The organism is Micromonospora sp. DT43, from assembly GCF_049841645.1.
Classification (GTDB): domain Bacteria; phylum Actinomycetota; class Actinomycetes; order Mycobacteriales; family Micromonosporaceae; genus Micromonospora.
Map to the genome: position 1 here is coordinate 229,273 of NZ_JBNCKR010000010.1, position 42,239 is coordinate 271,511.

Here is a 42,239-nt window from a genome sequence, read left to right on the forward strand (position 1 = left end):
GACGGGTTCGACGTGCTCGTGGACAGTCGCGACGACGTCGCAGCGACGACGGTGGAACCCGGGCGCGTCATCCTCAACTTCGAGGTCACGGATGCCCGCAGGGCGGCCGCACACCTAGACGGTATGGGCGTGTCCTGGGTCGCGCCGCTGGAGGAGCGTAAGGATGGCCTGTTCGGCACACTGCTGGACCCGGACGGCAACTACGTGCAGATCATCGAGCTCAACGCGGAGTACCTCGCCGCCGCCCGCGGTGGCTCCGGGATGCTCGCGGGCGCGGTGGCGTTCAACGGGTTCTCGGTGGACGACATCCCTCGTGCGCAGGAGTTCTACCGCGACACGCTCGGGATCCCGGTGACCGAGGAGTACGGCATGCTGCACCTGCATGTCGGCGGCAACCGAGAGATCCTGGTATACCCCAAGCCGAACCACGAGCCAGCCACCTACACGATGCTCAACTTCCCGGTCGATGACATTGACGCGGCGGTGGCCTGGCTGCGTGAGCGCGGCGTGGAGATGGAAAAGTTCGACGGCGTCGACGACGACGGCGTGTTCCGGGGGGGCGGGCCGCTGATCGCCTGGTTCCGTGACCCGGCCGGCAACATCATGTCGGTCATCAAGGAGTGAAACCCGCCCGTGGGTGAGTGCCGCAGCAAGGTGCGGCTGAGCCGCACGGAGGAAGGTGAAGCAGCGCTCCGGCGGGCGCGAGAATTCGGATACCGGGCGGTTCGCGTCTCTCGATGGCGCACTGCCCGAAAGGGACTCTCACACGACGTCCCCTGGACCGAGGCCTTGAGGAGGACGCGATGGAGCTCACCGAGCTACCGACGCAGATCGAACTGGTTCACCGGGCGTCGAAACTGGCGCCTGTAATGACCGAGCACGCCGGCTGGAACGAGGAGAACCGCCGGGTCCATGACGCGGTCGTCGAGGCGCTGACCGACGCCGGGATGTTCCGGCTCCGGGTGCCGGTGACCAACGGCGGCTACGAGAGCGACGCGACCACCATGGTCGCGGTGGCCACCGAGCTGGCGAAGGCCGACGCCTCCGCGGCCTGGACCGTCGCGGTCAACTGGATCACCACGTGGATGGCCGCGCTGTTCCCGCCGGAGGTGCGCGACGAGGTCTTTGCCGACGCTGACCTGCGCATGTGCGGCACCCTGAGCCCGTCGGCGACGGCCGCACCCGTCGACGGCGGTTTCCTCGTGAACGGGAAGTGGGGCTTCGTCAGCGGCGCCCCGCACAGCCAGTGGCAGGTCCTGGTGGCCATGGCCCCGGGCCCTGGGGGCGACCCGTGGCCGGTGATGGCCCTCGCCCCGCTGTCGGACCTGCTGGTCGTGGATGACTGGCACACCTCGGGCCTGCGCGGGACGGGCAGCGTCACCACGGTGGCGGACAACGTGTTCGTCCCGGCCGCGAGGGTTGTGCCGCTGGTATCCGCGCTTCCCGACGGCTACGCGTCGGGTCGCTCCGGCATCTACGGCGCTCCGCTCGTGGCGACCGCGGCTGCCTCAGTGACCGGCCTCGCCGTCGGAATGGCCCGGGCGGCCGTCGACCAGTTCCGCCAGCGGATAGGGCAGCGGGGCATCACGTACACCTCGTACGCCTCGCAGGCGGAGGCGCCGGTGACCCACCTCAAGCTCGCCGACGCCGTCGTGCGCGCCGACGAGGCCGAGTTCCACGCGCAGCGGCTGGCCGGGCAGACGGACGCCAAGAACGCCGCCGCGGACCCCTGGACGGTCGAGGACCGTGCCCGCGCCCGGGTCGACATGGGACGTGCCTGCCGCCTGGCCCAAGAGTCCGTGGACATCCTGCGCCGAGCCAGCGGCGGCTCCTCCATCTATGCGAGCGTGCCGATCCAGCAGATCGCCCGCGACATCGACGCGATGAACATGCACGCCCTGATGCAGCCCGAGACCAACCTCGAGCTGTACGGCCGCGTGCTGAGCGGGCTCGAACCGGACACTTTGTATCTGTAGGTCGATCGCGGCTGTCGGGCTGGTCTCGGCGAGCATGAACACCAGTCGTAGGCCTTCCTTCAACGCCCAAGCTCGGTGCAGGCGAGTTTGGCCTGCTGGGCGTCGGTGAGGTTGTCCGGGCTCTTCCACAACGCCCGGCGGGTGTTTTTCAATTGGCGGGCCGCGCCGACGGCGACGCCGCGACGGCCGGCGCCACGGCCGATGGCGTCGTTCCACGCTTGGCGGCGAACCCTGTCCGCGGCGTGGGTGGCCCAGGCCACGACGTGGAACGCATCAGCGCAGCGCGCGGCGTTCGGGCAGCGCCGTCGGATAACGGTGGTGATCCAGTCAGCACCGTCGGCGGACACGTGCGCGTTCTTCGCGGCCCGCTCAGGGCCGAGCAGGTCGAAGAACGCGGTGAGGGTGGCCGCGTTCTTGCCGGGCGCGGCCCAGACCAACCAGCCGGTGTCATCATCGACCACCACGGTCGGATAGCGGTGGCCGTTCTTGTAGCTGACCTCGTCGATGCCGACGCGGCGCAGCCCTTCAAGGCGGTCCACCGCGGCACCGGTGTCGGCCGATACCCTGTGTGGCAACAGATCTGCGTGTTCGTCTGTCTATAGTGGGCAAATGGCGGCGGCGGTTCCTCGCCGAACACCTCGACGGCCTGATCGACGAGCAACGTCCCGGCCTGCCGCCCTCGATCGCCTTGACAAGGTCGAAGAAGTCGTCGTGGCGACCCTCGAGCAGACCCCGCGTAACGCCACCCACTGGTCGCGGACGTCGATGGCCGAGAAGTCGGGGCTTTCGAAGGTGAACCGCCCCGAGTCTGGTGGAGTCCGCGTGGGCCACCAACGACGCGCCCAACCACCCACAGACACGTCACACGACCCGTTTCATGCAGCCGAGGCACCACCGGGGACAGCGTTGAGCCGCTCCGCGGAGAAACACACGGAGCGGCCCGGTCGAGCGGTTATTTGATCGCCAGTGGGTTGATCGGCGACGCCACCGCCCGGCTCACCTTCAGCGGAGGTGCCGCGAAGAAGAACTCCCAGACACCGTCGTTCTCGCAGTCGGCCGCGAGTTCCTCGAAGTCCAGGATCTCCCCGAGCGTCATGCCCATGTCCCGGATGAGAACCATGTGGACGGTCAGCAGCGCGTCAGGGTTCTCGCCCGGAAGCACCTCGATGGCCCAGTTGTCCGAGCAGACCGCGGCGACGTCGCGGTCGCGCAGCCAGGCGCAGCACATCTGGCCGAGGCCGGGCTCACCGGCCATGAACGCGTTCCGGTCGCCGTCCCGCAGGAACTTGCGGCGCCAGCCGGTGCGGAACAACAGGATGTCGCCCGGGCCGACCTCGACGCCGCCCTGCCGCGCGGCCGCCTCGTCGAGATCCTCGGGAGTGATGACGGTGCCGCTTTCCAGCCAGTCGACGCCCTTCAGCGCCGCGATGTCCAGCAGCACGCCACGGCCGGCAATTCCCGCGCTCTGCTGGTCGATTGCGCAGTGCGCGGCGCCTCTGACTGTCACACCGCCGGCCGGGAAGCCGTTGTACATCCGGTCGTCGTAGTACACGTGCGACAGCGCGTCCCACTGCGATGAGCCCTGCAGCGCCATGAAGATGTAGTCGTCGGCGAACCGGAACCCGCCCGGGAACACCTGCTCGGCGCCTGTCTCCGACATCAGGTGGACGGGATTGATCCGTCCTCCGCCCGGCTGCGGCCCGTTCTCGTCGAGCGGGATGCCGAGGTCGAACACCTTGCCCCGCCGGACCAGGCCGGCCGCTGCCACCAGCCGCTCCGGCGTGATCAGGTTGGTGGTGCCGCGCTGGTCGTCGGGGCCCCAGCGGCCCCAGTTGCTCAGCCGCGCGCCGAGCGCCCGGAAGTCCTCTATCGTGGCCGGCTGCTGGCTCATGTCATTCCTTGATCAGTCGGCGGAACGCCCGGACGTCCTCGATGAACAGGTCCGGCTCCTCCAGGGCGGCGAAGTTGCCGCCCCGGTCGAACTCGTTCCAGTGCACGATCGACGGGAAGTCCCGATCGGCGAAGCGCCGGATCGGCACGAACGGTGCGTGCGGGAACACCGCCACACCGAGCGGCGCCTTGATCGCCGGGTACCGGCCCGTGGACACGTTGATCGGCAGGTTCTCGGCGATCTCGTAGTAGAACTGGGCCGAGGAGCCAGCCGTCCCGGTGAACCAGTAGATGCTCGCGATGGCTAGGAGGCGGTCGCGGTTCACCGCGTCCTCGGGAACGCTCGCCGAGTCCGTCCAGTCCTTGTACTTCTCGGCGATCCAGGCAAGCTGCCCGATCGGCGAGTCGGTAAGCGCGTACGCCACCGTGTGCGGCCGGGTCGCCTGGAGCTTCATCGATCCGGCGAGCTCCCGGACGAACCGGGCCGACCGCGCCAGCCGGGCACGGTCCTCGTCGTCGAGGTTGTCGAGCTCGCCCGGATCACCGCTGGGCGGGGTAGGCAGCGTGTTGAGGTGCACCCCGGCCACGTGCTCCTCGTCAACGCCGGCGAGAGTGAGCGACACACCGGTGCCGAAGTCGGCGGCCTGAGCCAGGTAGCGGTCGTATCCGAGCCGGCGCATCAGCTCCGCCCACGCCTGGGCTGTGCGCAGGTTGTTCCAGCCGGCGTTCGGGTTGGGCCCGGAGAAGCCGAACCCAGGCAACGAGGGCACCACGAGGTGGAACGCGTCTGCCGGGTCTCCGCCGTGGGCCCGGGGATCGGTCAGCGGTCCGATGACGTCTAGGAACTCCACGACCGAGCCGGGCCAGCCGTGCGTCATGATCATCGGCATCGCGCCCGGCTCAGGCGAACGCACGTGCATGAAGTAGATGGTCGTACCGTCGAAGTCGGCGGTGTACTGGGGGTACCCGTTCAAGCGGGCCTCGACGGCACGCCAGTCGAAGTCGGTGCGCCAGTAATCGACCAGGTTCTTGAGGTAGCTCGTCGGCACGCCACGCTCCCAGCCGACGTCTGGCAGCTTCTCCGGCCAGCGGGCCTCAGCCAACCGGCGACTGAGATCGTTCAGCTGCGCCTCGGGTATCTGTACGCGAAATGGCTGCATGCAGTAATGATCGGCGCGACAACCAGCAGGGTGCATCTCTTTCCTTGCCGTTGCCCGCGTCGGCGCTCGGACCCGGTTCAGCGTGAGCGGGCATTCCCGTGACCAACTCGCGACGGAAAACTCGCCGCTGCTGTCCATCCGCGACCTCGCCGGCCGTCGTACCGTGAGAGATGGATGCTGGGAGGAGTACCGATGAAATATCTCATGCTGGTCTGTGTCGACGAGTCGCTGGTCCTGCCGCCGGAGGATGCGGCGGTATCCGATTGTCCCGGGCAGTGGGCGGAGGTCGCCGGACGTAACGTCTGGCTTTCCGGCAGTCAGCTGCAGGGGGTCAGCGATGCCACCACGGTACGGGTCCGCGACAGCGAGGTGCTGATAGCGGACGGCCCGTTCACCGAGACCAAGGAGCAGATCGCCGGCTTCGACGTTATCGAGTGTGCCGACCTCGACGAGGCGATCGAGGTGGCGTCCAAGCACCCGGTCGCCCGGCACGGCGTGCTGGAGCTGCGGCCCTTCCGGCAGGGGTGAGCCAGCCCTCAACCGCGGCGCGGTTGAGGGCCCGCTCCGGCAGCGCCCTGACTCGTCACGGGTCGGCTGTGCTCATGCTTGACACGTCCCCGCCTTCCCGCGCCTACCGGTAGGCCTGGGCCTGAAGGCTGAACAGATCGGCGTAAAGCTCGCCGCGTCGCATCAGCTCATCGTGACTGCCGGCCTCGACCACCCGGCCGTCGCGCAACACGATGATCAGATCCGCCATGCGCACCGTCGAGAAGCGGTGCGAGACGAACAGGGTGATGGCCCCGGTACTGGCCCGCAGCTGCGCGGCCTGCCGAGCGTACGACTCGAACAACCGATGCTCGGCCAGCGGATCCAGAGCCGACGTGGGCTCGTCGAGCACCAGCAACAACGGCTTCTCGCGCATAAGCGCCCGGCCCAGCGCGAGCTTCTGCCACTGACCGCCGGAGAGCTCGGCACCCTCGGTGTAGCTCTGGCCAAGCTGGGTGTGCAGTCCGTGCTCCAGCCGCTCCAGGACGTCGCTGCCCTGCGCCCGATCCAGCGCGTCGATGACCGCGCCGTCGTCTCCCATCCGGGTCACGTCGCCGAGACCGACCACCTGTCCCGCGAGCAGTTCGAAGCGGACGAAGTCCTGGAAGGCCGCCGAAAGATGCCTGCGCCATGACTCGGCCGGAATCCGGCGCAGGTCGGTGCCATCGACCAGTATCTGCCCGCTGGTCGGCCGGTACAGGCCGCAGAGCAGCTTGACCAGGGTGGTCTTGCCGGCGCCGTTCTCGCCGACGATGGCCACGCTGGCCCCGGGCGGCAGGCTCAGCGACACGCCGCTCAGCACCGCTTCGCTGGTGCCCGGATAGGTGAAGTCCACGTCCCGGAGCTCGATCCCGGTGGTCAGCCGAGCCGGCGGCTCCTGGTCGACCGGCATCGGGTGGTCGACCGCGACCAGGTTCCGCACGGAATCCAGGCGGCGCAGCATGCTGCCCATCCGCTGCAGGACGGCGAGCAGCGTGACCGCCACGGTGACCTGCTGGTTGACCTGGGTGGCGAGGAGGATGACGAGGACCACGTCGCCGATCGTGCTGCGGCCGGTGATAGCTTCCCGCACGACCAGCAACACCGCGCCGACGTAGGCCAGGCCGAACAGCACCTGCCCGAGGGTCCGGACCACGGAGGCCACCCCGTACGAACGGACCAGCCCGCGGCTCGCCCGCTCCCATTCCCGCAGGTGCCGCTGGCGCAGCTCGTCGCGGAGCCGGAAGACCCGCAGCTCGCCGGCGAACCGGGCCGAGGTGGACAGCCGGAACAGGTTGAGGGCGATCCGGGTCGGCTCGGCGGTTTCGGTCTTGGCCCGGTCGATCCGCGACTCGGCCCAGCGTCCGCAGATCAGCGGCGGCACCGCAGCGAGCGGCAGTAGCAGCAGAATCGGGTTCAGGCCGGCCAGCAGGATCGCGGTGAATATCACGGCCAGGGTCAGGCCCAGCATCCCGAACAGCGACTCCAGTGCACCGATCAACCCACGGCTCTCCCGGTGCAGCACCGTCAGTTCGTCGGCGTACTCGGCGCGTTCCTGGTGTTCGATCCCCTCGGAGCCGTTGGTGAGCAGGATCAGATCCCGCACCACTTCGAGCTCGGCCAGTTCGGCCAGTTCTTGGTAGAAGATGTACGAGAAGTGCGCAAAGGTAAGGCTCACCATGGCCAGGACCGCCACCGCGACGCCGTACCAGACGGCCGCGCCTGCCTGTCCGGAGATGACCGCGTCGGTCATCATTCCCAGCACCAGAGCCAGCAGCGGGCCGCTCACGGTACCGGCCAACATCAGGCCCGTCGCCGCGATGGTCTTGCGGCGGTTCGCCCGCCAGGCCATCGCCAGCAGCCGCCAGGACCCGCTCAACGTCGTCCTCATGCCACTCTCGCCGTCTCGTCGGTGAACCGGTCGGCCTGCAACCGGAACAGTCGTGCGTACTCGCCGTCCTGGGCCATCAGCTCGTCGTGGCTGCCCTGCTCAGCTACCCGGCCGCCGTCGAGTACCACGATTCGATCGGCCTGCCGCACGGTGGAGAACCGGTGCGAGATCAACAACGTTGTGGCACCCTCCGTGAGCTGGGTGAACTCTCGGAAGAAGCCGGCCTCGGCGCGGACGTCCAGGCTGGCTGTGGGCTCGTCGAGCACCAGGATCGAGGCGCCGTGGCGCAGGCCGAACAGCGCCCGAGCCAATGCGATCCGCTGCCACTGCCCCCCGGACAGGTCGGCACCGTCCACGAGGTGCCGGGCCAACAGGGTCTCCATGCCGCGCGGCAGCGTGTCGAGCACCTCGTGCAGGTTCACCGCCTCGATCGCGGACCGGATCCCGGCCCGGTCGTCCAGGTGCTCCACCGCGCCGAAGCCGACGTTGTCGGCGGCCGACACCTCGAACCGGGCGAACTCCTGGAAGGTGACCCCGAGCCGGGCCCGCCACTCGTGCAGCTCGTATGAGCGGATGTCGACGCCGTCCAGCCGGATCGTGCCCGAGGTCGGCTCGTACAACCGGGCGAGCAGCTTGACCAGCGTGGTCTTGCCGGCGCCGTTCACGCCAACCAGGGCCGTACACTGACCGATCGGGATGGTGAGGTCCAGGTCCTCGAAGATCATCCGGTCGTCGCCCGGATAGTGGAAGCTCACCCGGTCGAAGTGGATCGCCCCGGTCGGCGGGGCGGGCGGCGCCGCCTCGTCCCGCACAGCCTGCCCGGCGACTCCCTCGCGGAAGAGCTTGACCTTTTGGTAGGCGTGCATGCCGAGGGCGGTCTGCAGGTCCGACTCCGGCCAGTACTCGCCCAGCCGCAGCGCGCCGAGTGCCGCCTGCATGACCATCGCGAACCCGGTCAGGGTCAGCCCGGCCGTCACATCCGTCGCGGACCGGCCCGCGAAGGCGAACACCGCGCCGGCAATGACCAGGCCAACAGCAGTGACCCGGATGAACTGCCACAGATAGATCCGCCGGCGCGCCTCCCACACCAGCACCAGCCATTCGAGGAAGCTCTGGCGCCAGAAATCCACGAAGAAGTTGTGCAGCCCGAAGACGCGCATCTCCTTGGCCGAACCCGCCGCAGTGGCCACCTCACGCAGGTAGTCGTTCCTCAGCTCCTGCGGGTCGAGCAGGAACCGCTCCTCGGCGAACTTCCGCAGGCCACCGCGCTGTCCGTAACGCTGCAGCACCACGGCAGCGGCCAGCGCCGCCGCGGCGGGCCACGACAGCACCACGCCGACCACCACGGCATACCCGGCCAACTGTGTGTAGCGCCCGATCAGGGCGAGTAGGCCGGCCACGGCCTCGCCAGGGCTGAACAGCCAGTTCTCCAGCTCCCGGGCGGCCACCCGAAGGTGCTCCACCAGGCTTGGGTCCTCCAAGGGGCCGATCCCCGCAGTCCTGGTCGCGATCGACATCAGCTCGTCGCTGACCAGGCCGTCGATGCGCCGCGCCACGAGCTTGCCGAGCAATTCCTGCACCGGTGCGATGATCTGCTGTCCGACGAACGCCGCCGCGGCCAGTAGGAAGGCGGTCACCAGGTCGTCCCACTCTGGCGATCCCAGGCCGGCGATGACCGCGGCCGGCACCTTGCCAAGCAGGATCGAGGAGGCCACCACGAACGCCGGCGGCAACAGACCAACGACCAGGTTGACCAGCACGATGGTTACGATCATCGGGGCGCCGGCGCGACCGGCCAGTCGGGCGATCTCCAGCCGGTCCCGGGTCAGCCGGACCAGGGTCTGCAGGCGGTTCTCCGGCGTCATCGCGTCCCTCCTGCGACGAGGGCGCAGCTGAGCAGGGTCCTGCGGTCACAGTTCGGAATGATGACGCTGCACGTGTACTGACCTGTCACCGGTCCTCCAGTTCGGAGATCGTGGGTATTCAGGAGAACGACGAACGCGGAGCCCGCAAATGGACAACTGGATCCGCCCATCCCGGAGCGGACCCGGAGCGGGCGCCCGGACGCCGGCGTCCCAGAGCCGCCGGAAGGCGGGGCGGATGTGCTCCTCGTAGGTCGTTCCATCGGGGACCGACAGCATGAAATGCGCCGACACCCTGAGGTCCTTCTCGGCACCCCCAATACCGCAGCAGCCCGTTGGCGTGCATCGGCACAGTTTCTCCCGATATCGCGAATGGCGGGAATGGGGCACGTCCACGCCGAGCGCGGTGTGCCCGTGACAGGTCGCCGCCTCATCATGTGCCGGGCCGTGCCGACGGTTCATCTTCAGAACTGCGCAGAAGGCGCTTCCCCCTCGCCGCCAACGCCATCAACCATTCATGGGACGCGATGCGCGCCGCCCCGGTGCCGAACGGCGGGGCCATCGGCGGCATGCCGGCGCTCAGGGGCCCGGCGGCCACGCCCCCGTCCCGGCGCCGGTCATCTCGTCCATCCGACGGCTCAGGTAACGGCGCTCAGCCTCGTTGCCGGTGAGCCCGAGCGCACGCCGGTAACTCGCGGCGGCGTCTCCCCGGCGGCCGAGGCGGCGCAGTAGGTCGGCGCGCAGCGCCGGCAACAAGTGATAGTCGCGCAGCTGGTCGGAGGCGTCCAGGGCATCGACCAGCCGCAGGGCCGCCTCCGGACCATCGACCATGGCTACGGCGACCGCCCGGTTCAGCTCCACCACCGGTGAGGGGGTCAGCTCCGCGAGGCGTCCGTACAGGGCGACTATCCGCGCCCAGTCGGTGGCCGCGGCACAGGACACCTCGGCGTGACAGGCCGCGATGGCGGCCTGGACCTGGTATGGGCCGATCCGCTGGCTGCCCAGCCCATCCAGTAGGCCGATCGCTTCGTCGATCTCCACCCGGTCCCAGAGCGAACGGTCCTGGTCCTCCAGGGTGATCAGGTCACCGTCGGCGTCAACCCGCGCCCGGCGCCGGGAGTGCTGCAAGAGCATGAGCGCGAGCAGCCCGGCCGCCTCGGGCTCGCCGGGCAACAACCCGACCAGCGCCCGGGTCAGCCGGATCGCGTCCATGCACAGCCCGTCACGGGCCAGCTCCGCGCCGCCGGACGACGCGTAGCCCTCGTTGAACAACAGGTAGAGCACCGCCAGCACCCCAGACGTACGCTCCGGCAGCAGGTTCGGCGGCGGCACCCGGAAGGGTATCGCCGCGTTGGCGATCTTCCGCTTCGCACGGACCAGGCGCTTGGCCATGGTCGGCACGGGCAGCAGGAACGCGCGGGCGATCTCCGCGGTCGTCAGGCCCGCCAAAGTACGCAGGGTGAGCGCCACCCTAGCCTCCAGCGGCAGCGCCGGATGGCAGCAGGTGAACATGAGGCGAAGACGGTCGTCCTGGATCTCTGCCCCCGCGTCGTTGGGGTCGTCCGAGCCGGTGTCGACGGCCAGGGCGGCGAGCTCCCGCAGCTTGCTGCTCTCCGTGGTGGCGCGCCGCAATCGGTCGTAGGCCCGGTTGCGGGCCACCGTCATGAGCCAGGCGCCAGGACGGCGCGGCAACCCGGATTCGGGCCAGGTACGCAGCGCCTCCACAAAAGCGTCCTGGGTGCAGTCCTCGGCCAGGTCCCAGTCACCCGTCAGCCGGATCAGCGCCGCGACGACTCGTCCCGACTCCTCCCGGAACGCGCGGACGATGACCTCCTGGTCCTCCGGGCTCAAGGTGGTCAGCCGCCCCATGAAGTTCCTCTCTCCCGAACTCCCGCCATAATGCTAACTGGCACGGATCCGGACAAGCCCGGACTACGCACTGCAGGCACCATCGGACGGGCGAGCTGCCGGGAGGCCGTGGACCCGTTGTCGGTCCGCGCGGCGCGCCACTGCTGGTACGCACGCAAATGCGAGGCAGGCCGTCGTACTCATCGCGCAATTCGAGGAACTCGTCCAGCAGCCGGAACAGGGTCTACTTGACCACCATGTCGTTCTCGGGCGTAGGTCGGCGTGGGCAGCGGTGGTGTGTCCAGGATCTGTCGGGCGGTGTGCGCCGCGGAGTGCGCCGGGACCACGCGGCCCGGCTCGGGAAGGATCCCGGGCCGGGCCGCAGCGCCGATCGGGTTACCGCATCAGCTTCTGGTCCACCGTTGGCTGGCGCCGCCGTTGCAGGTCGAGAGGACCACCTGGCTGCCGTTGGCGGTGCCGGAGGCGTTCGGTGCGAGACACAGACCGGATTGGACTCCGGTGACCGTGCCGTCGGATCCGAGGTTCCATTGCTGGTTGGTGCCACCGTTGCAGTCCCAGATGATCACCCGGGTGCCCGAGGATGTCCCGGCGCCCTCGGCGTCCAGGCATTTGGTGCCGTACACCTGGAGTTGCCTGCTGGCGGTCGACGTCCATTGCTGGTTGGTGCCGCCGTTGCAGTCCCACAACGCCACCTGGGTGCCGTTCGTCTGCGACCTGGACGGGACGTCCAGGCACCTGCCGGCGTTGACGTTGCGCAGCGGCGCGGCCGTGCCGCCCGGCGGCGGGGTGGTCGGTGGCGCGGTGGTCGGCGGCGGGGTGGTGGGATTGGTGGTGGTGTCGAAGCCGAGGAAGCGGATGGCCTGGGCGGCGTCGAACGGGATCGAGTGGCCGTAGCCCTGGAAGCTGATCGCCTCGACCGGGGCGGTGGGGCCGGTACCTCCGTAGCGGGTGCGGGTGGCGCTGGTCTGGGGGTAGTCGGTGGAGCTGGGGGTCTGGGAGACGCCCTGCACGTTGGTCCACTGCTTGATCTGCTCGCCGAAGTTGACGTAGCTCAGTGTGGTGTCCGTGGTGCCGTGCCAGATCTGGACGCGAGGACGGGCGCCGGTGTAGCCGGGGTAGGCGTTGCGGACCAGGTCACCCCACTGCTGGGGGGTCTTGGTGATGCGTCCGCCGGAGCATTCGCTGTTCCACTCCGCGCCGTTGGTGGTGGCGAAGCAGCCGAACGGGACCCCGGAGGAGCTGAAGCCGGCGTTGAACACGTCCGGGTAGAGGCCGAGCATGACGTTTGTCATCATGGCGCCCGAGGAGAAGCCACCCACGGCGATCCGGGTCGAGTCGACAGGGTAGCGGCCGCGGACGTAGTCGAGCATGGACTTCAGGCCGACGGGGTCGCTGCCGCCGTCGCGGCGCAGGGCCTGCGGGGAGGAGACGTCCCAGCACTTGCTGCTGCGGGTCACCGACGGGTAGATCACGATGAAGCCGTAGCGGTCGGCCAGGGAGCTGAGGCCGAAACCGCTGTGGACGGCCGGGCCGCTGCCTGTGCAGTAGTGCAGTGCGAGCAGCAGCGCCGGGCGGGCCGCGACCCGGTCCGGCACGTACAGGTGCATCTGCAGGTTCGTCGGGTTGGTGCCGAAGTTGCTCACCTGGGTGAGCGTGGCGGCCGACGCCGGGGTGGCGAGCGTGACCACGGCCGTCATGGTGGCCAGAGCCGTCGCCAACCCGGCGGCCAGCAGCGCGAGCCTTGTTCTCATCGGCGGTTCCTTTACAGTGAGTGCAGCGGTGGTGGGGTGGGGTGCCCGTCAAAAGGAGGCCCGGGCGCGGAACACCTGCCGCGCGTAACCCGCGGCCGCTGACCGGTCCGGTTGCGACGTCCGCCCGCCGAAGGGCGTCCTGACCAGCGCGGGCTCTCCCGGCGAGCCGTGGACGCTGATCGCCTCGCATCGACTGTGAGCGATAACATGCTGTTCGTCAAGACGTAACGTATGACGTCGGTTCAGGCGTGGGCGGCGGGTCCTCTTGAGATCAGCGATTCGGCCGTGCCATTCTTGGCCGTCGATGACCTGCCGCGCGCGGGGCTGACGCCCGTCCACTGGGCAGCCGGGACCGGACCACGGATCCCGGGGGACGGGGCACGGGGCACGAACGACGGGACGCCGGGGCCTGTCCGTCCACGAGTCCGCCGCTGCCGCGCCGCACCCTGCCGGCTGGGCGACTCACCGTCGTTCATCCGAAGGAACCCAGCCATGCACATCCCGATTCGCCGTGCGGCACTCCTTGCGGCCGTGCTGCTCGCCGCGACCGCACTCCCCGGCATCCACCCCCCGACGGCGCTGGCGGCGGTCGACCCCGCCGCCGTCGCCGTGACCGTGAACGCCCGCGCCGGCCTGGCGACGGTGCCCGACACCGCGTTGGGTGTCAACCACGCCATCTGGGACCAGAACCTGGGCACCACCGAGACGTCGGACCTGCTGCGCGACGCCGGCGTGCAGATGATGCGCTACCCCGGCGGCTCGTACGCCGACATCTACCACTGGAAGGACCACACCGCGCCCGGCGGGTACGTCGCGCCGAACACCGACTTCGACACCTTCATGGCCGGGGTCCGCCGGGTCGGCGCCCAACCGATGATCATCGCGAACTACGGCACCGGTACGCCGGCCGAGGCCGCCGACTGGGTGCGCTACGCCAACGTGACAAAGGGGTACGGCGCGAAGTACTGGACCATCGGAAACGAGAACTACGGCAACGGGCTCTACGGGTCGGCGTGGGAGGCGGACGACCACCCGGACAAGAGCGCCAGCCAGTACGCGCGGCTTGTCGTCGAGTACGCCGACGCTATGAAGGCGGTCGACCCGAGCGTCAAGGTGGGCGCGGTGCTCACGATGCCGGGCAACTGGCCGGACGGGATCACCGCCGGCAGCGACCCGGGCTCCTGGAACCAGACCGTGCTCTCCCTCGCCGGTCCGAAGATCGATTTCGTGGACGTGCACTGGTACCCGGGTGGCACCGCCGCGGAGTCGCTGACCCGCACCAACCAGCTCCCCGACGCGACCTACCTGCTCCGGCAGCAGCTCAGCCGGTACGCGGGCCCGAACGCCGACCGGATCGGCATCAGCTTCACCGAGCTGAACGTCGGCGCCGGCCAGAACACCCAGCCCGGGGCGCTGTTCCTGGCCGACGCCTACAGCGGGCTGCTGGAGAACGGTGTCTTCACCGCCCAGTGGTGGAACGTGCACAACGGCATCGGCACCGTGAGCGAGGTGGCGGGCCAGACCGACTACGGAGACTTCGGCATGCTGTCCAGCGGCGGCTGCACGGCTGACGGCTCGGTGTGCGAGCCGCCGTTGAACACGCCGTTCGCGCCGTATCACGCGCTGGGCATGATGAAGCTGTTCGCGCAGACCGGCGACCAGTTCGTGCGCGCCGGCACCGACGAGCCGCTGGTCAGCGCGCACGCCGTACGCCGCGCCAACGGCGACCTGGCCGTGCTGCTGGTCAACAAGGATCCAGGCGCGGCCCACGACGTCGCCATCGACTACGCCGGGTTCACGCCGTCGACAGCCGCGCCGACGGTGTCCACCCTCACCAACGGCGCGACGGGTATCGCCACCAGCCAGTCCGGCTCGGCGACCAACCGGACGCTGCCGCCGTACTCGTTGACGACGCTCGTGCTGCGCCCGGCCGGCGCGACCGCCGGGCGGCCGACGGCGCCCGGCCAGCCCACCGCCAGCGGCGTCACCGACCGGGCCGCGACGATCACCTGGCCGGCGGCCACCGCCGGCAGCAGCCCGATCGCCAAATACGAGGTGTACCGGCAGAACGGCGCGGTCAGCGAGCAGCTCGGCGAGACGACGGCGTCGTCGTTCACTGTCGGCAACCTGGTGCCGGGCAGCAGGTACACGGTCAACGTGCTGGCCCGTGACACGGCCGGCCGGGTGTCCTGGGCCTCACCGCCGTTGACGTTCGCCACCGTCAGCCCGGCGACCAGCGCGTGCACCGTCCGCTTCACCGCCGCCAACGACTGGGGCAACGGCTACATCGGCGGCGTCGAGATCACCAACAACGGGACGCACCCGATCGGCGGCTGGACGCTCACCTGGACCTGGCCCACCGGCTGGCAGCAGGTGAGCAGTGGCTGGAGCGCCACGTGGGAGCAGGTCGGCGCGGCCGTGCGGGTCACCCCGACCGACGACAACCGGCAGATCGCCGCCGGGACCAGCGTGAGCGCCGGCTTCGTCGGCGCGTACAGCGGGCCGAACGTGTTGCCCACCGCGTTCACCCTCAACGGCACCGTCTGCGCGACCGGCTGACACCCTGGTCCGGCCGGCCCGTTCGCCGGGCCGGCCGGTCACCCGGCCTGCGGAGCGTGACAGTGGTCGGGTCGGCGACCGGTGGGGCAGTCGACCGACCATCGTGGACGTTATGCTGCGGGAACGGCGGGGGAGAGGTGGTCGTCGTGACGCAGGCGGAATCCGAGGTCGGTCTCCAGACCGACCGGCCCAACGCGGCGAGGATGTTCGACTACTACCTGGGCGGCAAGGACAACTTCGCGGCCGACCGCGCTGCGGCCGAGATGGTGTTGCAGGTCGCGCCGTGGATGCCCGAGGCCGCCCGGCAGGGCCGCGACCTGATCGCGCGAACGGTGCGCCACCTCGTCGAGGAGAAGGGCGTCCGACAGATCCTGGATCTCGGCTCCGGGCTGCCCACCGGCGACAACGTGCACGAGATCGCGCACCGCATCGACCCCGAGGTGCGTGTCGTCTACGTCGACAACGACCCGGTGGTCTGCGCCCACGGGCGTGCCCTGCTCGCCAACTCGCCGTCGGTGTCTGTCGTGCAGGCCGATCTGTGCCGACCCGAGCAGGTGCTCGGCCACCCGGAGGTCGCCGACGCCATCGACTTCGGCAGCCCGGTCGCGGTGCTGATGATGTTCGTGCTGCACCTGGTGCCCGACGAGCAGGCCCCGCAGCGGATCGTGGCGGCCTACCGCGACGCCCTCGCCCCCGGCAGCTACCTCGCGCTGTCCCACGCCAGCACCGACGCGGACCCCGAGCTGATGGGGCGGATCTCCGCGATCTACGAGCGCGCCAACAGCCCGTTCGTGCCCCGCGGCCACGCGGACGTCACCCGGTTCTTCGGTGACTTCGTTCTTGAGCCACCCGGGCTCGTCAACATGTGGCCGTACCCCGAGCCGCCGGCCACCGTCGACGCGGACGTCGCCCGCACCGGCTACAGCGGCGTCGCCCGCAAACCGTAGGGGCACCGAAGGCCGTGGCGGGCACCGCCCGTCAGTGATAGCCGAGGAGACGGACCGCTTCCTCTCCCGCGCCCTGAAGGGCTTGGTCGGAGATCTCCGGCACCTGGTAGTGGTTGTGCCGGACGTGGTCGAGGAACCCGTGTGGCAGCTGCAGGCGGTAGTTGGTCACGTAAAACCGGAGGTCGTCGCGCCACAGCCACTCACCGTCCGTCAACACGGACGCCCCGCCGACGAGGTGTTGGCCGCTGCCTAGGACATCCAGCTCGGCACCCATGACGTCGATTAGCCCATGCCCGTGTCGTAGGTACTCTGCCACCTTCGCGGAGTCCGGCAAGGGCTCGGGAGCGAGGTGAGCCTCGATGCTTTCCGCGTAGACGGTGACGGGCTCGGGCCCCAGCTCTCGGAAGAAACCCACCGTCTTCATCGCTTGTCCCCCGACCTGCCGGGGACGTCGAAGACCTTCCATTCGCCGTTGCCGTCGAGCAGTGGATCCTGAGTCCCCGAAACCCACTTGCGGGTGCCCACCCTTGTTGTCGGAGCCCACACTCTGACTCCAAGCTCGTCGGCGATCTGTCGGCCAAGTGGCACCGCGTCGACTCCCGATGCGAGGGTGCCGGAGTAACAGGAGACAAGCCGGACGGGCTGCCCGCGATAGGCGGGGTTTCCCCTGATGGCGGCGGCGATTTGCGCCGCGTTCGTGAAATTGCCATCCCGGTGCTCGCCGGCCGCATCGATTATGCCCGGTACGAAGTATCCCTTGTCGGTGCCGTGCACGACGACGTCATGACATCCGTCGAGCGGGCGTATCTTGTCTAGATTTCGCATGGTCATGGGGTCATAGCCGATCCCGGTAGAGTGATCCGTATGGTAGACGGGGTCACCGGCAGGTAGGTGGGAATCCGGTCGCCGTTCCGGAGGGCTCGTCCGAGTCTTCGGGTCTTTCCAGTCGCGACGTTTTCCCATCGCGTCAATGGGCAACAATATCGCGGCGCGGAGCGCGTTGGCGCACCGCGCCTCGGCCGCCTGATAGAGGGCCTTCGCCTGAAGTGCGGAGGTCCAAGCCTGCTCGCGTTCCGCCTCACACAACCGAGCGGCCTGGCCGATACGGACGGCCATGGTGAAGACCGGCTCACGTTGCCCCGCCGCGTACGACTCATTGAGCCCTCGCCAGACGCCCGGCCCGTAGGTGCGCTGCCCGGTCAGACCGCAGAACTGACCGAGCAGGTTGCGGTACTGACTGTCGGCGGCCGTCGCGAGGCGCAACGCGGCCCGGGATTGCGTCTGGGCGCGCGCCAGCTCGTTGGCGAAGGCGGACAGCGCCTGTGCGCCGGCCAGGTAGGCGTCGGCCAGGGCTTTCGCCTCGTCGGGGAGTTGTGCGAGTTCGCGGTCCACGGTCGCGGCGAAGTCGCCCCGGAGGGCCAGCGCGCCGCTGTTCGCCGCGATGGGTCGCAGTCGGGTGTGGTGCCTGCGGGCCGCCTCGGCCCGACGCTGGAGATCGGCCGCCATCGCCTGGATCGAGGCCGGATCACCTGGGGTCGGATCGCCGTCGTAGAGGTCGAGGACCTGCCAGTCATCCATGTCGGCCGGTGCTCAGCCGTTGATGCCCCCGGCCAGCCTGGCGTCGAGCTCCTGGTGCTCGCGGACGACCCCGACCAGGAAGGACGACATGCCCTCCAAGCCACCGATCATGTTCTGGGCGCCGGTGGTCCACTGCTGGTAGGAGTCCTGGAAACGACCCGAGGCCAGTTGGGTGCGGAACTCGCTGTTGACCAGTTGGTCGATCATCGACTTCAGGGCGGTCAGCTTCTGGGTCATCTCCTCCTGCCCGGTGGTCAGGTTCCGGGCCGCCGACTGGAGACCCTCGTAGCCGACGCTGACGTCACTCATGAGTCTTTCCCTTCGAGGGTTGGTTGGTCGGCAACTGACTGCCGAGCGAGCTGTCGAGCTGGGCGTGACCCGCGACGACACCGTCGAGCCGGGCCGTGGCCGCCGCCACGGCGGCCACCAGGCTGGTCTGGTGCCGCGTCGCCGCCGTGGTGAAATCCTGGAGCGCCACGTCGACCTCGTTCGAGCCGGTCGGCGCGAGACGTGAGGTCTGCTGCCCGCTCGACTCCAGTTCCGAGCGTACGTTCGTCAACTGCCGGGCGGCCTCGACGACCGCGTCCCGATCAAAACCGAACCCGGTTGCCATCGCCTCGTGACCCCTCCGGAAGCCGCCGCCTCGTACGATCGGAGTCGGCCTCGCGGACCACTGGCGACCGGCTCACGCAGCGCATCCGGTCTGCTGTGGACGGACGCCGACCCGCGACCGGACGGAGTATCGTACGCACCGACTGTAGTGGTCGATCGCAAGGAGCGCGAGGGTGCCAGATTCCCAGCCGGGGCAGCGGCTCGTCGCGGGGCGCTACCGGTTGGAGACCGTGCTCGGTCAGGGTGGCATGGGTGTGGTTTGGCGGGCGACCGACGAGCTGATCGGCCGGGTCGTCGCGGTCAAGGAGGTCCGTGCCCCGCTCGGTCTCGCCGGCGAGGAACGGCGGCTGTTCGGTGAGCGGGCGCTGCGGGAGGCACGCACCGCTGGGCGGATCAACCATCCGGCGGTCGTGGCGATCTACGACCTTGTGCCGGCGAGAGGCGACGACGAGGCCGTCTACATCGTGACGGAGCTGGTGGACGCCCCCACGCTGGCCGACCTCCTCGACCGGGAGGGGCCGTTGCCGCCGGCCCGGGTGACGGCGATCGCCGTACGCATGCTGGACGCGCTGAAGGCCGCGCACTCGGTCGGGGTGGTGCATCGCGACGTCAAGCCCGGCAACATCATGGTGCTTCCCGGCGGAGGGGTGAAGCTGCTCGACTTCGGCATCGCGCAGGCGGCGGGTGACGCCCGCCTGACCCGGCACGGCATGATGGGCTCCACCGGGTATCTCGCGCCGGAGTTGTTCCACGGCAGCGACCCCACGCCCGCCGCCGACCTCTGGTCGGCGGGGGTGACCCTCGCCCAGGCCGTCAGCGGCGAGCTGCCGTTCGAGCGTGGGTCCACCGCGGCCACCCTGCACGCCATCCTCTACGACGACATTCCCGCCGTCCGGTGCGGGGAGCCGTTGACCACGGTGATCACCGGCCTGCTCACCCGGGACGTGGCACAACGGCTCACCGTCGAGAAGGCCCGTGATCTCCTCGACGTTCCACTCGGCGCCAGCGCCACGGGCCGGCCGGACGTCGCTGCCGCACACGAACAGCACAGCGGCGACGGTGACGCCGCACCCGTCGGCGACTCCTGGGAGCGGCGGGCCACGACCTTGCATTCGGACCGATCGGCACCACCTCGCCAGCGAAAGAGCGCCCCGGGGCCACGGACGTCGGCGACCACCGCGCCGGCGATGAGCTTGCAGGTGGTGCTGCCGGCGGGGCTCCGAAAGACCAACACCAAGGGTCGGCTGGCCATGCTCGGCCTCTTCATCTGGGCGACTGCCGTGTGCCTTCCCGTTGCGCTCGCACCGGGTGCTCCCAGCTGGCTGGAGCTGCCGTATCTAGGAATGATGGTGGCGTTGCTGTTGGGGGCGCTGCCAACCGTCATCGAGCCGTGGTCCGGCACGCTCCGTCTCGATGCTCGCTCTCTTCGGATGGCGGGCGCACGCGGCAAGCCGGCGGTGATGCAGTGGAAGCAGATCGCCAGCATCACGGTCGGGCCAGCCGACGAACAGTCGAGCGATCGCTCCCGACTCGGCATCGGGTACCCGACGGGCACGCGATTCACCTCGCTAGCACGCCGGTGGACCGCCGGGCTGCGCGAAGAGCATGAAGAGGGCGGCCCGATGTGGATCGTCGGTGACATCGGCATCAGCCCGGCCAAACTTGTGGAGAGACTGCGGGCGGTCGTCCCCGACCAGGTCGAGATCGTCGGCCCGGTCCCCGAGATGGCGGAGTGGTCAGCCCGATATTTCCAACCGTTCGGCCCCCGGCGGCACCTGGCCGTGCCGTGGGGTGCGGTCATGGTCGCTCTCATCCTCGGCGGGCACATCTATCTGATAGTCCGGCCGTGATCCTCCGGATCGCCGTTCGGGACATCGACACAGGGGTCACGCACGACGTCGAGATCACCGCGTCGCCGACCACGAGCGTGCGATCCCTGCTGGCCGCGCTTCCCATTCCGGCCACCGGCCGTCGCTGTTTCGTCGGGGCCCTCGCGCTGGACCCGGCTGCGTGCCTGGCCGACAGCCCTCTGCTGGCCGGCTCCGTGCTCAGCGTGGGCGGTCCCGGCCCGGCCGGTCGCCTCGTCACCGACGGAGCGGTGGGCGTACTGGAAGTGGTGGATGGGCCGGACGCGGGCCTGGCCGTCGCGCTGCGGCCCGGCGCCCACCCGATAGCGCGCAGTTCCTCCGCGGCGCTGCCGCTGCGGGACACGGACGTGTCCCGCCGGACGCACGCCCTGCTGGAGGTGTCGCCGGACGGCACGGCCACCATCACCGACGGCGGATCGAGCAACGGCACGATGGTCGACGCCGCCCCGGTCACCCACACGATCCCCGTTTCGTCGACAAGCGTCGTCGAGATCGGCGGCGACGAGCTGCGGTGGACGCCCCTGCCGGCCGGGGCGCGACGGCTCGTGCGGGCCCCTGATGCTCGGGTCGACTTCGACCGCGCCTTCGCCCGCGTCCCGGTGATCCCCGCCATCGAGGTGACTTTGCCGCTGCGATCGACTGTCGCCCGAGGCCCGGCGGCGGCGGGGACCCTCGCGGCCGCCGGGATATTCGTGGGGGCCGCCGTTCTCACTCACCAGCCGCTCCTGCTGGCCGGCATGGCGGCCTCGCTCGTCGGCTTCCTGATCAACCAGTCCGCGCAGGAGAAGCAGGACGCCGAGCGCGAGGCCGAGTTCACCAAGGCGAAGAAGGCCGTCGAATCGACCATCGCCGCCCAGGTCAAGGCCGAGCAGAGGGTACGCCGGGCGCTCGCGCCGGGCCCCGCCGAGATCGTCGACATCGCCGGTGGTGTGCGATCCGGTCTGTGGACCCGCCGCGCCGGGTCACCGCAGGCGCTGGCGTTGCGTGTCGGCACCGCCGATCAGCCGGCGTCGGTGACGGTACGTGGCGAGCCCTGGCCGGAGTTCCGCCCCCCGAACCTGTCGGCCGTTCCGATCAGCGTGGACCTGGGCGCCGTCGGTGTGCTCGGCGTGACCGGCCCGGACGAGGCGGTCCGCGACGTCCTGCGGTGGCTGTTGCTGCAACTGACCACCCTGCGCGGCCCCGACGATCTGCGGATGGTGCTGCTCAGCACCGCCGAGGTGGGCGCCCTGGCCTGGGCGCGATGGCTGCCGCACGTCGACGCGGGCGACACCGCGCCCTACTCGTGTCGCATCGGCAACACCGCCGCCACTCGCACCGAGCGCGTCCGCGAGCTGCGTACTCTCGTCGCGTCCCGGCGTGCCGAGCGCGACCCGCAGCGGTTCGCGGAGGTGGTCGTCGTCCTCGACGGCGCGCTGGCGCTGCGTGACCTGCCCGGGATGGACGAGGTGCTGCGGGACGGGCCGGCGGTCGGGGTGTACCTGATCTGCGCGGACCGGCACAGCATGAACGAGTGCCGGGGGCTGATCGAGACGTCGGGGGGCTCGGCGCGGCTCACCGGCAGCCCGGACGGCCAGGCGGTGACAGTCGACGCCGACCGGATCGATGCGACGACCGCCGAGCGGCTGGCGCGGGCGTTGGCGCCGATGCGGGACCGCGCGACCCTCGGGGCGGCCCAGAACGCCATCCCGCGCGCGGTGCGGCTGCTCGACCTCCTCGACCTCGGTACGCCCAGCGCCGCCGACGTGCTGGCGTTGTGGGAGAGGGGTCGGGGCCCGCGTACCCGTGTCGTGCTCGGCGCGGACGCGACCGGGCCGGTGTCGGTCGACCTCGCCGGCCAGGGTCCGCACACCATGCTGGGCGGTGCGACGGGGGCCGGTAAGAGCATCCTGCTGCAAACCCTGGTCACGTCGTTGCTGCTGGCCAACCGGCCGGACGAGCTCAACCTGGTGCTCGTCGACTTCAAGGGTGGCAGCGCCTTCCTGCCCTTCGAACACTGCCCACACGTCGTCGCCCTCATCCGTTCCACAGGCGAAACTCCCGCCGACGTGTTCGACGAGGCGGCGGCGGCCCGGGTCCTCGCCTCGATCCGGGCGGAGGTGAGCCGGCGCGAGTCCCTGCTGGCCCGCTACGACGGGGAGATCGACAGGTACTGGCAGAGGCGTCAGGGCGGTGCCGACCTGCCGCCGCTGCCCCGACTGGTGCTCATCTTCGACGAGTTCGGCCGCGTGCTGGACGCCTCTCCGGACTTCGTCAGGGAGTTGGTGAACGTCGCCGCGAAGGGCCGCTCGCTCGGCATGCACCTCGTGCTGGCCACGCAGTCGTTGCAGGGCAAGCTGTCGCCGGAGTTGAAGAACAACGTGTCCCTGCGGATCAGCCTGCGACAGAACGAGCCCGCCGACAGCACCGAGGTGCTCGGCGTGGCGGACGCCGCAAGCATCCCCGGCGCGCTGCGCGGGCGCGGCATGATCCTGTGCACCACGGCCGAGAGTCGCGTCCCGCAACCGTTCCAGTCCGGCTATCTCGGCGACCCGCCGCCCGCTGGCGGTGCAGCCCCGGCCCTGGTCCGGGTCCTGAGCCCGACGGACCTCGGCGCCCCACGACCCACTGTCGCGCCGACGGCCGGCGGCGGTCCCACCGACCAGGAACTCGCCATCGCGGCGATCGAGGACGCCGCGGGTCGCTCCGGGTTGACGGCGCCCTTCCGACCGGTGCTGCCCCCGCTGCCGGCCACGCTGACGGTCGACGAGCTTCCGTCCCGGTGGACCGCCGCCGCGCCGACGACCGCCGTACCCTTCGGCCTCGCCGACGACCCGGTACGCCAGGCGCAGCCTGCGGACTTCCTCGACCTCGCCGGGGTCGACCGGCTCCTCGTCGCCGGCGGTCCGCAGTCCGGCCGGACGACCTTCGCCCGGACCCTGATCACCGGCCTGGTCGGCCGGTTCCGCCCCGACCAGGCCCACCTGTACGTCGTGGAACGGCACCCGGCGGGCCTGGCCGAGTACGCGGCGTTGCCGCACTGCGGCGGGGTCTTCTCGCCCGCGGAACCCGACCGGATCCGTCGCCTGGTCACCTGGCTCGACGAGGAGGTCCAGCGCCGCACCGGCACCGCGCCCTCACCGGACGGAGCGCGGCCGCACATCGTGGTCGTCATCGACGGCTGGGAACACTTCGAGGACCACGGCGACCCGGCCTTCGTCGAGACGTCCCTGGTCGCGACCCTGCGCGGCGTCATCAGCGCGGGTACGCCACTCGGGGTGCACGTCGTGCCGATCGGCGGCCAGGACATGCTTAACCACCGGCTACCGACCCTCTACAACCGGCGGCTGCTCCTGCCGTTCCCCAAGGAGGAGACCCGGCGGGCGCATTTGCAGAGCGGCATGGCCAGTCCACCCGCCCTCCCCGGCAGGGCCGTCGACGCCGGCAGCGGACGACACGTGCAGATGTGCCTACCGACCCGGTCGGTCACGGACCTCGCCACCGCGTCACCCGACACGCCCGCGCACCGGCTGCCCCGGCGGTTCCCGGCCCTGCCGTCCCGGATCGACCTCGCCGCGCTCGACACCCCTGCTGCGGACCGGGGCCGGTCGACGTGGATACCGCTGGGAGTCGGTGGACCCGACACCACAGCCGTCGGCGTCGACCTGTTCGAGGCCGGCCCACACCTGATGCTGATCTCCGGGACCGGTGGGACCGGCCGCACGACGGCGGCCGCCACGGTGGCACACGCGCTGCGCCGACGCGGCATCGCCGTGCTCGCCGTCGCGCCGCCGCAGTCTTCGCTGCCGGGGATGCTCCCCGACGACCCCGGGCTTCGGATCCTCACTGGCGCCGCGATCAGGGACACCGACCTGCGCGAGGCCGTCGCGGCGTTCGGCGACGAGCGGTACGCGGTGGTCGTCGACGACGTCGACCGCATCAACGTGCTGCCCACCGAGCAGGGCTTCGCGAGCAGCCCCACGCTGCTCGACGACATCGTCCATCCGGCGGCGCGCGGCCGGCGGGCCCTGATCGTCACCGCCGACGCCACACCCCTGTTGACCGGTTTCCCCAGCCCGCTCACCCGCCTGGTCAACGCCGTCATGCTGACCGGGACACGACTCGTGCTGGCCCCGAGCAGCCGGATGACGGCGGTGGCCCACACCATCACCCTGGAACCCGACCAGTACCTCACCGGCCCGCCCGGGCGCGGCTACCTCTCCACCGGTCGTAGCCCGGTACTGATGCAGGTGGCCGCACCGGGCTGAGCCGCAGCTCCCTCGGTGGCGTGACGAAGCCGCGAGCGGGATCGCGGCCGCCGTCCTCGCGCTGTTCAGCGTCGCATGGGCTTCTCCGCCCGCCCCAGGAAGGGCCGGCATCACTGGTCGAGACCCTTTGGAGCTGATGTCGTAAACGAATCGCCCTCTCGCCCCGCCCGCGTGATTCGTTTGCGGCATCAGCTCCAAAGGCGCCCACCCCCACTGCCGGCCCACAGTGCCTCGCCCCCGCCCCGCCCCGCCCGCGGGTCGAGGGTCGAGGGTCGAGGGCCGAGGGTCGAGGGTCGAGGGTCGTGCGACGGTGAGAGGTAGCGATCTTCGGTACGGTCCGCTCGTGATCGTCGTGAACGTCGACCAGGTGATCGACCTGGCATCGGCCTCGTGGTTCGTCGGTTCGGAGCACGCCGACCGGCCGTAGGAAAGGTAGTCATCGGGCCGACGCCCAGCCGGTGAAGCGTTGGGTCAGGTCGGCGGGTGGGACGCTCGGGTTCAGCTCTGCCAGGTTGGCGGAGGCCTCGGCCTGGAGTGTCGCCAGGTGGACGAGCAGCGCCGGGCGGTCAAGGCGGTACTCGCCGAGGAGGCGAAGCTTCGCAGGCGAGCAGGGCCACGCGATGCCGCAGGTGCCGCAGCGCCAGGTCGGGCGCACGGGCCGGTGGTCGGGAGATCGGCGTGACATCAGCCGACCCGGACCGAGCCTCGTCGGACGGGACGTCGAGCGGTGGGCCGGCTCGGCGGGGAGGTGAGGCGTTGTGCGCCGGACGGCATCAGGTACAGCTCGCGGCGGGCGATCGCGTCACCATGAGGTCCGAGCTGGTAGGCGTCGATCCACAACCAACCGTGGTACGTGTGCCGGTCGGTGAGGGCGCGGATCACGCGGACGATGATGGGCCGGGCGAACTGTGGGCTCGCGGCGCGGGTCAGGTGCAACAGGTCACCTGACCGCACCTGCGGTTGCTGGTCGATGGGCATGATCCCCCCTGGCAGGCGTTGGGAAGGGGCCGCCCCGTGAGTGCTCGCCCAGAGGGGCGGCCCCGCTACGAACGCGTCCGCCGGGTCTCAGGTCCTCCACCGGCCGCGCCGCTGGTGACACTCTGCTGTGGAGGCCACTACGCTCGGAAGGTGCTTCGCTGCTTCGGGCTGAGGTGGCGAAGAGTTCCACGTCGGGCAGTGGCGTGAGTAATCAATCTTCCGGTTTGGGGAGCACTGAATGGCCGATTTGCCGCACCCGCTCGCCGCATTCATCGTCGGCGAGATCCGTCGCGCCCGAGGGGCCTCCGGCATGACGCAGGAGGCGTTCGGCCGAGGTGCCGGCTTCAGCGCCTCCCACGTCAGCGCCGTGGAGGGCGAGACGCGAGCGCTGACGATGGACTTCATCAAGGGCGCCGACCGCGCATTCGCCAATGGCGGCCTTTTCGAACGCATGGTGGGCAAGCTCGGTGCCCCGTCGTGGTTCCTGCCGTGGCTCGACGCGGAGCGCGTCGCGACTCAGCTCCGGTCCTGGCAGCCGTCCCTGGTGCCCGGCCTGCTCCAGACCGAGCAGTACGCCCGAGCGGTCATTCGCTGCGACGACACCCTCAGCGAAGACGAGGTCGACAAGCGGCTCGCTGCCCGAATCGACAGGCAAGCGATCCTCGCTCAGCCGAAGGCACCGCAGTTCGTCGCGGTCATCGGGGAGGAGGTACTGCGGCGCGCGGGCGAGGACTTTCGGGGGATCATGGCGGGGCAAATCACGCACTTGACAGCAATGGCCGAGCGCCCGAACGTCAGCGTCCACATCGTGCCGGGTGACGTGAGCATGCACGCCGGGCTGACCGGACCATTTATCCTGGCTCGGGCCGCGGACGGTAAGTGGGTCGGCCAGTTGGAGAACCAGCTGGGCGGGCTTGTCGTCAGCAACGACGATGACGTGGCTACGCTTCTGTCGAAGTGGGAGACCATACGCAACGAGGCCCTACCTCGGCGGCAGTCGACCGACCTGATGAAGGAAGTGGTGACGTCATGGACCTGATCGACGCTACGTGGCGCAAGTCCACCCGCAGCGGCTCCAGTGGGGGCGACTGCGTCGAGGTTGCCGACAATCTGGCCGGCATCGTCGGTGTGCGGGACTCCAAGGATCCCGACGGGCCGTCCCTGGTCTTCGGGCCGGCGTCGTGGCGGGCGTTCGTCGCCGAGGTCGCCCGGCCGTCCTGACCCGACCCCGAGAGAGCACGGAAGCGCCCGCCCCCAACAAGGTGGGGACGGGCGCTTCGCCGTGCGGGGACGGTCAGGCGACCACCGACCGTAGCGGCACTCCGGCGGTGCGCAGCGCGCGTACCAGATCGTTGGTGAAGGGGTGCTCGTCGGCCTGGAGTCCCTGCGGGTTGGGGATCACGACGTACGCCGAGGTGCCCTTCGCGGACGTCCGGGCGTCGGTGGTGAAGCGTTCGACGATGGCCCGCGTGCGAGCCAGGTCCGTGGCCGCGACCTCGATGGTGATCGGCCGCCATCCGCCGCCGAGGTCCGCCGCGACCGGCGCGGCGGCGGCGCTGGCGCGCGCCGCGTCGATGCCCGGCGTGCGTCGGGCGTCGGGTGCGCCCGGCGGGTAGAGCAGCGCGTTGGCCACCAGGTGCAGACCATTCTCGTTGTACGCGCGGAAGAGCGGATTGAACGCGAACAGCACCGATCTGCCGGCGCCGGTCGGCTCGTCGACGACGGCGGCCGTGCCCTTCAGGGTGTCCGCGCCGATTGTGTAGCCGTTGGCCCAGAAGGTGTCACCGGTCGGGTAGGTGAGCACGTTCGTCCCGGTGGTGCTGGGGTTGAGGATCGGGTCGTCGTTGTTGAACTCGAAGTCCTCGGCGGGGCGGCCCAGGGCGACCGGGTTGTCGGTGTCGACGTCGACCCGCAGGTGCGAGCCGATCACCAGGTAGTCGGCCGGTTTGGCCTTCTCCGTGGTGGAGGTGAGCCCTGCGGCGCGGGCCAGCCGCGTGCCCTCGTTGCGCAGCCCGACGTAGGTGTGGCCCTGGGCGATCCAGTCCCGCAGGTGGGCCTGCCCGGTGGCGGTCAGTCCCCCTGTCGCGCTGCTGCCGTCGGGGACCAGCAACACCGTACGGCCGGTGAACGCCTCGGTGTTGTCGTTGATGTCGGCGGTGGTGACCGGCTTCAGGTCGAGGCCCCACCGCTTGCCGAGCACGTAACGGGCCTCGCCCTGCGAGCCGGAGGTGGTGGAGATGCCGGTGCCCTGGAACAGTCCGACGTCGGGCAGGGCGAGCGGGGTGCCGGTGGGGCGCCCGCCCGGGGTGAGGGTGACCCCGGCCGCCTTCGCCAGGTCGTCGACAGTGCGACTCAGCCTGGACGCCGGGATCGCGACCCGGCTGGTGGTCAGGTCCCGTACGAGCGGCACACCGCGACCGAGCAGATTGAAGGTGAACTCCGCGGCGGCGGCCGAGTCCAGCGGGTACGTGTAGGAGCCCCACGGCCATGCCAGCCCGCTCCGGCCCCCGGCGACGCCGCGGACGAGCTGAGCCTTCGGCCTGACCTTGTCGCCGGTGTAGATCGTGGACACGCCCATCAGCAGCGGGTTGCTCCACGACGACACGTCGTAGAAGTAGGGGAACGGGACGTACGGATCCTCGCCCATGATCGCCTGGATCCAGTGCTTCTGCGGCTGGTCCATCGGGATCCAGTACGCGCCCTTCGGCACCGTCACGTTCGTGGCGCTGCGGCCGCCGAAGACTCGCGCGGTGGGTACCCGGGTGGGCTGCTGCACCTCGTACACCTCGACGTCCATGCGGCGCAGCCGCTCGACGAGCCGGCGGACGTCGGCGAGCTGCCGGTCGGGCAGCAGGAAGTACGAGCGGATCGTGATGTCGGGCACCGGGAACTGGACCTCGTTGGTGGGCTGCACCACCTCGTTCGGCTCCAGCCTGCCCGCCCGGCCCTCGGCGAGAGCGTCGGTCCAGATGTCGAAGTAACCGTCCAGCACCTCACGCTTGTTGGCGGCGGCCCAGCCGAGCGTCGACCACTGGGTGTGGAACTGCTGCTGCACCCGGTCGGCGACGGCGGACGCGCTGCCCTTCTCGTACGTCATGCCGGCCGCGCCGAAGCCGGCGGTGGGCACGGTGTCGCCGTAGCCCATGAAGAACAGGTCGTACGTGTCGTAGTTGAAGTAGCACTCGGTGGTGACGGTGTCGTCGCAGGCGCCGTTGTAGCCGAAGCCCGCCTTGTTGGCCTCGCCGATCCGGTTGATCCAGTCCACGGACTCGCCGGCGATCTCGTGGTGGATCGGGTCGGCGTTGGGCGGGAAGAAGTACTGCCGACCGCCCATCTCGTGGGCGTCGATGAACACCTGCGGCGGGTAGCGGCGCAGCAGTTCGAGCTTGCCGTCGGTCTCCTGCTGGGTACGGGCGAACCAGTCCCGGTTCAGGTCGAAGCCGAACTCGTTCTGCCGCCGGGTGGCGTCGCGGCCGTCCGGGTTCTGCGTGGGGACGATGACGGTGACCAGGTTGTCGTTGCGCCGCGCGACCTCACAGGACAGGCCGGCGGCCAACTCGTACAGCGTCTTGAGCGCCGCGTCGGTGCCGCTCTTCTCACCGCCGTGCACGTTCGCGGTGACCCAGACGATGGCCGGGCCGTCCTGCGCCGTACGGGCTGCGGTCCGTGCGCTCGTGCGGCGGGGGTCACGCAGGTCGCGTACGTCGTCGGCGATCTTTCGCAGCGCGGAGGGCCGCACGTGACGCTCGTCGGACACCACCGCGTACGGCAGGGGTTGGCCGAGCACGCTGGTGGCCGTCACGCCCGTGACGACCCGGTCGGAGGCGCTGTCGACGGCCTTGAGGTAGGCGCGGACCTCGTCGTTGGTGACCACCCGCTCCTGCCCCGCGCCGAGCGGGAAGCCGAGCGCGGCCTCCGGGCTGGGCACGGTGCTGATCCGTGCGGTCGGGTCGGTGCTGCACGGTGCGGGTCGGGCGGCGCCGGCGGCAGACGTGCCGCCGAGCAGGGGAGTCATGCCGAGTAGGAGCGCGATCGTGGCGGCGCCCGCCAGCCGCTTCGGGGGGAGGGTCCAGAACGGACGTGACGATGGGCCCATGTCTCGGGTTCCCTTCTCGGGGAAAGCCTCGCAGTGGCCGGAGCCTATGAACCGGCCGACACGGCGGTCAAGGGTTGATCGACATTCTTCGCTACAGGGTGTGCCGGTACCGATGCGGACTGGCAGGATGACGGGGTGGGCTCGTCGTCGTCTGGAAGGGGCAGGCCGTGTCGGAGATGATCACGCTCTCGGTCCATCCGGATTCCCCGTCCGCCGATGCTCGGCGGTCGCTGGCGTCCTGGCTGCGCGCCGAGGACCGGCTGCGTGACGGGGTGACCACAACGCCGTCCGATGAGGTGTCGGCCGACGACACGGACGTGCTGCGGGTGGCGGCCGACGGTTCTGGCACCGCCATGGTGCTGGTGCAGGCGATCGCGGGCTGGCTGACCCACCGCCGCGAGGCCGTGACGGTGCGGCTCGCCGGCCCGGACGGATGGTCGGCCGAGCTGGACGTGCACCGGGCTCGGGACATGGACCAGGTGACGGCGCTCATCGAAGCTGCGGTGCGCTCGGTTGCCCCGGAGTAGGGGCGGCTCCCTCGATCAGGTGATCAAGGGAGCCGCGCCACGTGCGGCTACCAGGTGGTCAGGCCCAGGCCGATCGTCTTGGTAAGCGTCGCGTTGTCGTCGTCGCCGTCGAGCGACCAGATCATCGCGCCACCGAGGCCGGTACGCCTGATGTAGAGCATCTTCTGCAACACCACAGCCGGATCGTCGTACGTCCAGAAGGTCGTACCGTCGAAGAGCCAGGCGTGCCCGGCACGCAGGTCGCGGTGCACGGTGTAGCCGTTGCCGGCGAGGGTCTTGAGCTGTTTGTAGTCCTCGTACCCGGCCTCGTAGGTCGCCGGCGCGGGCCCGGCGGCCGGCTGGAACAGGCCGTTGCCGCCGCCGGTGACACCGGTCCAACCGCGACCGTAGTAGGGGATGCCCAGGACCAGCTTGTCGCGCGGCGCTCCACGGGTGAGCCAGCCGCCGATCGCCACCTCGACGGAGAAGTCCGGGTTGTCCGGCGAGCCCGCCGGTACGCGCAGCGCTGACTGCTGGTTGGCCACGGCCTCCCAGCCGCCGTGGAAGTCGTACCCCTGCACTGTGCCGAAGTCCAGGTACTTGAAGATCTTGCGGCCCTCGTAGCCGGCGTCCATGGTGGCCGGGTTGGCCGGCAGGAAGGCGGTCAGCGGGTGGTGCGCGCGTGTCGTGCGGCCGTACGCGTCGAGTTGCCGGCGGAACTCGGCGAGCAGCTTGGTGAAGTTCTCCCGGTCCTCGGGGCGGATGACGTTGCCGGGCTCACCGTCCCAGTTCGGCCACTCCCAGTCCAGGTCGACACCGTCGAAGACGCCCGACGCGGCACCGGGGCTGCCCGGCAGGTTGCCCTTGAGGTACAGGTCGATGCAGGACGCGACGAACGCCTTGCGGGAGGCGTCGGTGCGGGCGGCGTTGGAGAAGTACGTCGACCAGCTCCACCCGCCCAGTGAGATCAGCACCTTCAGGCCGGGGTGCTTGGCCTTCAGCTTGGCGAGCTGGCCGAAGTTGCCGTTGAGCGCCTGCCCGGGTGCGTCGGCGACGCCGTCGACGCTCTCCTCGGCGGGGACCGGCCGCTGGTAGTCGGCCCAGGCGTCGCCCTCGCCCGGCCCGCCGTCCACATAGCAGCGGCCGTCCTCGCTGACGTTGCCGAACGCGTAGTTGAGGTGGGTGAGGCGGCTCGCCGCCCCGGAGGCGTCGAGCTTCTTGACCGTGAAGGCCCGGCCGTAGATGCCCCACTGGGTGAAGTAGCCGACCCGGTGGTAGCCGGGCTGGCGCTCGGGTTTGCCGCCGGCGCTCGCCACGGCGGGCGGGGCGGCGGTGAGCAGCACTGTCGCCAGGGCGACGACGGCGGTCAAACGGCGGTGGCGCAGTTGTCGCATCGGCACTCCCACGGGAGATCAAACAGAATTAGTAAAGACACTTATCTGATTGATGAAGTTAAGCCGATCACGCTCTGCGGTCAAGAGCCGTCGCTCCGCCGCCGTCCCCGCGACGGCGGGTCAGCCGACCTGGCTGTTGTCCTTGAGTGAGCCCCAGCCGTGCCAGCGGTCGATCTCGATCAGGGCGCTGACCCGACCGCGATCACGCCGGGGATAGGCGTTGCCCGTGTAGTGCCGCGACAGCCTGTCGATGTCCGCGAAATCCTCGTCGGCACGCAGCTCGGCGACGTGCCCGACGATGCTGACGTGGGTGTACCAGCCGGCCTCGTCCAGCACCGTGAGCGACACCCGGGGGTCGTTGCGGATGTGCTCCAACCGGCGGCGACTCTCGTCCAGGTTCACCAGGATCCGACCGTCCTCCCACAGGTACCAGGTCGCGGCCGACACCGGCTGACCACCATTGCGAAGCGTCGTCATGACCGCCGGGTTCGGCTTCTGCAGCATCTCGACCGCGGCGTCGGGAAGCGGTGGCTTGGACATGAGGGCTCCTCCTCGCATGAGCGTTTACCCCTGCACGGTACGCACCCGTGCGGCCCACGCACGCCAGGACGCGGATCGCGGCGTGCGCGAGGCCGAGTCGCTCAGCCCAGCCATTGGCCGTCGCGCATGAGGACACGTCCCCGCAGCTCGTTCGCCTCCCGCCAGGCCTGGATGCGCCGCGGCCGGATCACGAAGTACTGGTAGGGCTCGTCCAGCCCGCTCGGGTCGAAGCCCGTCCTGGCCGCGAACGCATCGCGCCTTCGAGGGCCGAGGTCGGCGATGTCCACCGGCTCGGCGACGCCGTCGACGATGACGACGTCGCGCGTCGACCCCAGGCTGAGCCGCACCCGCGCATCCGCCAGCAGGTTCCGGCCGGTGACCGACGCGCGCGGCGTCGCGATGAGAAAGGTGGTCCCGTCCCAGAGGTACGACAGCGGAATGAGGTGTACGCCGCCGGGGGAGCCCGACGTGGCCACCCACAGATCGATGTCGCTCTCCAGCCTCTCGCGCGTGTCGCTCAGCCGCTCCGCAAGCTCACGCGGTGGCACGCCCGCCATGTCTCCTCCAGTCAGGTGCGTGATCCTCGGATGCTGCGCCTCGGCGCGTGCACGTCCCCAGGCGGTGAGGCACATGGCTCAGCGCAGTTCCTGGATGCGGACCATGTTGCCGGCCGGATCGCGGAAGGCGCAGTCGCGGATGCCGTACGGCTGCTCGGTCGGCTCCTGGACGACCTCGGCGTCGCCGGCCTGCACCTTATCGAAGGTGCCGTCCAGATCCCGGGTGGCCAGCAGGATCCACCCGTAGGTGCCCTTGGCCATCATCTCGGCGATGGTGCGCCGCTCGTCCTCGGTGATGCCCGGGTCGGCGGCCGGCGGGGCCAGGAGGATGGACGTGCCGGGCTGGTCGACGGGGCCGACGGTGATCCACCGCATCGTGCCCCGACCGACGTCGCTGCGGACCTCGAAGCCGAGGACGTCGCGGTAGAAGGCCACCGAGGCGTCCGGTTCGACGTGCGGAAGAACTGTCGTGTGAATGGTGATGTCCATGCTGGCCATGCTAGGTAGGCACTCCGGCCCGTACTTCTCGATTCCTGATCGATGCGGCGGATCGCACCCGCGTGCGGGGCGTCGTGGCCGGCCGGAGAGGATGGGGTCATGACCGATCCCGCACTGCCCGGACGCGTCGTCGTCACCGGCGCCACCGGCAAGCTCGGCCGCGCCGTGGTCGCCCACCTGCGCGGCCTGGGCGTTGACGTGCTCGCGCTGGACCGAGTCGGTGGGCGCGACCCCCGCGACGTCGACGGTGAGTTCCTGCTCGTCGACCTGACCGACTACGGGCAGGTGGTGGAGGCGTTCACGGGAGGGGCCGACGAGCACGCCGGCGGCGTCGACGCCGTTGTGCACCTGGCAGCGATTCCCGCGCCGGGGTTGATGTCCAACGCGGCCACGTTCGCGAACAACTCGGCTGCGACGTACAACGTCTTCGCCGCCGCCCGGGCGGCCGGCATCAAGCGGGTGGTGTGGGCGTCCAGCGAGACAGTGCTCGGGCTGCCGTTCGACACCCCGCCGCCGTACGCGCCCGTCGACGAGGAGTACGCGCCGCGTCCGGAGTCGACGTACTCGCTGAACAAGGCCCTGGAGGAGGAGATGGCGCGGCACTTCTGCCGGTGGGACCCCGAGCTGGTCATGGTGGGTCTGCGGTTCTCCAACGTGATGGACGTCGAGGACTACGCGCCGTTCCCCTCCTTCGACGCCGATCCGCAGTCCCGCCGGTGGAACCTGTGGGGCTACATCGACGCCCGCGACGGTGCCCAGGCGGTCGAGCGGGCGCTCGCGTACGACCGGCCCGGCGCGGACGTCTTCATCATCGCCAACGCCGACACCGTCATGACCTCGTCGAGCGCCAGCCTGATGGCCGAGGTCTACCCGGGTGTGGAGATCCGCAAGGACCTCGGCGAACACGAGACCCTGCTCAGCATCGACAAGGCGCGGCGGGTGCTGGGCTACGAGCCCCGGCACTCGTGGCGCGACCACGTCGGCCAGGCGTAGACCGACGCGACAGGCGGCGTCCAGCCGGGACCGTTGCGGGCGGCCGAGGAGGTGCGGTAACTTTTCCGGCACGCCGTCGAGCCGAGAGGAGGTCAGAACAATGTCCGATGTTCTGCGCCCCCTCCGCGCACCGGCGTCCACGCGGAGCTGACCCGGGGCGCTCGCTTTCCGGAGGTCCGCCAATGACCAGTCTGGTCATCCGCCCGCTCGTCGCGGGCGAGGAAAACCTGTTCGACTCCATGATCGATCCGCTGCCCCAACTGCGGCAGATCCCGTACGCCGACGGCATCGCCGGCGGCGGCTACCGACCCGAGAACACCTGGGTCGCCCTGCGTGACGGCCAGGTGGTCGGCCGGGCGGCCTGGCTCCTCCCGCCCGGTGCGGTGGGCGCCCCCTGGCTGGAACGGTTCGACCTGGCCGCCGAGCCGGAGGTGGGCGCCGCGCTGCTGCACGCCGCCCACGAGGCGTTGGGTGGTCCCGGTTGGTACTACGCCGCCCTGCCCGCGCACTGGCGACGCCGACCCGAGGTGCTGGCCGTGGTCACCGCCCCGATGGAGGCGGCGCGGCTCGCCGGGCTTGTCGAACGGGGTGAGCGGCACCGGTGCTCGTGGACGGGCACGCCGCTGCCGACGACCTCCGGGCGGTACACCTTCCGCCCGCCCGTCGACGCGGCCGAGATCAACGCCCTGGTCGCGCGGATCAGCCAGCCGGACGTGCTGACCGGCGCGGAGATCGCGCGTCTCGTCGGCGGCGTCGACCTGGCCACCGATCCGCTGGCCTGGCTGGGGGAGTCCACCGACGAGTGGCGCGTCGGGGTGCGGGCCGGGCAGCCGGTGGGCCTGGTCGGCACGGCCGGCGACGCGTGCTTCCCACTCCTGGCGTACCTCGGGCTGCTCGACGACGCGGCGCGCGGTGAGCTGCTGGCCGAGGCGGTCCGGGTGCTCGCCGCCGGGGGCGCCCGGGAGGTGATCGCCGACGTGGACGCCCATCACGTCGCGGTGCTCGCGGAGCTGGAACGGACCGGGTTCCGGCAGCTCCGCTCGCGCGTGCTGTTCACGCCGCCGGCCGAGGGGGAGTAGCCGTTCGGGGTGCGCCCCTCGTCACCCGGGGCGCACCCCGCACCTGCGGCGACGCCGCCTCCTGCCAGGATCTGTGCCCATGCCGGAGATCATCGCCCTTCTCGTCGGCGGATCGGCGCTCGTCGTCGCGGCGGTCGCCGGGCTCTACCTCTGGCCGCTGCGCCGACGTGAGCTGCGGCTCGTGCCGGCCGACCCGCTGGACTTCGACGCCGCCACCCGCCTCGCCGAGACCACCATGGCGCAGGAGGCCGCGGACCCGCACGTCCGGCCGGAGTCGCGCAGCCGCCTGCTGAGCCACGGCTCGCGTACCGGCAGGGCCGTGCTGCTGCTGCACGGGTACACCCTCGCGCCGGAGCAGTACGACGAGTTGGCCGAGGTGTTCTTCGCCAGCGGTTACAACGTGTGGATCCCGCGGGCGCCGCACCACGGCACCCTCGACCGGCGGGCCCACCACCGGGTCGAGGCCGCCGACCTGACGACGTACGCCGCGCAGGCCGTGACGGTCACGGCGGGCCTGGGGGACGAGGTGGGTGTCGTGGGCATCTCCGGCGGCGCGGTGCTGGCCGCCTGGCTGGCCCAGGTCCGTGGGGACGTCGTCCGGCGCCTGCTGGTGCTGTCGCCGTTCTTCGGCCCCCGGCAGGCGCCGGCCTACGCGGTACGACCGCTCATCACCCTGTACGGGCGTCGCCTCCTGCGCGATCGCGTCACCTCGCGGGGATACTCGTTCTCCGCCGTCACGCAGTACCTGACGATCCTGCGGACGCTGCCGCGCCCGCCACGACGGACCGGCCTGCTGAGCGCGGCAGTGGCGATCAGCCCGTTCGACCTGGTGGTGGACCCGCGCGCTGCGGTGACCGTGCCGCGCCGGATCGCGCAGGCGAACGGCGTCGCACTGCGGGTCTGGGCGCTGCCGGAGTCGTGGGGTGTCCGCCACAACACCCTCGACCTCACCGCGCTCGGCGCCGACGCCGCCGAGGTGCTCCGGGCGTACGTCGACCTCTACGAGGGCGACCCGGTGCCGCCGCCCGCCGCCTGTCCCGCGTCGCCGGCGCCGTTGAACACCGGCGGGGCGTAGCCGACCGGCTTGTCGCCGACGCCGAGGCCGGGGCTCACCACCCAGGACTGGTACTGCGGGGTGAACATGCCGTACGGCAGTCCGAGGTTCGGGGCGCTGGCCTCGTCGAGCCGGCGACGGGCGTCGGCCGGGATCTCGAAGTCGAGCGCCTCGAAGTTGCTGCCGACCTGCTCGGCGCTGCTCGCCCCGATGATCACGGAACCGACGGCGGGTTGGGTGGCCACCCAGTTGATCGCGACCTGCGCCATGCTGCGACCCAGGTCGGCGGCCACGCCCTCCAGCGCGTCGATGACCTTCCAGTCGTCGGGGCTGATCTCCCGACCGGCGGCGTTGGGGGTGGTCAACCGCCCGGCCCCGCTCAGGCCCTCGCTGGTCCGTCGGTACTTGCCGCTGAGCAGCCCGCCGCCGATCGGGCTCCACGCGGTGAGCCCCATGCCGAGGGTCTGGGCCATCGCCACGAACTCCGCCTCGATGCCCCGCGTGACCAGGGAGTACGGCAGCTGCAGGTTGATGATCGGGGCCAGCCCGTGCGCCTCCGCGTAGCTCTGTGCGCGCGCCGCGTACCAGGCCGGTACGTCGGAGAGGCCCGCGTACCGGATCTTGCCGGAGCGCACCAGGTCGTCGAGGGTGTGCACGACCTCCTCGACCGGGGTGATCCGGTCCCAGGTGTGCAGCAGGTACAGGTCGAGGTAGTCGGTGCCGAGCCGGCTCAGCGACGCCTCCACGGCCCGCATGATGTGTTTGCGGCCGTTGCCGCTGGCGTTCGGGTCGGCCGGGTCGACGGTGTTGGTGGCCTTGCTGGTGAGCACGAGCCGATCGCGGACGCCGGCCCTGTCGATCAGTCGGCCGAGGATCCTCTCGCTCTCCCCGGCGGTGTAGAAGTCGGCTGTGTCGATGAGGTTCCCGCCCGCCTCCAGGTACCGCCGGAAGATCGGTTCGGCCTCGTTCTCGGTCTTGCCGTACGCGGCGTGGAACCCGTCGACGCCGAAGTTCATGGTGCCCAGCGCCAGCCGGCTCACCCGCAGACCCGAGCGTCCGAGCAGGTAGTAGTGGTTCATGGTGTGACCTCTCGATCGTGGTGGGGGCGCGGAGCGGGCCGCGCGTTCCCGACCTTTGCTCGACAAATTTGGACCTGCAAGTCCAGAACCGTGGCTAGGGTGGGGCCATGACACGCGCGTTTACCCGCAAGGGCGAGGCGACCCGGGCGCGGATCGTCGCCGGGGCCGCCGCCGAGATCCGCGAACGCGGCGTCGACGAGGTACGCCTCGAGGACGTGATGGCCCACACCGGCACCAGCAAGGGCCAGCTCTTCCACTACTTCCCCGACGGCAAGGAGGAGTTGCTGCTCGCGGTGGCCCAACACGAGGCCGACCAGGTGCTCACCGACCAGGAGCCGATGCTCAGCAACCTGACGTCCTGGCCGGCCTGGCAGGCGTGGCGCGACCGGCTCATCGAGCGCTACCTCGCGCAGGGCGTGAAGTGCCCGCTCAACGGCCTGCTCGGGCAGACCGGCCGACGCGCGCCCGGCGCGCAGGCGATCGTGACCGGGCTCATGTGGCGGTGGCAGGAGAAGATCGCCGTGGGCATCCGGCACATGCAGTCGACAGGTGACATCGCCGGGGACGTGGACGCCGACCGCGCGGCGGCGGCGCTGCTGGCCGGCATCCAGGGCGGCGTGCTGCTGCTGCTCTCCACCGGGAAGATCGACCACCTCGAAGCGGCCCTCGACCTCACCATCGAACGCCTGCGGGCGGACGCCCGGACGACCTGATCATCGCCGCGCCGGGCTATCCTTGTCGCCGATCGGCTGGAGATCGGAGCAGGCGTGGCAGGTGACGACGACATCTCCGGGTGAGCACCCGGATCGGCCGCCGACGGGCGCGTGATCGCGCCGACGTCGCCGCGGCCACTGTCGTCATGCCCTGCTCCCGCCGGGCCACCTGCGTGCGCCCGATCCTCCCTGCTCCGAGGTTTCCATGTCTGTTCGACCCGCTCTCATCGCCCATGACCTCGTCCGTGTCCGGGGTGACCGCCGAGTGCTCGACGGCGTCTCGCTGACCGCCGCGCCCGGCCACCGGATCGGCCTCATCGGCGAGAACGGCACCGGCAAGACGACCCTGTTGCGGCTCCTCGCCGGTGTCGACGAACCCGATGCCGGCACCGTCGTACGCCCACCCCGACTCGGTCTCCTGCACCAGGAGATGCCGCATGCCCCGTCGGCCACCGTCGACGCGGTCCTCGACGACGCGCTGCGCGAGGCCCGCGCCGACCTCGCCGAGCTGGACCGGCTCGGCGTCGCCCTGGCCGACACTCCGGAGGAGTCCGAGCGGCACGCCGGACTGCTGGTCGCGTACGCCGAGGTTCTTCAGCGGGCGCAGGACGGCGACGCCTGGGACGCCGACCGACGCGCCCGCACGGTGCTCGACGGCCTCGGGCTCGGCGGAATCCCGTACGACCGGAGGCTGTCCGCGCTGTCCGGCGGGCAGCGTGGCCGCCTCGCCCTCGCCGCCCTGCTGATCCGCCGACCGGACGCGCTGCTGCTCGACGAGCCCACCAACCACCTCGACGACGCGGCGGCGGCGTTCTGCGCCGACCAGGTGCGCGCCATGCCCGGGGTGGTCGTGGCGGCCAGCCACGACCGGGCGTTCCTGGACGAGGTGTGCACCGACATCGTCGACCTGGACCCGGCGGTCGAGGGCCCGGTCCGCCACGGTGGCGGCTACTCGGCGTACCTGGCGGCCAAGCGCGCCGAGGCGCAGCGGTGGCGCCGCCGCTACGAGGAGGAGCAGGCTCAGCTCGCGGACCTGCGCGAGGCCGCCGCCGTGACAGGGCATCGGGTCGCGCACGGCCGTGCTCCGCGCGACAGCGAGAAGATGGGGTACGGCCACACCGCGGGCCGCGTGCAGAACCAGATCTCCCGTCGGGTCCGCGACGCCACCCGCCGGCTGTCGCAGTTGGAACGTGACCAGGTTCCCGCGCCGCCGCAGCCGTTGCGTTTCCACGCAGCCACCCTCGCCGCCGGCGTCGGTGACGAACCCGTCGTGACGCTGAGCCAGGTGGAGGTCCCCGGTCGGCTGTGGGTGGACCATCTCGTGCTGACGGCCGGCGACCGGCTGCTGGTCAGCGGCCCGAACGGCGCGGGCAAGTCGACGTTGCTCGCCGTCCTCGCCGGCCGACTCGTCGGTGCCGGGACCGTGTGGCGTCGGCCGGACCTGCGCGTCGGTCTGCTCACCCAGGACACCGTCGTCGACCATCCAGGGCGGACGGCCCGTCAGACGTACGCCGACGCCGTCGGAGCGCGGCGGGCCGAGACTGTGCCGCTGTCGTCGCTTGGACTGCTCGCAGCGACGGACCTCGACCGCCCGGTCGGTGAGCTGTCGGTCGGCCAACGCCGTCGGCTCGCTCTCGCGGTGCTCGTCGCCAACCCGCCGGACCTGCTCCTGCTGGACGAGCCGACCAACCATCTCTCGCCACGCCTCTGCGACGAGTTGGAGGAGGCCCTCGGAACGGGACCGGGCGCGATAGTGGTCGCCAGCCACGACCGCCGGCTCCGCGCCACCTGGAAGGGCCGGGAGCTCGCCCTCCCACCCCTTCCGCGGTGACCAAGACGTTTGCGTCATCCCCACCTGCGTGTCGTGACGCCAACCTCTTGATCACCAAGGCGGGGCGGGGGTTGGGGGAGGTTATTCAGGTGGGTCAGGTTGGTGTGGATCACGGTGGTGGCCAGGGCGGTGGTGGTGGGGTTCACGCCGGCCTTCTGCTCGGCGGTGGCGACTCGGACGGTCTGCGTGAGGTACGCGCGCAGGTGCGCGGCGAGCAGGCGGTGGAACGTCATCCCGCTGGCCGACCGCAGCGCGGCCAGCTCGTCGGCGGTGGCCATGCCCGGCATGTCGTGGCCCTCGTGTGGGTTGGTCGTCGGCGCTCCGGCCTCGCCCAGCAGTTCGCGGGACCGGGTCAGGTCGGCACGGTTGCTGGCCCGCATCTCGACGGCCAGCCGTCGCCAGGTGGGGTCGGCGGTCCGGGCCGGCACCAGGTCCAGCACCGGTAGCAGCCGGTCCGTCATCGCCGCCGTCAGTTGCAGCCAGGCGATGTCGGTGGGGCTGAAGGCGCCTGTCGACGAGGCGTTCGACGGTGCGGACGCGACCGGTGCGGACGCGACCGGTGCGGCCGTGGGTGGCGCGGCCGTGGGTGGTGCGGCGCTGTCCGCGGTGCCGGGTGACCCGTTGGCGCAGCCGGCGAGGAGCACCGCCGCCGTGAGCAGCACGACGTGGGCGCGCATACGGCCTCCTCCCGCCCTGCGGCGGCGGGCCCGGCTGACCGGGCCCGCCGCCTCGGGCGCGTCGGTGTCGACTCAGATGGGTCGGCCGTCGTGCCCGCACTTGATGACCGGACGGATGCAGTCCTGGACGCGGCGGGCCATCTCCGCTGTCGGCCAGGCGTTGAAGAAGTCACCGTGCATGGTGTAGCCCGGCCCGGAGGCCAGCCGGAAGTGCGACGGGTCGCCGCTGACCGGGTAGCGCAGCACCTGGCGCAACTTCGGCACGTGCACCGGGTGGGTGCTCGGGCAGGCCTGGTTCACCGGGTACGCCAGGTGGCTCTTGTGGTCCGGGGAGTCCAGGTCGCGACCGTTCCAGCACTGCGGGAAGTCAAGGTACGACTCCAGCATCGTGCCGGCCGGGCAGTTGACGAAGTCCTTCGACGGTGGCACCTGGCCGGCGTGCAGGCAGGACCAGCGGGCGATGCTGTCGTTCGGCCCGGTGGCCTTCGCGTTGCCCGCGACGAGTCGCAGGCCCTGCGGGATCGGTTGGGTGTTGGCGACGACGTCGGCGCGGACACCCTCGCCGAGGTAGTAGAACGTGGCGATCGCCGGCTCCACGGGGACGTTGTCCCGGTAGAGGGTCGGCACCCAGTACGACGAGACGTCCACCGCCGGGTTGCAGGTGCTTGTGGATTTCACCAGGTCGGGGAGTGTGGTGTTGCCGTTCGTCACCGTGCTGCCGAAGAAGCTGTGCATGTGTGAGGCCCCGGGCAGCCCGGGAAAGACGATCGGGTCGTCGGGCAGCCGGTGGCTGTACGTGCAGTCGGCGGGGAACTCGGCGACCCGGATGACGTTGGCGACCGGGGCGGCGTCGGCCCGGTCGGTGGTGGAGACCAGGTACGTGCCGAGCAGCGCCAGCAGAGCGCCGATGGCGGTGGTGAGGCGTATCCGGCGGGGGAGGTGGGAGAGGGGTGCGGCCCTGTCCATCGCGTGACTCCTGTCGGGACGGGCCAGGGATAGCTCCGGCGCCGCCGCCGAAGACGTCGGAGCGTTGCCCTGACCGGACTGGGTGGTGGCCGGTGGATCCCAACTGCTGATCCCGGCTGCGAGAGAGCGCTCTCACTGGTCCAGCTTCACCCCGATGTTGACGCTTGTCAATACATGTCGCAGTTGGTGGAAATGACGAAAAGGGCCGGACCCCGTGGTGGGGTCCAGCCCTTCCGGTGGTGTTGCTGGGTGTGTGGGTCAGCTGGTGGCGTAGCCGCGGGTGGCGATCCAGTCGGCGAGGTGCTCGACGCTGATCTGGTAGGCGGCGGTGTTGGGGTCGGCGGAGTCGGCGATGGTGACGGTGTTGCCGTTGTCGTGGTAGCCGACGACGCTGATGTAGTGCCCGCCCTCGTAGGAGTGGGTGTTGCCGTCGGTGTCGGTGCTGGTGCCGGCGATGTTGGCTACCACGGCGCGGCCGTTGTCGACGGTCTTGACGATGTCGGCGCGCAGCTGGTCGGTCTGCTTGGCGTCGGCGTCGGGCTT

Annotated in this window: 36 protein-coding genes and 1 pseudogene (1 of these 37 running past the window's edge); 15 read left to right on the top strand and 22 right to left on the bottom strand. The window is 70.6% G+C overall.

The features are described from left to right. Together ACLQ26_RS23275 and ACLQ26_RS23280 are read left to right on the top strand one after the other, a co-directional pair. Nucleotides 1-624, top strand: partial view of a VOC family protein gene (locus ACLQ26_RS23275; RefSeq protein WP_425746437.1) — the 3' portion only. It extends 117 nt beyond the left edge of the window; only the last 624 of its 741 coding nucleotides appear in the window; its start codon lies beyond the left edge, outside the window; its stop codon occupies nt 622-624. A 179-nt stretch (nt 625-803) separates the two neighbouring features. Then, on the top strand, nt 804-1,976 hold the full coding sequence (locus tag ACLQ26_RS23280; RefSeq protein ID WP_425746438.1) for an acyl-CoA dehydrogenase family protein: 1,173 nt from the start codon (nt 804-806) through the stop codon (nt 1,974-1,976). Here the strand turns inward: ACLQ26_RS23280 and ACLQ26_RS23285 are convergent. The 3 genes and pseudogenes from ACLQ26_RS23285 to ACLQ26_RS23295 all read right to left on the bottom strand — a co-directional run. Next, a pseudogene (locus ACLQ26_RS23285) lies at nt 1,977-2,542 on the bottom strand (ISL3 family transposase); the annotation flags it as partial. 386 nt (nt 2,543-2,928) lie between these two features. Continuing rightward, nucleotides 2,929-3,867, bottom strand: a complete 939-nt coding sequence (locus tag ACLQ26_RS23290) for a cyclase family protein (RefSeq protein ID WP_425746439.1) — start codon at nt 3,865-3,867, stop codon at nt 2,929-2,931. Between the two features lies 1 nt (nt 3,868). Next, a complete protein-coding gene (locus ACLQ26_RS23295) occupies nt 3,869-5,026 on the bottom strand; it encodes an epoxide hydrolase family protein (protein WP_425746440.1) in 1,158 nt (385 codons plus the stop codon). A gap of 192 nt (nt 5,027-5,218) precedes the next feature. On the opposite strand from ACLQ26_RS23295, the gene ACLQ26_RS23300 reads away from it, so the two are divergent. Then, the gene (locus ACLQ26_RS23300) at nt 5,219-5,554 is read left to right on the top strand and encodes a YciI family protein (protein WP_425746441.1); all 336 of its coding nucleotides are present in this window, start codon (nt 5,219-5,221) and stop codon (nt 5,552-5,554) included. 103 nt (nt 5,555-5,657) lie between these two features. Here ACLQ26_RS23300 and ACLQ26_RS23305 read toward each other — a convergent pair whose 3' ends face one another. From ACLQ26_RS23305 to ACLQ26_RS23320, 4 genes are all read right to left on the bottom strand, one after another. Further along, nucleotides 5,658-7,442 (bottom strand): ABC transporter ATP-binding protein, encoded by a 1,785-nt coding sequence (locus ACLQ26_RS23305; RefSeq protein ID WP_425746442.1) that lies wholly within the window; start codon nt 7,440-7,442, stop codon nt 5,658-5,660. Further along, nucleotides 7,439-9,307 (bottom strand): ABC transporter ATP-binding protein, encoded by a 1,869-nt coding sequence (locus ACLQ26_RS23310; protein ID WP_425746443.1) that lies wholly within the window; start codon nt 9,305-9,307, stop codon nt 7,439-7,441. Before ACLQ26_RS23310 ends, ACLQ26_RS23305 begins: the two co-directional genes overlap by 4 nt. 576 nt (nt 9,308-9,883) lie before the next feature. Next, entirely contained in the window at nt 9,884-11,173 is a 1,290-nt protein-coding gene (locus ACLQ26_RS23315; protein ID WP_425746444.1) for an RNA polymerase sigma factor, read from the bottom strand. Between the two features lie 383 nt (nt 11,174-11,556). Continuing rightward, the gene (locus ACLQ26_RS23320; RefSeq protein WP_425746445.1) at nt 11,557-12,924 is read right to left on the bottom strand and encodes an extracellular catalytic domain type 1 short-chain-length polyhydroxyalkanoate depolymerase; all 1,368 of its coding nucleotides are present in this window, start codon (nt 12,922-12,924) and stop codon (nt 11,557-11,559) included. 492 nt (nt 12,925-13,416) lie between these two features. On the opposite strand from ACLQ26_RS23320, the gene ACLQ26_RS23325 reads away from it, so the two are divergent. Next, nucleotides 13,417-15,483: a cellulose binding domain-containing protein gene (locus ACLQ26_RS23325; protein ID WP_425746446.1), complete on the top strand. Its 2,067-nt coding sequence runs from the start codon at nt 13,417-13,419 to the stop codon at nt 15,481-15,483. Nucleotides 15,484-15,629: 146 nt separating this feature from the next. Next, nucleotides 15,630-16,430: an SAM-dependent methyltransferase gene (locus tag ACLQ26_RS23330; RefSeq protein ID WP_425746447.1), complete on the top strand. Its 801-nt coding sequence runs from the start codon at nt 15,630-15,632 to the stop codon at nt 16,428-16,430. A gap of 31 nt (nt 16,431-16,461) precedes the next feature. On the opposite strand, the gene ACLQ26_RS23335 is transcribed toward ACLQ26_RS23330, so the two are convergent. The 4 genes from ACLQ26_RS23335 to ACLQ26_RS23350 are packed head-to-tail and all read right to left on the bottom strand — an operon-like array spanning nt 16,462 to nt 18,621. Then, the gene (locus tag ACLQ26_RS23335) at nt 16,462-16,854 is read right to left on the bottom strand and encodes a hypothetical protein (protein WP_425746448.1); all 393 of its coding nucleotides are present in this window, start codon (nt 16,852-16,854) and stop codon (nt 16,462-16,464) included. Next, nucleotides 16,851-18,008: a hypothetical protein gene (locus ACLQ26_RS23340; RefSeq protein WP_425746449.1), complete on the bottom strand. Its 1,158-nt coding sequence runs from the start codon at nt 18,006-18,008 to the stop codon at nt 16,851-16,853. Before ACLQ26_RS23340 ends, ACLQ26_RS23335 begins: the two co-directional genes overlap by 4 nt. Before the next feature lie 12 nt (nt 18,009-18,020). Further along, on the bottom strand, nt 18,021-18,317 hold the full coding sequence (locus ACLQ26_RS23345; RefSeq protein WP_425746450.1) for a WXG100 family type VII secretion target: 297 nt from the start codon (nt 18,315-18,317) through the stop codon (nt 18,021-18,023). Beyond that, the gene (locus ACLQ26_RS23350) at nt 18,310-18,621 is read right to left on the bottom strand and encodes a hypothetical protein (protein WP_425746451.1); all 312 of its coding nucleotides are present in this window, start codon (nt 18,619-18,621) and stop codon (nt 18,310-18,312) included. The genes ACLQ26_RS23345 and ACLQ26_RS23350 overlap by 8 nt, the downstream gene beginning before the upstream one ends. Nucleotides 18,622-18,793: 172 nt before the next feature. Between ACLQ26_RS23350 and ACLQ26_RS23355 the strand changes: the two genes are divergently transcribed. Together ACLQ26_RS23355 and ACLQ26_RS23360 are read left to right on the top strand one after the other, a co-directional pair. Further along, nucleotides 18,794-20,470 carry a protein kinase domain-containing protein gene (locus tag ACLQ26_RS23355; RefSeq protein WP_425746452.1) on the top strand — a complete coding sequence of 559 codons (1,677 nt, stop codon included), beginning with the start codon at nt 18,794-18,796 and terminating at the stop codon, nt 20,468-20,470. Next, complete coding sequence (locus ACLQ26_RS23360) at nt 20,467-24,735, top strand: FtsK/SpoIIIE domain-containing protein (protein ID WP_425746453.1); 4,269 nt, start codon at nt 20,467-20,469, stop codon at nt 24,733-24,735. Before ACLQ26_RS23355 ends, ACLQ26_RS23360 begins: the two co-directional genes overlap by 4 nt. 436 nt (nt 24,736-25,171) lie before the next feature. On the opposite strand, the gene ACLQ26_RS23365 is transcribed toward ACLQ26_RS23360, so the two are convergent. Together ACLQ26_RS23365 and ACLQ26_RS23370 are read right to left on the bottom strand one after the other, a co-directional pair. Next, nucleotides 25,172-25,420 (bottom strand): flavin reductase, encoded by a 249-nt coding sequence (locus ACLQ26_RS23365; protein ID WP_425746454.1) that lies wholly within the window; start codon nt 25,418-25,420, stop codon nt 25,172-25,174. Further along, complete coding sequence (locus ACLQ26_RS23370) at nt 25,420-25,713, bottom strand: hypothetical protein (protein WP_425746455.1); 294 nt, start codon at nt 25,711-25,713, stop codon at nt 25,420-25,422. Before ACLQ26_RS23370 ends, ACLQ26_RS23365 begins: the two co-directional genes overlap by 1 nt. A gap of 238 nt (nt 25,714-25,951) precedes the next feature. Here ACLQ26_RS23370 and ACLQ26_RS23375 point away from each other — a divergent pair, with 238 nt between their 5' ends. Together ACLQ26_RS23375 and ACLQ26_RS23380 are read left to right on the top strand one after the other, a co-directional pair. Continuing rightward, on the top strand, nt 25,952-26,752 hold the full coding sequence (locus tag ACLQ26_RS23375) for a helix-turn-helix domain-containing protein (RefSeq protein WP_425746456.1): 801 nt from the start codon (nt 25,952-25,954) through the stop codon (nt 26,750-26,752). Next, nucleotides 26,743-26,934: a DUF397 domain-containing protein gene (locus ACLQ26_RS23380; RefSeq protein WP_425746457.1), complete on the top strand. Its 192-nt coding sequence runs from the start codon at nt 26,743-26,745 to the stop codon at nt 26,932-26,934. Before ACLQ26_RS23375 ends, ACLQ26_RS23380 begins: the two co-directional genes overlap by 10 nt. 73 nt (nt 26,935-27,007) lie before the next feature. Here the strand turns inward: ACLQ26_RS23380 and ACLQ26_RS23385 are convergent, their stop codons facing one another. Then, nucleotides 27,008-29,809, bottom strand: a complete 2,802-nt coding sequence (locus ACLQ26_RS23385; protein WP_425746458.1) for a M14 family zinc carboxypeptidase — start codon at nt 29,807-29,809, stop codon at nt 27,008-27,010. Nucleotides 29,810-29,985: 176 nt separating this feature from the next. Here ACLQ26_RS23385 and ACLQ26_RS23390 point away from each other — a divergent pair, with 176 nt between their 5' ends. Continuing rightward, nucleotides 29,986-30,336 carry an effector-associated constant component EACC1 gene (locus tag ACLQ26_RS23390; RefSeq protein ID WP_425746481.1) on the top strand — a complete coding sequence of 117 codons (351 nt, stop codon included), beginning with the start codon at nt 29,986-29,988 and terminating at the stop codon, nt 30,334-30,336. 47 nt (nt 30,337-30,383) lie between these two features. On the opposite strand, the gene ACLQ26_RS23395 is transcribed toward ACLQ26_RS23390, so the two are convergent. From ACLQ26_RS23395 to ACLQ26_RS23410, 4 genes are all read right to left on the bottom strand, one after another. Continuing rightward, nucleotides 30,384-31,709, bottom strand: coding sequence for a glycoside hydrolase family 18 protein (locus tag ACLQ26_RS23395; RefSeq protein WP_425746459.1), 1,326 nt, complete (start codon nt 31,707-31,709; stop codon nt 30,384-30,386). Between the two features lie 120 nt (nt 31,710-31,829). Further along, nucleotides 31,830-32,249: a PPOX class F420-dependent oxidoreductase gene (locus tag ACLQ26_RS23400; RefSeq protein ID WP_425746460.1), complete on the bottom strand. Its 420-nt coding sequence runs from the start codon at nt 32,247-32,249 to the stop codon at nt 31,830-31,832. A gap of 101 nt (nt 32,250-32,350) precedes the next feature. Continuing rightward, the gene (locus ACLQ26_RS23405) at nt 32,351-32,806 is read right to left on the bottom strand and encodes a pyridoxamine 5'-phosphate oxidase family protein (protein ID WP_425746461.1); all 456 of its coding nucleotides are present in this window, start codon (nt 32,804-32,806) and stop codon (nt 32,351-32,353) included. Between the two features lie 78 nt (nt 32,807-32,884). Further along, nucleotides 32,885-33,295 carry a VOC family protein gene (locus tag ACLQ26_RS23410; RefSeq protein ID WP_425746462.1) on the bottom strand — a complete coding sequence of 137 codons (411 nt, stop codon included), beginning with the start codon at nt 33,293-33,295 and terminating at the stop codon, nt 32,885-32,887. 108 nt (nt 33,296-33,403) lie between these two features. On the opposite strand from ACLQ26_RS23410, the gene ACLQ26_RS23415 reads away from it, so the two are divergent. From ACLQ26_RS23415 to ACLQ26_RS23425, 3 genes are all read left to right on the top strand, one after another. Next, nucleotides 33,404-34,297 (top strand): NAD-dependent epimerase/dehydratase family protein, encoded by an 894-nt coding sequence (locus tag ACLQ26_RS23415; protein WP_425746463.1) that lies wholly within the window; start codon nt 33,404-33,406, stop codon nt 34,295-34,297. A 182-nt stretch (nt 34,298-34,479) separates the two neighbouring features. After that, on the top strand, nt 34,480-35,376 hold the full coding sequence (locus tag ACLQ26_RS23420; protein ID WP_425746464.1) for an acetyltransferase: 897 nt from the start codon (nt 34,480-34,482) through the stop codon (nt 35,374-35,376). A 79-nt stretch (nt 35,377-35,455) separates the two neighbouring features. Further along, the gene (locus ACLQ26_RS23425; RefSeq protein WP_425746465.1) at nt 35,456-36,451 is read left to right on the top strand and encodes an alpha/beta hydrolase; all 996 of its coding nucleotides are present in this window, start codon (nt 35,456-35,458) and stop codon (nt 36,449-36,451) included. On the opposite strand, the gene ACLQ26_RS23430 is transcribed toward ACLQ26_RS23425, so the two are convergent. Beyond that, on the bottom strand, nt 36,376-37,509 hold the full coding sequence (locus ACLQ26_RS23430) for an aldo/keto reductase (RefSeq protein ID WP_425746466.1): 1,134 nt from the start codon (nt 37,507-37,509) through the stop codon (nt 36,376-36,378). The genes ACLQ26_RS23425 and ACLQ26_RS23430 overlap by 76 nt on opposite strands. Nucleotides 37,510-37,616: 107 nt before the next feature. Between ACLQ26_RS23430 and ACLQ26_RS23435 the strand changes: the two genes are divergently transcribed. Together ACLQ26_RS23435 and ACLQ26_RS23440 are read left to right on the top strand one after the other, a co-directional pair. Further along, nucleotides 37,617-38,222, top strand: coding sequence for a TetR/AcrR family transcriptional regulator (locus ACLQ26_RS23435; RefSeq protein ID WP_425746467.1), 606 nt, complete (start codon nt 37,617-37,619; stop codon nt 38,220-38,222). Between the two features lie 205 nt (nt 38,223-38,427). Continuing rightward, nucleotides 38,428-40,053, top strand: coding sequence for an ABC-F family ATP-binding cassette domain-containing protein (locus ACLQ26_RS23440; protein WP_425746468.1), 1,626 nt, complete (start codon nt 38,428-38,430; stop codon nt 40,051-40,053). A 14-nt stretch (nt 40,054-40,067) separates the two neighbouring features. On the opposite strand, the gene ACLQ26_RS23445 is transcribed toward ACLQ26_RS23440, so the two are convergent. From ACLQ26_RS23445 to ACLQ26_RS23455, 3 genes are all read right to left on the bottom strand, one after another. Next, entirely contained in the window at nt 40,068-40,730 is a 663-nt protein-coding gene (locus tag ACLQ26_RS23445) for a DUF305 domain-containing protein (protein WP_425746469.1), read from the bottom strand. A 72-nt stretch (nt 40,731-40,802) separates the two neighbouring features. Further along, nucleotides 40,803-41,696, bottom strand: coding sequence for a DUF1996 domain-containing protein (locus ACLQ26_RS23450; RefSeq protein WP_425746470.1), 894 nt, complete (start codon nt 41,694-41,696; stop codon nt 40,803-40,805). Nucleotides 41,697-41,954: 258 nt separating this feature from the next. Next, the coding region (locus ACLQ26_RS23455; RefSeq protein ID WP_425746471.1) for a C39 family peptidase at nt 41,955-42,239 on the bottom strand (285 nt) is incomplete at its 5' end.

Excerpts from the sequence above, each read along its gene's own strand:
- ACLQ26_RS23280 (WP_425746438.1), top strand. The coding sequence starts at position 804 with ATGGAGCTCACCGAGCTACCGACGCAGATCGAACTGGTTCACCGGGCG.
- ACLQ26_RS23290 (WP_425746439.1), bottom strand. The coding sequence starts at position 3,867 with ATGAGCCAGCAGCCGGCCACGATAGAGGACTTCCGGGCGCTCGGCGCG.
- ACLQ26_RS23295 (WP_425746440.1), bottom strand. The coding sequence starts at position 5,026 with ATGCAGCCATTTCGCGTACAGATACCCGAGGCGCAGCTGAACGATCTC.
- ACLQ26_RS23300 (WP_425746441.1), top strand. The coding sequence starts at position 5,219 with ATGAAATATCTCATGCTGGTCTGTGTCGACGAGTCGCTGGTCCTGCCG.
- ACLQ26_RS23305 (WP_425746442.1), bottom strand. The coding sequence starts at position 7,442 with ATGAGGACGACGTTGAGCGGGTCCTGGCGGCTGCTGGCGATGGCCTGG.
- ACLQ26_RS23310 (WP_425746443.1), bottom strand. The coding sequence starts at position 9,307 with ATGACGCCGGAGAACCGCCTGCAGACCCTGGTCCGGCTGACCCGGGAC.
- ACLQ26_RS23315 (WP_425746444.1), bottom strand. The coding sequence starts at position 11,173 with ATGGGGCGGCTGACCACCTTGAGCCCGGAGGACCAGGAGGTCATCGTC.
- ACLQ26_RS23320 (WP_425746445.1), bottom strand. The coding sequence starts at position 12,924 with ATGAGAACAAGGCTCGCGCTGCTGGCCGCCGGGTTGGCGACGGCTCTG.
- ACLQ26_RS23325 (WP_425746446.1), top strand. The coding sequence starts at position 13,417 with ATGCACATCCCGATTCGCCGTGCGGCACTCCTTGCGGCCGTGCTGCTC.
- ACLQ26_RS23335 (WP_425746448.1), bottom strand. The coding sequence starts at position 16,854 with ATGAAGACGGTGGGTTTCTTCCGAGAGCTGGGGCCCGAGCCCGTCACC.
- ACLQ26_RS23340 (WP_425746449.1), bottom strand. The coding sequence starts at position 18,008 with ATGGATGACTGGCAGGTCCTCGACCTCTACGACGGCGATCCGACCCCA.
- ACLQ26_RS23345 (WP_425746450.1), bottom strand. The coding sequence starts at position 18,317 with ATGAGTGACGTCAGCGTCGGCTACGAGGGTCTCCAGTCGGCGGCCCGG.
- ACLQ26_RS23350 (WP_425746451.1), bottom strand. The coding sequence starts at position 18,621 with ATGGCAACCGGGTTCGGTTTTGATCGGGACGCGGTCGTCGAGGCCGCC.
- ACLQ26_RS23365 (WP_425746454.1), bottom strand. The coding sequence starts at position 25,420 with ATGTCACGCCGATCTCCCGACCACCGGCCCGTGCGCCCGACCTGGCGC.
- ACLQ26_RS23370 (WP_425746455.1), bottom strand. The coding sequence starts at position 25,713 with ATGCCCATCGACCAGCAACCGCAGGTGCGGTCAGGTGACCTGTTGCAC.
- ACLQ26_RS23375 (WP_425746456.1), top strand. The coding sequence starts at position 25,952 with ATGGCCGATTTGCCGCACCCGCTCGCCGCATTCATCGTCGGCGAGATC.
- ACLQ26_RS23380 (WP_425746457.1), top strand. The coding sequence starts at position 26,743 with ATGGACCTGATCGACGCTACGTGGCGCAAGTCCACCCGCAGCGGCTCC.
- ACLQ26_RS23385 (WP_425746458.1), bottom strand. The coding sequence starts at position 29,809 with ATGGGCCCATCGTCACGTCCGTTCTGGACCCTCCCCCCGAAGCGGCTG.
- ACLQ26_RS23390 (WP_425746481.1), top strand. The coding sequence starts at position 29,986 with ATGATCACGCTCTCGGTCCATCCGGATTCCCCGTCCGCCGATGCTCGG.
- ACLQ26_RS23395 (WP_425746459.1), bottom strand. The coding sequence starts at position 31,709 with ATGCGACAACTGCGCCACCGCCGTTTGACCGCCGTCGTCGCCCTGGCG.
- ACLQ26_RS23400 (WP_425746460.1), bottom strand. The coding sequence starts at position 32,249 with ATGTCCAAGCCACCGCTTCCCGACGCCGCGGTCGAGATGCTGCAGAAG.
- ACLQ26_RS23405 (WP_425746461.1), bottom strand. The coding sequence starts at position 32,806 with ATGGCGGGCGTGCCACCGCGTGAGCTTGCGGAGCGGCTGAGCGACACG.
- ACLQ26_RS23410 (WP_425746462.1), bottom strand. The coding sequence starts at position 33,295 with ATGGACATCACCATTCACACGACAGTTCTTCCGCACGTCGAACCGGAC.
- ACLQ26_RS23415 (WP_425746463.1), top strand. The coding sequence starts at position 33,404 with ATGACCGATCCCGCACTGCCCGGACGCGTCGTCGTCACCGGCGCCACC.
- ACLQ26_RS23420 (WP_425746464.1), top strand. The coding sequence starts at position 34,480 with ATGACCAGTCTGGTCATCCGCCCGCTCGTCGCGGGCGAGGAAAACCTG.
- ACLQ26_RS23425 (WP_425746465.1), top strand. The coding sequence starts at position 35,456 with ATGCCGGAGATCATCGCCCTTCTCGTCGGCGGATCGGCGCTCGTCGTC.
- ACLQ26_RS23430 (WP_425746466.1), bottom strand. The coding sequence starts at position 37,509 with ATGAACCACTACTACCTGCTCGGACGCTCGGGTCTGCGGGTGAGCCGG.
- ACLQ26_RS23435 (WP_425746467.1), top strand. The coding sequence starts at position 37,617 with ATGACACGCGCGTTTACCCGCAAGGGCGAGGCGACCCGGGCGCGGATC.
- ACLQ26_RS23440 (WP_425746468.1), top strand. The coding sequence starts at position 38,428 with ATGTCTGTTCGACCCGCTCTCATCGCCCATGACCTCGTCCGTGTCCGG.
- ACLQ26_RS23445 (WP_425746469.1), bottom strand. The coding sequence starts at position 40,730 with ATGCGCGCCCACGTCGTGCTGCTCACGGCGGCGGTGCTCCTCGCCGGC.
- ACLQ26_RS23450 (WP_425746470.1), bottom strand. The coding sequence starts at position 41,696 with ATGGACAGGGCCGCACCCCTCTCCCACCTCCCCCGCCGGATACGCCTC.